We start from the raw sequence: 57,671 nt of genomic DNA, 5'->3' as shown, positions 1-57,671 counted from the left end.
CCCTCTGCCGTTGCGGATCAGAAGCCGCTCCTTCAACTCCACTTCGAGGTTGTGGATCTGCCTGCTGAGAGCGGGCTGAGCCACGTGAAGGAAGGTGGATGCACGACTGAAACTGCCAAGTTCGGCAACGCGGACGAAATAACTCAGCTGGCGTATGTCCATCGCCGTTCCTCACCCTGAGACCGATATGCCGGTTTGCTATGTCTGATAGTCATGCAGAACATCTGGCGATAACAGAGCATACGCCATAGCCTCAATTCAACTAAATTCATCCCGGGAGGTGCAGGTGATTGACGCGTCGGAGGACGTTGCGCGCAAAGGCGGCTTACGGATCTGGGAATGCGTTCTGTGCGGCTTTCGATATGACGAGTCGCTGGGCGATCCCGATGGTGGCGTGGCGCCGGGAACCCGTTGGGAAGATGTGCCGGATGACTGGATGTGCCCGGAATGCGGTGCTCGCAAGAGTGAGTTCGACATGATTGTCGTAGGTTAACTGTCGGCATCGAGTTGGTGATTGCAATGTCAGGCGTGTTGATCCTTGGTGCATCCCATTCCGGCATCGCCGCAGCGGCTGCCTTGCGCGGGTTCGGCTATGAGGGCGTGGTCACGGTCGTGAGCAATGAGGAGACTATGCCCTACCATCGCCCGCCGCTGTCCAAAGAGGCGCTGTCCGTTGCAGAATATTCGCCGGCACTCCTGCGCCCGGAGAACTTCTATAAAACGAACCGGATCGATCTCGATCGCGGCACGACGATTGCCGACGTTGATGTCGAGAGCCGGCATGCAATTGCATCCGACGGCCGGCGATATGAGTATGACACGCTTGTATTCGCCTGTGGCGCCGAGCCGCGACGGCTGCCGCTGGAGGTCGATTCTCAAGGCGCTGCATTCTACCTAAGGACACACGACGATTTCGTCCGCCTGAGCAATCGTTTGTCGCGCGCCCGGTCGCTGGCTGTCATCGGCGGCGGGCTGATCGGCCTTGAGGTCGCGGCCTTGGCCGTTGCCAAGGGGATACGCACCACTCTCGTGGAGGCCGGCGAGCGACTGATGGAGCGGACGGTAAGCCGCTCGATGGCTGGCTATCTCCTCGATCGCCATCAGGCTAGAGGCCTGGAGGTGAAGTTGGATTCGCCTGTCGCGTCCATTCGGCGCGACAACGACCGGAACATCGATATGGTTATCCTTGGCAACGGCGAATTGATCGAGGCAGATCTCGTCGTCGCGGCGATCGGCGTTGTCCCGAACGATCATCTTGCGCGTCGCGCAGGATTATCGGTGAAGAACGGAATTCTGGCCTCTGACCAAGGACGGACCGACAATCACGCGGTCTACGCGATTGGTGACTGCGCGGCATGGTTCAATGCAGATCTCGGCCGTCATATTCGTTATGAAGCCGTCAACCCCGGTCAGGACCAGGCCAAAATCGCCGCAGCCGCGGTCGCATGCGCTCCCGTGCCGCCGCAGCGCATCCCGCGATACTGGTCTCATCAGGCCGAGATTCAGATCCAGATGGCGGGCGATATCCACAAATCCGAGACTGAGGCAGTCCTGAAAGGCCCCGTGAGCGGCGCCTTCTCGGTTCTCGGCTTGAAAGATGGCCGGCTCGTATCCGTGCAATCCGTCAATGCGGCACGACAGTTCATAAGGCTGCAGGATTTGATTGGAACGGATCGCGACACGCTTGCAACGGCGTTGGATGTGGAATTCCCTCCGCCTCGCCATTGATCCGAGGCGGCAAACGGCACAACAGGAGGAAGAGCATGAAGGCAAGCTCATATGCCGAGAACGAGCCAAAACGCTTTCGCCGGGGACAATCCTGGAAAATCAACCTCTTCGGCAAGAATTCGGATATCGCGACGCCCGATCCGCAGGCATTTCGCCTGGACTTGAATGCGCACCAGAAGCTGGATTCGCATTTTCACATCGTCGACCAGTTCCAGGTCTTCATCGCAGGCAGCGGCACCATCGGGCGCGATCAGGTGCATCTTGTCACCGTCCACTACGCCGATCACCACACCGGCTACGGCCCTTTGATCGCCGGAGCGCAAGGGCTGTCCTATCTGACCCTGCGCAGCAGGACGGATGCGGGCCTGGTGTACCTCACGACTCCGAACGTCCGCGAAAAGCTGAAGCCGACCAAGCGGCGGCACCGTGTCTCGCTTCCCGTCGCGCTTTCCATTGAACCAGTCCTTCGTGATCGCACGACGGTTTCCATCGATACCGTTGTTGAGGAACAACCTGGCGACGATGGAATGAACGTCAAGGTCATACGTCTCGGCCCTTCCATGACGGCTCAGGCTCCCGACCCAAGCGAATCTGGCGGACAATATCTGATCGTCCTCAACGGATCGCTTCTTCTCGACGGGGAAACTTACACGCCGTACTCGTTGGTCTTCGTGCACGCGAAGGATGAGGCTCCCATACTGATGGCGGGGGAAAGCGGCGTCGAGGTCATGGTCACGCAGTTTCCACGTGAAGACGATTGGATGCAATCCATCTAATCATATACATAAGGTGTCCGAAGGAAGACGGAATGGCACAGCCCGATTATGATCTCGATCTTCTGCGGCAGGAGTTCGCACCATCGGGAACCCTGCGATGCGCATTAAACCACGGCAACGTGGTTCTCGTACGCCGAGGTCCTTCGGACGACACTCCGAGCGGCGTGTCGGTGGACTTGGCACGGGAACTCGCCCAGCGGCTCGATCTCCCTATCCGATTTCGGCACTACGATAAGGCGGAAGCGGTGTCCGACGGTGCTGGATCTGATGAATGGGACGTCTGCTTTCTGGCCGTTGATCCCAAACGGGCCGAGCAAATTGCGTATAGCGATCCATACGTATTGATCGAAGGGGCTTATCTCCTCCGCCGAGGCTCGGCGGCTCTGACGCCCGGCGATGTCGACAGGCAGCAATTAAAGATCGGGGTCGTGAAAGGAAGCGCATACGAGCTGCATCTCACACGTACTGGTCAGGGAGGCAATCTCATCCGCTTCTCCAGCTTTGGAGATGCGGTTTCGTCTCTCGATGCAGGTGAACTCGACGGCCTTGGCGGGGTACGTCAAGCTATGCAGAAAGTGGCGGCGGAGCATCCGGCGTTCGAGGTGATGGTGGAACCCTTCATGACGATCCCGCAGGCGATGGGCGTCAGTGTGTTGAAACCTACTGCTGCTCGGTTCGTAAGGTCTTTCGTCAAAGACATGACGATGTCGGGGATGGTCAGCAGATCGCTTGCAGCAAGCGGACAAACCGGTGTGATCGTGCCTGCGGCATAGGACGTGCAGGAAACCGGCGATATCTTTTGGATCGACACCTCTCCGCATGGAAAGTTTCCGGTGGGCGCAGGAGGGCTCTTATCGGCAACCGCGAGTGTGATGCAGTGCCTTGAAAGATCGCGACCCTGGGGATGCGGCTGCTTGAGGTGCTGTACGTCTCCAGTATTGAAATTGTCGGGCCTCTGCCTTCGGAAATCCAGGCTTTGACCGTGTTCACGGTCGATCTTTCCGATACGCTCGGGAGACTTCAACCATCGTGATCTCCTCCAAGGTCCGAGTTTAACACAGAACGAGATGCTCACGTGGTTGGGATGTCACGTGAGTTGGGAGAGGTTACACCAATACCCGCTTCGCCGATTTCAGGTGCCCTGCTACTAGACGGCTGGGCAGGTAGCGGTACTGGTCACCGCCAGGTTCTGCGAAGATCAGTATCGAGGCACTGTAGCCGGTGCCGACCTACAGCATTCAATAATGGATATGCATGCGCTGGCCATGCCCCGTGGTCGGAAAGAATGAGCTGCGACAGATCCCACGACACTTCGTGGTTGGCTCCTAGGGATCATCACTCCCTTTCTTGGCCAGCACCATTCTGCCGCGGGCTCTGCTTGACTTGTTGGCGGCCAGATCCCTGATAAATGCCGCCGCCCACCGTGAGACATCGGAATTCCAAAGAATCTTCAGCATCGCCTGCCAGCGAGCAACCCGCTCCTCCCGGCTCATGTGCAGCGCGTGCTGAATCGCCTCCGCCACTTCGACCTTGTCGTTCGGGTTGACGATGAGTGCATCGGTGAGCTCCTCAGCAGCCCCGGCAAATTTCGACAGAATGAGAACACCGGGATCCTGCGGGTCCTGAGCCGCCACGTATTCTTTGGCCACGAGATTCATCCCATCGCGCATGGGGGTCACGAGCCCGACCCGGGCCAGCCGATAAAGGCGAGCAAGGACCGCGCGAGAATAGGTGCTCGTCACATAGTGGATCGGCACCCAGCCAGGCTCACCCAAGGAGCCGTTGATCCGCCCCAGCGTCTCATTCACGTCTCGGCTGAGGGTTGCGTACTCGGGCACTTCGCTGCGGCTTGTTGGGGCAATCTGCAGATAGGTCACCCGTCCCCGCTGATCCGGATGGCTGACCAGAAAACGCTCGAAAGCCTCCATGCGCTCAGGAATGCCTTTTGAGTAATCCAGCCGGTCAACCCCGATGATCAGCTTGCGGGACCCCAGACCCGCAATCGTCTGCTTCAGAAGCCGGGTCGAGCCGGAGCGTTGGGCTGCTTGCTGGAACCCATTGACGTCAATGCCGATTGGAGCGCTTTTGATGCGGACTCGTCGGCTTCCGACGTCGAGGAGATCTGCCCTGCGGTGGATTGCGCCAAGTTCCTGGACGAGGCTGCGTCTGAGGTTGTCGGCATCCCGCTCTGTCTGCACGCCCACAAGATCATAGTCCGGGATGACGCGCAGGAGCTCTGTACTGCCTGGAAGAGCTCCAAAAACCTCAGGAGCAGGCCAGGGAATGTGATGAAAGTACCCGATCGGGTTTGTGATGCCGACAGCCCGCAACTCGCTCGCGAGGGGGATAAGGTGATAGTCGTGAACCCAGACAAGATCGTGAGGCTGGATCAGATGGGCCAGTGCACTGGCGAAGCTCCGATTGACCCGCAAGTATCCTGCGTAGTCAGCCCGCGAGAACTCGGACAGGCCAATCCGATAATGCATGATGGGCCAGAGCGCCCGGTTGGCGAAGCCGTTATAGTACTCCTGTCGATCGAGCGATGTCAGGTCCATGACAGCATACTGCACCTGTCCCTTATCGATGATCTTGGGATGGACCGCCGGATGGGCTGCAACCTTGCCGCTCCAGCCGAACCACAGCCCCTGGTAGGCTTGAAAGGCCTCGTGCAGGGCCACGGCTAAGCCTCCTGCAGCAGCTTTTCCGGTGGCGTCCGGGATAGCTACGCGATTGGAGATGACAACGAGCCGTCGCAAATGCACCGTTCCTCCTGTAGCAGGATAGAGGGTAGCCAAGGATGAACATCGTGGCAAATCAAGCCAACCCAGTAGCGCCCTGACGATTTCTTGGGGGCTGCGATAAGCAAGACGCATCATCGTTGTCGGGCGGGCCGTTGACCGCACGGCAGTCATAGTTTGCGTTCAGCCCGACGCCACCTCCCATGAAGGCGGGGACGAGCAGGCCAGAAGGTTGGAAATCAGCGGGTCGAGGGAGGTAGGGCAGCTGGTCCTCGAGCACATCCCGTACCCTGCGGGGCGAGGACCTCGGCAATGGCGACAGCCGGAAGGGTGGCAGGCCGACCTCCTTGCGGAAGAAATCAATGTCCGGTCGCAAATCTGGTGCAGGGACGAGAAAGTAGCAGATATGTCGTGCCGCGCTCATGCGGCGAGCAGGCGAAACTTCTCGGCGAGCGATGGCTGTTGGTTGCAGGAATACTTCGCCTGCTGTTTGCGCATCATCTCGATACCGTCCAGGATAACGCGTGTACTGGCGACGGCCCTGAACTTCGTTTGTGGCGGATCCCATCCGGTTAGTTTGAAGCACTTCAGGATAGGCTCCCGTCGTCAGGCGGTTTCCTGCACGATGGTCGCCCCGTTGAGGAAGTCGGGCGCAGCATCATGCCTCGATACGCCACCTTCAGCGCCTGGATCATCAGGAGACGCTTAGACCTAAACAACATCAGGACGGCAGAATTAATCGCGTAAGTGACGATGAGAACTCCGCCCAGCTCGATGGGCGAAGAGACATGGAGGGATACCTTGATCAGAGCCAACACAGATGCACTCACCAGGAGACCACAGGCATGGGGGATTACGATTCTGGAGATGTCACCAACCCCGACGTAGCCCGCCCGTCCCGTCATGTACCAGGTGAAGGGAAGTCGCAGCGCATAATCGCTGACGACATAAGAGACGGCGACGCCAAGAGGCCCCCAGGGCAGACCGACGGCAAACGAGGCTATCGTCGACGTTGAACTCACAAGGCCGACGATACCGAGTTCCCGCATCCTTCCTTGGCTTATGAACAGCCAGCCCGTCGTCGACGTGAATGTCTGGTGCAGACCTGCGAACCCCAGCCAGGCGAATATGGGCGCTGCTTCCGCCCACTTGCTTCCGAGCAGCAGAGCGACGGTTGCATCGGAATACATCACCGCACACAACAAACCTGGTTGTACCGCAAGCATCAGGAGACTCACGCTACTGATATAGGTGAGGCGATACTCCTCCGGCTCGTCCTGCAGCCTCGAAAGAATTGGTGTCATGATGCGGCTCAACGGCCAGGTCGCCTGCGTGAGCGGCAGCAGCATGAGCTTGTAGGCCCGATCGTAGAAGCCGAGCGCGACGGCGCCATGGGCCTTGGCAATCATCAGATTGTCTGCGCTGCGTGCGAGGAAATTCAAGATATTGAACGTTGACAAGCCAGCGCCGAAACCAATCATCTGCCGCGCAGCCTCGTCCCAAACGGGTCTCCCCGGGAGCCACCGGACCGCGAGGGCGGAAACAATCAAGCTCAGGGATCGCGCGCACGCCAGCGGCACCAACAAAGCCCAGTAGCTGCGTGTGTACCAAGCGATCGCAACCCCAAGCGCAGCCCCGATGACGATGCCTAGAATGTCAAGGACGGCCAGAAGCCTGAAACGAAGGCTTCGGGTCAGGAGGGCCATAGGCTGCTCGCCGATGACGGAAACGACAGTGAGTGCCGCCCCGACCCAGATAACAGCCGTTAAACGCGGTTCCTGAAAATAGCGCGCCAGCAAGGGCGCCAGAAGGAGCAAACCGGCAGCGAACGTGAGACTGAGAAGCAGGGACAGCCAGAACAGCGTGTTGATTTGTCCTTTCGTGATCGTCTGGCGTTGAATGATCGCCTGGGTTAGGCCGAGATTCTGAATCATTGTGACGAAGCCGATGATCGGCGCCGAGGTCGCGATCAGGCCGAAGTCAGCCGGGTGCAGCAACCTGCCGAGGATCGGGGCGGTTATGAATGTAACCATCAATCTGCAGGCCTGAGCCGCCCCCATGAAGACTACGGCTCTCGCTGCTGAAACTCTTTTGGTCATCCGGCTACCTGAGGCGAGATGCACGCGATAAGAAGCGCGGGAAACGATAGTTTGATGGCTTCAGAAGCTCTGGCACTTGATCGGATCCAAAGCGACGGCTCGATCGACAAATCGCGACGCATCTGAAGTCTGTCCCAAGTTTATGAAAACGTTAAATCGTCTCAGCCGGCTGTCTGCCGGGCGTGAGAGCTGAAAAGGCTTGTATCAATCACTGCTCGATACTCCGTTAAGCTGCGGTCAAGGGAGAAGTCGTGCGCGCGCTTCCGGGCCAAGGCGGCGAAGTGCCCGTGATTGCGCGGCTCGCTCATTGTCTGAAGCGCGGCACTCATCGCGCGCTCGTTGTCAGGCGGAACCAGAATGCCGAATCTGGCCTTCGTCAACTCTGTGACTTTCGGCGCTCCCGCACCTCCCTGCAGGATCTCAGATGGGCCGGACTCGCAATCCGTCGACACGACGGGCAGTCCGAGGCTCATGGCCTCGATCATCGCATTCGGAAAGCCTTCTGCGTTGGACGGCGACACGTAGAATTGGGCCCGCGCGAGGATCGCATGGGGGTTCGCCGCGAAACCCGGTAAGTGGACCTTGTCGGAAACTCCAAGCTCGGAGGCGAGGGCTTCAAGCCTGGACCGTTCGGCTCCCTCTCCGAGGATCACGAGCGCGCTGCCGACATTCGCAGCCGCATACGCACGCAGGAGCATCGAAAAGTTCTTGTTCGGCACGAGGCGCCCTACCGCCACAATGAAATCATGAGGAAGATCGACCGAAGGAGCGATCAGAGCGGCGCGCCTGATCCTCTCCGCGTCGACAGGGTTGTGGATCGTCACCACCCGTGTGGCGGCCACGCCATAGTGTGCGACGAGATCGTCCCTGATGCCTTCCGAGACGGCGATGACCCGATCCGCATAGGGGTAGAGGCACCTGATCAGAGCTTTCTTCAGTCGACGGACCCGGTGCGACGAGAGATGGCTTGTGGTATGGACACGTTCGCTGACGACGCATGGAATTCCCACCAGCCGCGAGCAAGCAATTGCGGCGCAGTTCGATCGCGTCAGAAAACTAACCATGATGTCGGGACGCTCCAGACGAAGCAGCCTACGAAGGGCGATCATGCTCCACAGGAGGCTTCCTCCCGCATTCAGTTGAATACGGGTCACGCGCTCTGAAAGCGCGTAGTTGTCGCGTGCCTGATCGAGGGTGACGAGGGCGACCCTCCAATGCTTCTCTGCTTCCGCTATCGCGGCCGCTACAAGACACATCACCCGCTCTGCCCCGCCGCCCTCGAGGGAGTTGATGATGAAGAGAATCCTGCGGGCTCGTGCTTCTTCGACCATGAGCGAGGCATCTCCGCCTGTCGGATAGGGCTAAGCTTGATCCAAGAGGAATGATAGCACAGGCTTATGAGATCGGCCGGTCGATCGGACCAACAGCTTCGAATTGACGGGCGCTAATTTAGCAGTCCCGTGCGATCCTTGTCGGACAAATGCATTTCCGAGGCATCCTTGAAAGTCGATTCTGCTGCATTGACGCGGCGGCGCTCCATCGGAGTGACGACTTGCGAACACTTCAGATCGTGCTCCATAAAGGCAGTTACGTGCAATTCTCGGGCTAGAGCATCGGATGTGAATGTGGATGAACTTTTGGATCTATCCGATGCTCAATCCTTAACTTGTGCGGTGCGGAAAAACCGGTCCACTTTTCCGTATGATGCGCTAGGTGCATCCTCATCGGATCAGCGAACCTCGAAGGAGGGCGCCATGAAGGTGATCAAGAAGACCATCCGCGCACCACTTCGCCTTCTTGGGTTCAAAATCGTCAGGTTAACCCCGTCTGCGCGAACGCATGAACTTCCTACACGGGCGCCAGAACTTTCGGCTAGGCAGGTTTCCGAGTGCCGAGTGTTCCCCAGCCGTGAAGCTTGGCTGACAACAATTCCCAAAGGCAGCACCATCGCCGAGATCGGTGTCGCGAATGGCGACTTTTCGGAGGCTATCCTGCGCTTGTCAAATCCAGATCGAGAGAAGCGGCAGGAACTGCTCCTAGGGGCGATAAACTCATAGGTGCTCGAATGTTTCGTGGGCTAGCGAAGGTCCCGTATGGGGTACGGAAGCACTTAAAGGCTGTTCTGTTAAGCCCTTATGAACAGACTCTTCTGTCTCGAATGGAGGGGGTATTTCCTCGTGAATGCTGTCTCTGCGGCTTCAAGGGGACTTTCCGAGGCTTTTGCCATCCACCTCGGTATGATGCGCGTTGCCCGCAATGTAATAGCCTCGAACGGCATCGCCTTCTGGCGCTTTGGCTCAATAACAATCCCAGCATTTTAGAGAGCAACACGTCCGTCCTGCATTTCGCGCCAGAGGAGGTCATCAAGCAATTCGTCCAAAGAAGGACCCACTACTACAAGTCCGCTGATCTCGAGCCAGGGCGGGCTGATCTAGTACTCAACATTGAACGTATCGACCTACCTGATGCATCGTTCGACGTGATTATCTGCTTTGATGTGCTTGAACACGTTGATGATCGCAAAGCACTCGGGGAATTGCTGCGGGTGCTACGCCCTGGCGGACTTGCACTTCTCAGGACGCCCTTCGTGGAGGCCTGGTCCAAAACCTACGAGAACCCCGCGATCCAAACGCCTGCCGATCGTTTCCTGCATTTCGGCCAAGAAGACCATGTGCGGTATTTTGGGGCCGATGTTCGAGATCGCATTAGATCTGCTGGCTTCCAATTGGAAGAGTTCGTGGCGACAGAGCCGAACGTTTCCAGTTATGGGTTGCTGCGTGGTGAAACCATTTTCATTGCACGCAGGCCAGCGTGATCAGCTAGGCCGTGTGGGCGGATTGGTCGTGTATTGAGTGAGTGGCTTCCCAAATCAGTCTCGCGATGATTCTAGGCGGGTCGGCTTCAGGAGATGCGACCATGCTGACGGGAATGACCGAGGTGAACTGGACAAGGGTGCTACAGGTGTTCGCGGCTTGGTGCTCCCGGTGAGGCGCCAAGGGCCGCAATGGCCGCCGCTTCCTTGAGGCACTTCACTCCTTCACGGTCCACAACATCACATGGCGGGCTCTGCCCGCGTGCTTCGGCAACTGGAACTTGGTGTGGAAGCGGTTCTGGCGCTTGAGCCGGGCCGGCGGCGAGGTTAGCGACAGCCCTCACGTCGAAACCCTGCTTGACCTTGGGCCGGGCAGCACGCCTCGGGCGGCTGTGGAAGACAAGGGCTATGACGCGAAGGCCAACCCGCAGGCCACTCGCTCCCGTGGCATCTGCCCAGCCATTCCATAACGGATGACGACCAAAGGGAAGCCGAAGTTATTCTCAAACATACTCCACCACAGACGGGCTCGCATCGAGCAACCCATGAGACAGTTCAAGCGGTTCAAGCGGGTTGCTTCACGCTGTGAGAAGGCGGACGAGAACTACGGCTCTTTCGTTGCCCTTGCTCTCAGCTTCATCCTCATTAATCTGTCCACACGGCCCAGACATAGCCTACATTGATACAACTCATGCCTACGCGCTCATTGTGGAGGAGCTTGCCCTGTACGAGCCACTCATCAAGGCGCATGGTAGAATTGCCGGTCACGATTACTGTGAGGGTAATGCCGTGACGGGAACTCCTTATGGCGTCATTCAAGCCGTCCACGAGTTCTGCCTTGCACGGAACTGGGTTTTTGAGGCCCTCTCTCTTGCCTCTGATGGCCACATGAGTTTCAGCCTGCGCCGTGGCTAAGTAGGCCGCCATAAGTCTTGCAACGCGAGAGCTGCGGGTGTTTTCTGGGGAGCATGCAACGACATGATCACTCTCCCGAGACGTGGCTCGACGAGGCGGATCGCAAGCGGCTGGCCGCCGCGCTTGCTGGCGCCCGTGAGGCCCGTGTGTATCGCCGCCTCGAAGCGCTGCTGCTGGTGGCCGAGGGGCATTCTATGGCGGAGGCGGCCCGCCGCTGCCGCGTCAACCGCTCCAGCGTGCACCGCTGGCTGGCCCAGTACAGGGCCGAGCATGAGGCCACGGCACTGATCGACCGGCCGCGCAGCGGGCGTCCGCGCCTTCACCACACCCTCACGCCGCGGCGGCTGGCGGCGGCCCTGGCGCGCGACCCGCGCCGCTGCGGCTATCAGGCCACGAGCTGGACGGTGCCGCTGCTGGCGCACGACCTGGCCACGAAGGGCCTCGCGGTCAGCCCCCGGACCCTGCGGCGCCGGCTGCACGAGGCAGGCTATCGCTGGAAGCGCCCGCGCTACGTCTATGTCGAGCGCGCGCCTCATCTGGCGCAGAAAAAAGGGGCATCACCCGGCGTCTGAAGGCGGGCTGGCACAGAGGCGATCGGCTGCTGTGCCTCGACTGGACGCTGTTGCGGCTGTTTCCGCCGCTGCGGGCGACCTGGGCGCTCAAGGGCACTCAGGCCACCGTGCCGATCACCGGCCGCAACGCGAAGCGGGTGCTGTTTGGGGCGATCGACCTGCGAAGCGCGCGCCGGGTGGTGCTGATCCGTTCCCACGCCGGTCAGGCCGATGCCCAGGCGTTCCTGCGCGCATTGCGGCGCCGCTACCGCGGCGCCGGCTGGCTCTGGCTGCTGAGCGACCGGGCCAGCGCCCACACCGCCCCGCAGACCCAGGCGCTGGCAGACCGGTTGCGGATCCGCTTCGTGTGGCTGCCCCGGCAGGCACCCGAACTGAGCCCGATGGATCAGCTCTGGCGCGAACTCAAGCGGCTGATTGCGGCCAACCGGCAGGCCGCATCCATCGATGCCCTGGCCGCCGATGCCGCAGCCTGGGTTCTGGCGCTGACGCCACAACAAGCGTGTCGCAAGGCGGGCATGGCATCCAAACACTTCTGGCTCAGAAAGCTGTTGCAGAACTTTTGGCGACCTACTTAGCGCATCGTATGGAGCCAGAGGGGCCGCATTAGCGAGAAGTGGATCCGGCTTTTCTCTACGCAGCTCTTCGGGTCGCGCCCAACGATACGCGACTTGGGAGAAAGAGCATCGGATCGATCCCAAATGTGGAGTTTACCTTTCACGTCCGATGCTCGAGCGTGCAACAGCTCTATCGATTCTTGTTAGAACGCGACAATCGACTTCTCAAACGGGGCCGCGGTAGACAAACACCGGGTTGTTCGCGGATCGCCTGACGGTTACAGTGAAGGCGCACTGGGGCAGGTGAATTGACCCGGTCTGGATCACGCCGCTTACGTCTATCTCGATTGTTCTCGTCTCAACAATCAAGACCCAGCCGTAACCATGACTTGCAAGACTGGGAGACAGAGCTAGTTTCGATCCCTGGCAGGCCGTCAAGACCATTGACCTCTGAATTGCTTGTGCTTGCCAGTCAAGCGACCCGGTGCCACTAAACTAGAAGGGGCGGGCCTTGCTCGAGTGTCGAATCTCCTGCATGAGCAGAGCGCTGCCATGCATCGGATCAGCGGGCGATGGGTTTGACTGTCTCGCTCGAGAGCGATGGTCGCAATGTGGCCAATCGTTGATATCTCCATTGGGAAATTTCGGCCGAGGCTAACTTGCCGATTTTCCCCGTTCGCAACAGGATCGTGGCAGCGTGGTTACGTCCGATTCTCTTTTGGAGGACGACCCTATGACGACGCATGCGTTCAAGATCGGCCAACATGTCCAGGCAAAGGAAACGCCTCTGTGCAACATGCCTCATGGCACCTTCAGCATCGTCAACCTGCTTCCGTCTGCCGCCGACGGCGTTCCGCTCTACCACATCAGGCGCATTCCCGATGGAGATGAGCGGATTGTGCGTCAGTATGAGATAGAGGTGGCAAGAGGCGGTTCAGGCGACGAATTCGGGCGAGACGAAAGAATGCATTGAAGTCCGATCCCGGCGAAGAGGTCGAAGAATCGGACACCCAGCACTGTCGTAACCTACCGCCATCTTCCGTGGCCTTTCGGAGCGGCAATGCCGCGCCGGAGCATCTCCCTGCGCGTCCGAAGCATCGGACCCAAAGTAACATATCGTTCGGCGCGAGCCGAAGGTTCGCACGATGCGCTAGCGCTCGGGCTCGGCCCCGCAAGCGAGGCGGATCGTTTCCCGGATCTCGGCCGCCGTTATGGCAAACTGCACCTTGAGCAGTCCTGTCACAGGCTCCGTTTTGCTGGCTCTGGCCCGATGCAGATCGCGGTAGCGCGACCATCCGCGTCTGAGCACATGTCTCAGAACGCGCAGGGTTCTGAGGCGGCTCGGAGTGCGATTCCATGCACCGCCCACCGTACGGCGATGCTTTTTCAGCAGCTCCTCAAGTGTGGCTCGCGTAGGATGCCGCACAACTGCATTTGCTGCATAGATAAGGTGATGGCCGGCCGCTTTGACACGTCTCGAGAGATCGACGTCGGCGCCAGACCGCAACGACGCGTCAAAGCCACCTAGTTCGGTAAGGATCTCTCTGGAGATAAGCCAGTTGGCGGTCACAAATGAGTCACCCCTGCTGTTGACCAGGCCGAGATAGCTAAAACGCATCTCGTAAAGAGAGATTGGGTGCTGGTCGGCCGGATAGAGAGCCACTGGACCCGAGACCACGCCGGGATGAGTGTGCGTGTCCCAGGCTTCGATTGCCGCCTCAAGCCATTCCGGAAGCGGCAGACAATCGGCGTCGGTAAACGCGATCAGTTCGCTTTGCGAATGCGAGATGCCTGCATTGCGCGCATGGTAGGACCCGGCTGCGCGGCATCCGATGCCGCGCACTCGCAGGCCCGCACTCGCAAACGCGGAGATGACAGCCCCGATCCCCGCGCTGACGTCGTCGCCCGCCGCAGGCTCGTTGTCGACAACCACAACCTGGAAATCGCCATAGGTCTGCTTAGTAAGGCACTCCAGGCACCGCCGCAGCTCCACTTCCATCCGGTAGACCGGAATGATCAAGGAGACGCGCGCAGGGCGCGCGTCATCCGCCACGCTCGTCAGAGTGCGCCCACTGGCCGGCGTCACCGGTTCTCCCGTCGCCTCCATCTATCGCGCGTCCTGGATAATGGAGCCATTGTCCGGAGGCTTCGTGGGGATCAGCTCCTGCTGAACGAGAAGAGTGTAGAGGCGATCCGCGAGCAGACGGTGCCCCTCCGCATTGCTATGGTTGTCCCACGGTGCGACCCAGAGCGATTGCCGGTCTCGGACTTTCGCAAAGGATCCCTGAAGATCGAGAACGGGAAGCCCAGCCGTCCGCCCGATGCTCACCAAACGGTCGAATTCCGGTTTACGGGTGCGGCCATCCTTGGGGATTTCAAGCAGAACAAGCACCGGACGGGCGCCGCGCACGAGCGTGTCCTCGCGGAAACTGCGTAGCAAAGCGGTGAGAGCATCTTCTGCAAAAGGCGCCAACTTGCGCATGAGAACGTCATCCTTGGGAAGCATCGCGGGACTGAGGCCCGCCCGTTCGATTGCGTCCCCGACATAGGGAAACTGATCGAGAAGAGCATTCCGCGCGAGCTTCGATGCCGACTTGAAGATCCACAGAAGCTCGGTCGTGTTCGCGACGTACAAGACAACGTCCGGACGATACGGGAGCATACGCTGCTCGATCACGGCGAGCTTCTGGGTCGGGCCATATCCCTTGAAGGAGAAGTTCATGATCTCGAACTTCTTTCCGGTTAACGGTCCCAACTCCCGGTTCAGCCGATCCTCGACAACATTCTCATAGGTCTCGTCATCTTTTACTCCCCAGCCCATGTCATGGGACGATCCGACGAGACCGATCCGAAAGGTCCCAGAATCGTGATCGCGAGGGTACTCACGGTCTCGCAGCCCAAAGCTGTTGATCGTACGAATCGCTCCGGTCGCGGAAGTTGCCGTCGAGGGAACGAACTGCGCCTCGATGGCGTCATTTGTCTCCAATGTCGGAACAGATCCCTTCCAGTCCGCAGGGGCCACGCCGAACATCATGCCCAATTCATTGTTGAACCGGCCGGCGTCGCCGAGATCCTCATAGTATCCGCGCACCATTTTCGTTTCGTCGGCCGCATTCAGTTGGTTTCGGTCGCGCAGCTCGGTGATCAGATTCGCGAGTGCCGGCGATACCGGCTGGAGAAGAGAAGGATGCAGTGCCACGACGATGAGGAGACCGGCTGTCAGCGTCACGGCCCCAGCCTGAATCATGAAGCTCCTGTCGTCATCGCCGCCGATTTCCGTTCCGGACGTCTCGCGCTTCCTGTTCCGGAATATGGCGCCCAGGACGCCCACGGCCGCCGGAATGCCAAGGAGAATCAGGACATCCGCCAGACCCGAGTTGAGGATGGCTTGCCAGAGAATCGTGAGCTCCGCCACATCGGGCGTGCTCCAGATGGTCCAGAGCACGCAGATCGCCGTGAACGTACCCGCCGTCTTTGCGGCAAGCATGGCATCGTACCGGAATGTCCGCGCGGGCCTGGTCAGCGTCCTCTGGCGCCCTTTTCGGGATTCCAGCAGCACGTTTACCAAGACGACCAATCCCAATCCGAACCAGAACACGATGTCGGCCCACACGATCGGAAAGTCGCCTCTGATCCAGAACCACTGGTAGGAGTGGAGAAGCCATGTCGCCGCAAAGGCAATCAGGGTCGCAGTCGCGACCGCGAACGTTTCGCCTCTCTTGCGCAACCGGAAGTACGCGGGATTGAAGACGATTTTCTGTATAAAGTCCTTCCAGTATATATTGATTCGGCGCCAGAAGTCGGTGAAGCTCGTCGAGAACAGATAGAAGTGATGTGTTTCCGCAAGGCCGTACCCATACAGATGAAGGAGGCCGACGATGATGTGAAATAGGCCGGAAATCTTCAAATACAGCAGGAACGTTGAGACCATATACCTCGCCGCATCGGTTCCAGTGACGACGCCTCCCGGCTCGACCACGGCCAGAAAGTAGACGGCCTTATACAGGATCAGGTGGATCAATCCGCGAAGAATCCACTTCACACCCGTTTGGTAGAGGCGCAAGGGGTCTGCATTATAGAAGCTGCGCTGGAAGGTCTTGTAATCGACAACTGGGAAGAGCGGCATGCAGACGCTCGGCAGCATGAAGAAGTAAGCCACAGCGCGGCTTGCGCTGAAAGGCGCGGCTTCGTGCTTGAGGTCATAGAGGTAGACGATCAATCGAAACATGAACATCGATCCCAGGATCGGCCAGATCGTCGGTGGGATCGCGGCGAATGCGGGAAGCATCTGCTTGCGTGCGACAGCCAGAGCAAGCGCCAGGGCCACGATCAGCGCAACACGGACATGAAATGCGACCGGTATGTGGCAGAGCGCGATCAGTAGCCCCCCGAAGGCGAGCAGCCACGTGCCGGCCTGCCACCCAAAGACGAGCGGCACAGCGGCCACCGACAGCGCTGCGAAGAATGAAATTCGCCACGGTACGGGCAGAAAGTGATGGATGAGAAAGCCGCCGAGAGCCAGCGTGAGCACGGATTCGAAAGCGGGACTCTCAACATTGAGGAGTCTGACCGCGACCGCAACGAGCGTGAGTTCGATGACGATGGTCCCGAGCCTCAGAAGGCGACCGAATGTCAAATCGTGGCGCACCTGCGCCCAGTAGGCCTCAACGGCGCCATGCTCCTTGGAAGGCGGGCTCCCGGCAAGGACGTTATCGGCTTCGGCTGACTGCGCCGAGCGCACTGATGTGACAGGAGCCTCCACCGCCTTGGCCTCCGTTATAAGTCGTTCCCGGTTGTCCGGTTCTCATGGATGGCAGTTAGAGCGTCGATCCCAAAAGTGGACCCCAGTTTGGGATCGACCCGATGCTCGATCCCTTCAACGGCGCAACGCCCGGCACCCGGAAGGACCGCACGATGCTCCTTCTCTTGGCCGGAGCATCGTCCAGCAGGGAAGACGGGCCCGCTTTTCGCTGACACGGACCTTCGGATTCGCACGATGCGCTAGCCATGACGATCTTTGGCCGTGCCGCGGTGGGAGGTCCAGTCCATGCCGGCTGCTAAACTAGTTATTGGGCGGCGGTATCTGGCCGATCGACCGCCCGGCGCGCTTAAGGAATCGATCCGACGCTCTATGTCGCGGTAAGTATATCGTCCCGTATCAACTGTCTTGACGCATTTTGGTAAAAAGCAAGTCAGCCACCTGGATGATCTTGGCCGTTCCTTAATTCAGGAGGCCACTAGTTTTTTAGAAGAGAGCTATCTAGAATCGGGAATAGTGCAGATCATTCGACGCTGCGAGCCAGATGGAGCAGCTTTCATGACAGATCAGGGCGCCACGATGTCCATCATCAAGGACTACCTCCTTGAGGAATTCCTTCCGGGAGAAGACCCAGGGCAGCTCACGCCCAGCACGCCACTGGTATCGACAGGCATCCTTGATTCCTTGGCGATGTTGAAGCTGGTTGCATTTCTCGAGCGCGAATTCGACATCCCGATCAAAGCCCATGAGGCCGACGAGGAGCATCTGAATACGTTGCAGACCATTTGTGAGCTCGTCGACTCGAAGCGTTCGCTCGTGCGCTAGAGCGTCAATCCCTTAAGCAGCGCACCGTTCTATGCGGGAAACCCGGTCCACTTTTGGGTACGATGCTCGAGGCCGTGCGGCGGAGGATCTCTTAGATGAAACTCCATCAATATCTTCTCGATGCCGCGCATCACTGGCCTGACAAGGTCGCGATCCAGGAGCTCGACGGCAGCTCTATGACATATGAGGCTCTCGATACTCAGTCCAATCGGCTGTGTGACCGATTGATCAGCCTCGGCGTTCAGCCTGGCGATCGTGTCGGCTTCTGGCTTCACAAGTCGATTGACGCCGTCGTGACACTATTCGCAATCCTGAAAGCTGGTGCGGCGTATGTTCCGATCGATCCAACCGGACCGGCTGCGCGCAACAATTATATCCTTGCCGATTGCCGGGTGGCCGCCATCGTGATTGAGAAGCGCTTCGAGCCGATGCTCGAAGCGCATGACGAGGAGTGGCGTCCCGCTATTCTCGTCATCGATAGGGTGGAAGGCAGCACTCAAGCGCGAGCTAAGCTCGCCTGCAATATCGGAACAGGGTCGTCTTTCGCCGTATCTCAAGCTGAGACTGACGATCTGGCTTTCATCCTTTACACTTCCGGCTCCACGGGCAAACCAAAAGGCGTCCAGCTCACGCATGGCAACGCGGCAAGTTTCGTCGTGTGGTGCGCGAGAACCTTTGCTCTAACGTCATCGGACCGGTTTTCGTCTCACGCCCCGTTCCATTTTGACCTGTCAGTCTTCGATATCTTCAGTTCCGTGAAGCACGGTGGAACCTTGCTCATCATCGGTGAGGAAGTTGGAAAGCAGCCTTACGAGCTCGCTCAGCTGATTGCAGATCACAGAATCACGGTCTGGTACTCGGCTCCTTCGATCCTGAGCCTTGTGGCCCAGTTTGGGCAGCTCGACACGCGTGATTACTCGGCGCTGAGGCTCGTTCTGTTCGCTGGCGAGGTGTTTCCTATCAATCACTTGAAACTACTGACAGCATATTGGCCGCATTCACAGTACTTCAATTTGTACGGCCCGACCGAAACGAATGTCTGTACATATTACCGAGTCCAAATGCCCATTCCGGCCGAACAGATGGAGCCGGTGCCAATCGGAAAGGTCTGCTCGCATCTTGAAGGTATCGTTCTTCAGGCTGATGGAACCGAGGCGAGCGACGGGGCCGAGGGCGAGCTGTGCATATGCGGGCCTGCGGTCACGAGGGGCTACTGGAATTTGCCAGAGCAGTCGCAGCGGTGCTTCGTCGAGGTGCGGGGCAAGAAGTATTACCGGACTGGCGACATCGTTCGCGAGGAGGCGGGCGGTAATCTTCGTTACCTCGGTCGAAAGGACAGAATGATCAAGAAGCGCGGGTTTCGTGTCGAACTGGGGGAAATCGAGGTATGCCTCTACCGCCATCCGGGCATTCGGGAAGCTGCCGTTGTTGCGTTGGCGGACGACAGCGTCGGAATGAGGGTCCATGCCCACATCGTGTCCAAGGAAGGGAAGCCCTTATCGTTGATTGACATGAAGACATTCTGCTCCGAGCACATCCCGATCTACATGATTCCGGACCGGTTCAGCTTTCATTCCTCGCTTCCCAAGACCTCAACCGACAAGATCGACTATCAAACCCTGAAAAGCTGGAGCGGGAGCTGATCCGTGGACTTCTCCTGGTCCGATGAACAGATGCAGCTACGGGAAGCCGTCAAAAGCTTTGCCCGTGACGAGTTGAATGAAGGTCTGCGCGAGCGGGACAAGCGGGGCGAGTTCAACCGCGAAGGCTGGCACAAATGTGCCAAGTTCGGGATTCATGGACTTCCCATCCCGGCGGAATACGGTGGGATGGGGGCCGATCCGCTGACGACGGTCGGGGTGCTCGAGAACCTTGGCTATGCGTGCAGAGACAACGGATTGCTGTTCTCGATCAACGCCCACATGTGGACGGTCGAGATCCCGATTCTCGATTTCGGGTTGGAGCCGCAAAAGCGTAAATACCTGCCCGACCTCAGCAACGGCACTCTGATCGGTGGAAACGCGATGACGGAGCCCGACTCGGGATCGGACGCGTATAGCCTCCGGACGACGGCGGAGCGGCGCGGCGACCGGTATGTGCTGAATGGCAGCAAAACCTTCGTCTCCAACGGCAATGTCGCGGACCTTATCGTCGTGTACGCCACCCTCGATCGGTCTGCCGGGCCAAGTGGCATCTGCGGCTTTCTCGTCGAGAAAGAGTATCCTGGCTTTCAAGTCGGGCGTCCTCTCGAGAAAATGGGTCTCCGCACATCGCCGATGGCTGAACTGTTCTTCGACGACTGCGAGGTCCCGGCGGAAAATCGCCTTGGACGGGAGGGAAGCGGCCAGAGTCTTTTCACGCATTCCATGAGCTGGGAACGAGCCTGCATCCTTTCCAATGCCGTCGGAGCGATGCAGCGACTGCTCGACATATCGATCCGCTATGCGAGAGACCGGAAACAGTTCGGCCAATCCATCGGTAAATTCCAATTGGTGAGCAGCAAGATCGTCGATATGAAGATGCGGGTCGATCAAGCGCAAGCAGCGCTGTATCGAACGGCTTGGCTCCAAACCAAAGGGCGAAACGTCTATCTCGAAGCATCTCTGGCGAAGCTCACAATCAGCGAGAACTGGGTACGATGCGCGGAGGATGCCATCCAGATCCACGGCGGCTACGGTTACATGGTGGAATCGGAAGTCGAGCGCGAGTTGCGCGATGCACTGGGCAGTCGGCTATACTCGGGAACGTCGGAAATTCAGCGAGTGCTCGTCGCCTCCCTCCTGGGTCTATAGAGCCATCTTTCACGAGGCGGCCCATGAGAGCCGTTGCCCTGATGGGGCCACAGAAGCATCGGGGCGTGCAAGATGGGTGGCCCTTGCCCTCCGGTTGACTCCTCGACGGTCCTTCCCACATGAGCATGAGCTAGCTCGAAACGGCTGAACACCTCACCGGCGCCTCAGCCAGCCTTCGGTAATCTACTGCCCTGCGGCGGACGTGACACGGAGGGGCCATCATTGGAAGCGTTACCGGATCGCGCTCAAGGCCAGGAGCATCGGACCCAGAAGCGGTCTCCCCTTTTGGAAGCGATGCAATGCTCAATCCCTCAAGGAGCGCATCGTTCGACGCAACCCGAAAGTTCGCACGATGCGCTAGCCTCGCGCCTCTTCAAGAGGGCGCAATGGCGTCTGGATCGCCTGGCGTTGAACATCCGGTCTACTGCCGCACGCGCCACTATGGTATGGCGTATCAGGACCGGTGGCCGACAGCACCCTCTGCCAGGAAAGCTTGTCGTATCCCTAACCTCCTATCCTCCCCGGTTCGCTACTCTTCCTCTGACACTGAGGTCCCTGCTATGCCAGACCGTCAAGCCGGACCGCATCGTTCTTTGGGTGTCCCATGACGACGAACCAATAATCCCCGAGGCCGTGCGCCGGCTCACTTCATACGGCGTGGAGATTCGCACCACCGACGACATCAAGTCGTTCAAGAAAATCATCCCGGCTGTCAGGGCATTTCCCGACGCCTTCATCGTGACGGCGGACGACGATGTCTATTACGGGCCACACTGGCTGGAAGACTTGACCTTGGCTTCTTCCGGCCGAATGGGCTTGATCGTCTGTTACCAAGCACGCGAAATTCAGCGGGATGACCAGGGGAAATTGCAGCCTTATGAACAATGGCCCTATCTGAGCGAACCCAGAGATTCGGCGACGGCATTTCCGGTAGGACGCGGAGGCATTCTTTACCCGCCCGGAGCGTTGTCCTCCGAAATTGCTGACGAAGCGGCGTTTCTTGAGCTCTGCCCGCAAGCCGACGATGTCTGGCTGTACTGGATGGGGAGGCGCGCAGGTAGCACCTATAGGAAGATCCAGCAATCCGAAGGCCTATGGGACTGGCCAGGTTCGCAGAAGACCGCCCTTTTTCGCGAAAATCTCTTGGCAAGCATGAACGACCGGCAGATCGATGCGGTCGCGCAGCGCTACGGATACCCCGATTTTTAGCGTATCGTTGTGTGCGAACCGTTTGACGGAGAGCGCCCTGAAACGCCCCGGGGCATAGGTCGACCTGGAGCATAATCAACGCACGGATCCTGTGAGGGCCAATGACTTCCAAGACCAGCGCAACCTTCGGGCCGATCTTGTTTCCATTCACGGGATCGACCGTGGGCGGAAGTCACATATCGACCTTTCACCTTGCGCGATCTCTGGCGACGGACTATGGCATCAAGTGTGTCGTTCTTGCAGCGTCGGCTTCGAACGTCGCGCGTCAGGCCGCCGAGATGGACCTTGAAGTGCGCTCCATCGAAGACGGCCCGGCGAAGGCCCGCGATCCGGTCGCGGATATCACGAAACTGCCTCGTCGCGTCCGGACGCTGAAGTCCTACGGCCCTAGCGCCATCGTTCATTGCAACGATATCTGGAGTCTTCAATCATGGGGCATCGCGGGGCGGATGCTCGGTTTGCCGCTTGTCTATCACCATCGAGCGCTCTTGAGGATGCCTTGGTTCGATCGGGCGCTCGTGCGGCAATCGCACGGCATCATCACGATATCGGATCCTTGCAGGCGCGATCTTCGATTTCTGCCTGGGGACCGCGTCACGTGCGTTCTCAATCCTTTCCCAGATCCGATGCTCGAGCCTCCCACGGGTTGGCGGACGGAATTCCGCGCTCACGCGCCGGAAGACGCAGAGCCGGTTCTCATCGGGTTCATCGGCAACTTTCAGTTTCGGAAGCGACCGGACTTCTTCCTCGATGTCTGTGCGGCCATCGCCGCGCGAGAGCCCCGCGCTCGGTTCGTCATCTTTGGCCGCGAACGCGATTTTCGGAGTCGCGATTTGGAGAGCCGCGCCGCGGACCTTGGGATCGCCGACAGGCTCATCCTGGCAGGCTTCCGGTCGCCGCCCGAGATGAACATCGCGACCCTGGACATCTTGCTCGCACCGGCCTTCGGGGAGCCCTTCGGAAGGACTCTCGTCGAAGCCCTGCTCCTCGGCGTTCCCTTCGTTGCAACGGACGATGCCGGTCATTCCGAGATCGTGGCTCGCTGGTCCGGCGGGATCCTGGTCAAGCCTCACGCCACGGTTGACGAATTCGCGGATGCGGCCATGCGCGTTCTCGCTGCGCCGAAGGACGTCGTTCTGTCCCTGGATGACCGCCGCAAGGTGGCCGAGGAACTCTCACCACAAACGCATGCCGCCAGAATCATGGCTGTGTATCGCCATATCAGTGAAGCCAGGGGATGAGCCTGTTCAATGCGCTCTCCGCCAATCTCCGATGCAATTCTTTATACACTGCGCTTGTCTCATCGCTGATCTTGTCCCAGTCGTAGTTGCGTAGAAAGCTTGTCGACGGGACGACATACGCCTGATGCGGCGTGTATAACTTTCCTCGAAGGTCGTCCTCGTCGCCAGCCTTGAAGTAGTTCGTCGTCGGCAGACCAAGATCGAGATTGGCCTGAATGTCGCTTAAGAGGACCGGGCACCCCGATGCTGCGGCTTCCAAAGCGGCAATTGCCAGACCCTCGTGCCGGGACGCAAGGACGAACAACGCGGCGTTCGCCAAAAGCACGTGAACGTCGGCCGGATCGAGAGCGCCGGTGAATATTACTCGACCATCGGACTCTCGGTGCAGGTATTCGGCATATCGATTTTCCGACGAAGCGCCCCCAACGACAACGAGGTTCGCTGGGCGAGGGACGCCGCGATATGCGTGAATGAGAGTCTCGATCCCCTTTTCCGGCACGAGACGTCCGACGGTGATGATATAGTCACGGCGATTCAGCCCATACCGCGACAGGATCGATTGGTTCGCGCCGTCAACGGCATCGGCCCCCGTCATGTGAGTTGAGCCGTTGGGGATGAACGAGATGCGCGACGAACACGACCGATAGCGTCGCCTTAAGTGGTCCGCACCGGATGGTGACACGGAAATGACATGATCGGCGAAATAGACGGCGCAGAACTCGCCCGCGCGCAGAACCGCCTTGGCGAACGCATTCCAGCGCGCTCGATTGTAATCGGCGCCGTGGTGGGTCACAAGCACCGTCATGCCCAGCACCTTCGCCAACGGAGCGACCAAAGCCGGACCGATCGCATGGATGTGGACGATCTCGGCATGAAGCCGGAATCTGGCGTACAAGAGCCCGATCAGGGCGTTCGAGATCGCTTCGAGGTGCTTTCCCCTCGCGTGAGCCAGCGCCACGATCCGTACGCCATCGAACTCCGAGACGTCCTTAGGGCAATAGGACCTGCGCCCGATGACGGTAAACTGATCCTCGGGTCGGCGCTTCTTCAGCCGTGGGATGAGTTGCTCGCAGTGCATCTCGACGCCCCCGCTGACATGGGGGATGCCTCTGAGACCAAGAACACAGATCTTCACGACGGACCTCGATCTGGCTGCTACTGACCTGATGTGATCTGGAGATGGCCGCCCTCGCGGACCAACGACAGCCTCCCAGTGGGATTCGTCTTGATCGACGAGTTTTGGACGACGAGCGATCCTCCGGGTTCGACCTCAAAGGCCGTGGTCCGCTCATCGCGATCCTCGATCTGGCATCCGGAGACATCCGCTCTCGCGCCTTTTGCAATCCAAAAGTGGTTCTGCAGACCGCTCCCACCGCGCTTGTGCGGACTGCGACTGACACATTCGACGATCTTGGTGTCGCCCCAGATGCGGTAGTTGCGCTTGTTGTCATCGGCAATGGGACGCCGCAGGGTCGTCGCGGATGACTTGAGATCATAGCCGCCATCGGTAGATCCAGACGCCACAGTGTCTTCGAAGCTGACGTTGCGGACCTTTCGTTCGGTCGTGAATCCGTCGCCGTTCCAGTACTCGTTCGTGCTGTCGTGACTGTTCATCATTGTCACGTGCCGCAGAACGACGTCATGAACCGTGTCCTCCAACGCGACGCCGATCGCGAAATTGTCACCATCCTGACGTTCGCTGTCGCCAATAACGTCTTCCATGATGACATTGCTCGAATCGCCTCTGATGCGAAACGCCCCCTTGGAATAACCCCGAACCGCCACGCGGCGGATCGTCAGATCGTCAACGCGCGCGCTTTGTCCCGCGCCGCTGGGGTTGACCTCAAAGAAGCGGCGGACATTCCGAGCAGAGACATCTTCGATACGCAGACCGCGAATGCTGCCTGCCACCCGGAAGCAGCCGTCACCGGTATTGCGAAAGGAGATATTCTTGAAGCCGAGATAGTCGGCCCCTGTTTGGAGGCGAAAGACCTCCGAGCCGGGATTTGCTCCCTGTTGCCAGGGATCCGCACGTGACCCAAGAATCTCGGCATTTGCGGGATTTCCGTTTCCATCCACGCCATGGATCGTGATCTGCGCCCCACCACTGCCGCCGTTCCGGATGGAAATCTGCCGATCGACCCTATAAGGGCCGGCATCCGCCTTCAGCAGAATCGAGCCTCCGGGCGCAAGTTTGGCGATGAATTCAGGAAGTCGATTGAGCGATCCGGCGTTCGCCCAAGCGGAGCCGTCCTCCGATCCTGCCGGTACTGGTGCAATATGCAGGGTTCGCGCCTCTCGACTCTGTGCCAGGCACTGGCCGCTACAGACCGCAAGAAGCGTCAGTCCGAAAAGCCGGTGCCACCACGTCGCGCCATGCGCCGACGTCGGTCTGAACGATGAGAGCGACATGCAGTTTTCCCATAGATGCGTCTCGACATCGAAGCGATGCAAGTGAAACTGATCTAGTATGCGTTCGTTTGACGGATCACCTCGCGCAGAGTCAGAACGAGAATCAGCATATCGAGGCGCAGATTACGCTGCGTGATGTACTCGTTGTCGAGGTCGACGCGCCGTTGGATGGCCTCGACGGTCGATATTCCACCGCGAAGGCCATGGATCTGCGCCCATCCCGTGATGCCCGGCTTCACCTGGCTTCTCAATGCGTAGCCGTCGACGACCTTGCCGAACTCGATATCGTGCTGAAGCGCGTGCGGACGAGGTCCGACGAGCGACATCTCGCCTCGAATAACATTGAGCAACTGGGGAAGTTCATCGAGGCTCGTTTGCCGGAGACGGCGTCCGACCTGCGTGATGCGTGGATCACCGCGGGTTGCCTGAATGATCGCTCCGTCATCCTCAGTGACTGTCATCGTTCGGAACTTGTACATCCGAAACGGGCGGCCATTGATCCCTCCTCGGGCCTGACGGAACAGGATGGGTCCCCGCGAGTCAATGCGTATCGCGACTGCAATGACGATGAGCAACGGCAAAGCGAGAACAAGCGCCACTACCGCAATGAGGAGGTCGAACGTGCGTCTGCGCAGTTCCTCACCTCGCGAGCGCAGTGGCCGGTTAAACTGGTATGGAACAGTCAGCCTCGATGTAAGCATGGCCATGGGCGGTCCTACTGTCACCAATGGGCGAATTCGTGGTGCGGAGAAGTAGCAAACCGACGCACAACGTAATCATCACTAACGCTGCACGTAGCGCGCCTAATGAACGCACTGTTACGGCAAATTGTTCAGCCTATCTAAGCATTGGTATGTGTTTTACTCGACAAGACCAAAGTTGTTGGCGATGTTTATAATGCTTCGCCAGCCAAGAACAACGGCTGGACCTCCGCTGACGGCAATGCGCATCATGCGCTAAATTAGCCCTCCATGACCGGATCCGGCGGGCACTGCCGGCATTGCAGGAATCCACAATCGAAGAAAGCGGAGAAACATCTTTTAGCGGCGACGCTAAATCACCGGACCCAAAAGCGAGCCCACTTTTTTGACCTATCCGATGCTGCCTTCTTTTGGCTGGCGCATCATTCCGCGCGGACGGCGGGGTCAATTTTCGTTGGTGCGCGCCTTCGGGTCCGCACGATGCGCTCACTCTATTTCGACTCCGTGGGATCATTTCTCATCTTGCGCTTGCCACATGGTTTGACAGCGAACGGCAGCTGCGTTTCCGAGAATGCTCCAGGCTATCGTGCTGCACCGAGATTTCGCGTCGGGTCATGCTTCCGTCTGGAGCGGGAGCCTGACACCCACGGCAGATTGCGCATCGGCCTGACGCGAAGTTCTCGCGCGCAAGTCAAAAGCGCCCTAGGGCCTCCAGGGTACTGGCACCTGGACAAGTACGTTCGGCACACCGGAGATGCCTTTGCGCCGATGCCGTCAAAGATCGTGGCGTGGGCCATAACGGCAGCTAAATTAGACCTATCCAAGCCAAGCTAGAGCGTCGGCTCTAAAGAGCAGCCGCACCCCGCACATCCGAAGTTCTAGAAGACAGTCGACCGAGGCACGAACAACTGGCTATGGCCGCTCACCGCTATAGATTGGCATGAGGGCATCTTGAAAACCGCCTATCGGCAGTGGCATTGGAAAGCATACAGGGCGTCAATCACTAGATAAGCCCTGTACCGTGGCTGGGAGGGAGCCAGGGCCTCTTGAATCCCGCGTTGAGCGGGAGCAACCGGAGGAGCTGTCATGCATCATCGCCGGAATGAGGTGCGAGGAACCGCATGCTGCAGAAATTTGTGCGAAATACGCTTGAGGAGCCGAACTTCGCCCCTTCTCACGGGAGGGACCAGGGCGATTACTTCGACGTGAGGTTCATCCTTGCGGCGGTCAGACGACAGTTGAAAATAATCCTTCTATTCGCATTGTTTGGCGCGCTGACCGGGATATTGTTCGTAACCACATCAGTGCCCCTGTTCACGGCGACCACTAGCATCATGATCGACCGCCGGCAGGTCCGCGCCGTTCAGGACGTCTCGGCGGTTACGGAAATCGGCTCGATGGATTCTTCGACCGCCGTCGATAGCCAAGTCGAAATCCTGAAATCGGAGAAAATTGCGCTCGCGGTGGTCAATGAACTAGATCTCACTCACGATCGGGAGTTTTGGACGGATGAAGGCTGGATTCTTACCTGGGTAAGCCGGTCGGTCGACCGGACCGTTCGTTCCCTGATCAGCACGATGCAGGACAAACCTGTGACCGCTCCCGATGAAGCGCGGGCCCGGGAAGCCGCACGATGGACCGCGGCCTACCGCCTCCTGCGCCGAACGACAATCACCCGGGTCGGCAAGACCTACCTCATCTCGATCAGCTACACGGGGGCGAATGCGGATCAATCGGCTCGCATCGTCAACACCTATGTCGAGGCATACCTTGCCGACCAGCTTGAAGGGAAATACGACGCCACGCGGCGAGCTAACGCTTGGCTTCTCGTGCGGCTTGACGAGCTACGGCAACAGGCTGTCGATTCGGATCTCGCTGTCCAGCAGTTCCGAGCCGCCAACAATCTGATCGCGGTCGGGGGGCAACTCGTTACGGACTTGCAGCTGTCGGAACTCAGTACCCAATTCGCCGCCGCCCGTGGGGAGGTGGCGCGCACGGGCGCCCGGTTGGAGAGAATTCGCCATGTCTTGAGAACGAACCAAGTCGAGACATTGGTAGGCGAGGGCCTCAAGGACAATGTCATCAATGATCTGCAGTCACGGTATATCGAGGCCGGTAGGCGCGAGGCTGAGATCAGTGAGCGCTTTGGGTCGGATCATGAGCGGGCGATTCAGTATCGGTCCGAGAAGGCGGATATTCAGCATCAGATACTCGCCGCGTTGGACTCTGTCGCGCAAAGCTACGAGAGCGATTTCGAGATTGCGAAAGCTCGGTTGGAGGAGCTTGACCGCAATGTGAACAACTTGATTTCTGTTGCAGTCAATGCAAACGCCAAGCTTGTCCAGTTGCGTGAGCTCGAGCGTACGGCCGACACCTATAAAGGCCTCTACGACACTTTCTCACAGCGCTATCAGCAAACGATCCAGCAGCAATCTTTCCCGTTAAGCGACGCCCGGGTTGTGACTCCAGCAGCCCCTCCACTGCAGCCGAGCCAACCGAAGCCCATCATCACTATCGTTCTTTCGGCACTTATGGGTGCGATCGTCGGCGGAGCGTGGGGGACCGTGCGCGAGTATCGCGACGGATCGGTCAGAACCGGCAAGGACGTTCGTGACGAACTCGGATTGCGGTGCCTCGGGATGCTACCGGTCATTTCAATCCCTCATCTAGGACGGTTGCACAAGTTCGGCTCTCCAATCGGAGAGTCTAAGGAACCAAGAGAGGTGTCATATGCCCATGCCAGGTTCGTCGATCTCTTCCCTGAGTCGAGCTTTGCGGAGACCCTAAGATCGGTGTCTGTATCAGTTGCGGGGAGGGGGCCGGAGAATTCGAAAGTCATCGGCGTCTTGTCTGTCGCCCCGCAAGAAGGCAGGTCGCTGGTTGCAGCCAACCTCGCGACGCTTCTCGGACAGGGGGAAGGGCCAACCTTGCTGATCGATGGAGATACCAGAAACCCTCACCTCAGCAGGATTTTTGCTCCAGATGCCAAGGTCGGTCTTCTGGACGTCCTCGCGGGTACATGTTCGTGGACCGACGCTCTGCGTTGTGGCCCTATCCGTGGAGTCGCACTGCTTCCGATGCTAAGACGTCCCGAGTTGCCGCACCCAAGTCACCTTCTGGCCCATGGGCAACTCGACGAGTTCCTCCGGGATGCGGCAACTCACTTCAAGCACATCGTTGTCGATCTGCCGCCACTGAGTGCTGCGAGCGAGGCGAGGATTCTCGCAAAAAAGGTCGATTGCGTACTCCTCATAGTGAAATGGGGGGAAACCTCGAAGGAACTCATACGCGAGATCCTGGCGGCCGACGAAGATGTAAGGCTTCAATGTGTTGGCGCGATCCTAAACGGCGTAGATATGGGACGGATCCGACAATACCAGGAAAGCAGTCAGACAGGTGATCGAAATCTGCCTGGGTGAATCGATCACAACGACGCGTGAGGCATTCGCATGAGAACGGCGATCATGACGCTGCAGGAGAGACGGAACAGCCGCAAAGGTAAAAGCCCGTTCTGATGGACCATAAAGCCATTCGACACTCGCCGGGACGCTTCGATGCCAGTAGCCTGGCACGTCCGGGACGGGTGCTTGTCAAGGATCATCCGTGCTGACGTCGATCACTCAATCGAGGCAACGAAGTGTGAGGGCAGTGGTGTTCCCATTCGTAGGAAGCGATATGGGAGGTAGCCATGTTTCCACCTTTACTCTTGCGCGAGCGCTGCAGGAAGAGCATGGCGTTCGATGCCTTGTCCTCTGCCCTGCGGAAACTCTGATCGCTCGGCACGCGATCGAGAGTGGGCTTCACGTCATCTCGACGGGCGAAGCTCCGACATCCCGTCATCATCTAATATACGACGCGTCTCGGCTGTTCGCTCGCTTGCAGATTGCAAAAGCGTTTCCTGCGGACAGCGTAGTCCATTTCAACGATCTGCGGACGATGCAGTCCTGGGGACCGATTGCCCGGCTAGCCGGGAAGCCCGTCGTGTATCATCACCGGTCGCTCAATAGAATGACCCCTCCAAAACGCTTTCTTATCGGCCTCGCAGATGAAGTCATCTGTATCTCGGCGTCATGTCGGGACAACGTCTCATTTGTCAGGCCGACCAAAAGTGCAGTTGTCCTCAATCCAGTCCATATAGATCCTGCGAGCGCGCAGCGGGTTGATGCGCGCCGGTTTGCTGCGGAACAAGGCTGTCCGACGGACAGGTTGCTGGTAGGCTTTGTTGGTAACTTCTGGTTCTGGAAGCGTCCGGATCTATTCCTGCAAATCTGCTCGAGATTGCTGCAAGCCCGAACCGACTGCCACTTCGTGGTCTTCGGACGTAGCGGCGATTGGACTGAACACGATCTTGTTCACATAGCGCAGGACCTTGGAATAGCTGATCGGATAACATTTGCCGGATTTCATCTGCCGGGAGAACGGAATATTGCCGCTCTTGACCTTCTTATCGCGACATCCGTTCGTGAGCCATTCGGTCGTACACTCGTTGAGGCCGCAATTGTCGGAACACCATATGTAGCCACGGACGACGCGGGCTACCGGGAGATATGGAACACTTGGCGCGGAGGTCGTCTCGTCCCAGTTACAGCCACTGCGGATGAATTCGCTCAGGTCGCACTCGACATTTTGAGCGTGCCCGAAAATGTCGTTCTCGGAAGCAAAGAGCGCAACCGGGTCGCCAAGGACACCTCGGCAAGTACACACGCGATCCAGATCATGGAAATCTACGATCGCCTTCGGCCTTCTCTCCGTGAGACCGTGGGAGATCCTTGAGAGGCGAGGATCTAGCGCATCCTGCGGAACCGGAGGTCCGGGCTCGGCGATGCGCCAGCCAAGAGAAGGAACATCGGATGGGTCCCAAAAGCGGGTCCACTTTTGGGTCCGATGCTCTAAGAGCCGTCTTTATTGCCCCTGACGTTAAGGCAATCGATCGCATATCGCGCTTTATTCCGTATGGCGAATGACCATATCCGAGCGCTTAACCAGGACCCGGACGCGCCGGGGCATCTGATTGTGCAACGTATAGGCCAGTGTCAGCGCGAGCAGGATATTCCCTTCGATCAGCCAGAGCGGCATTGTTGCCATGTTGAGAATAAGAAATCCGAGATGTGCGCTGACAATGGGAAGACGATGCTCGGGTACGCTGCCAAAGGCAAATGTGAAGTTTGATACGAACAGGACGATTACACTGGCTAGGCCGACGGCTCCGATCTCATAGAGCGATGATACGAACGTGTTATGAGCGTACCGTGTAAAGACGTTTTCCCAGGAATCGGGACCGAATCCGAAAGCAAGATTGAGGATTGAGCCCTGTATATATGCGCTGATATACCGGCTCCAGATAACGGCACGGGCCGATAGCAGCTCTTCATCAGAGGCGGTGTAATACTCCGGCGTTTTCGCAAGATCAGAGATGTTGGACAGAGTAACGAACAAGTCGTTGAAGCGCTCTTGCAGGGCAATGGTCGCGGCGTAAAAGAGCATGGCCCCTACGAGACCGAAGACGACGAGGATGTATGGGCGGTCGGAAGGGGTAACGCGCCGAATTGCGCCGATGAGCGGAGCCGCAACGAGGATCGGGACCGCTGCGAGAAGGGACGTTCGATAATTGGCTAAAAGAAGTCCCACGAGGGCAAGAGGGATACACATCGCCGTGAGGACTGGCCGGTCGGGCTCAAGGAAGCATGAGCAATAGAGGAACGTAAGTACAATGATCGAGAATGCCGCCTCGTGGTTGTATCCGCCAATATAGCATATCGAGTTGTCCGACGTGCTGAATTTCCCTAGGCCCACGACCACGGACAGGGCCTGGAGGGCGAGCGGAGGCAGGAAGGCAACGATCAAGGTGCGCAACACGGCGCCGGACCCATGGCGGCTGAGAGCCTCGAAGGCAGCCGCTGTGAGGACAATGAAGTATCCCCATTTCGTCAGGCTGCCGACGACTTCGGCGGGGTTGTTGATGATCGCGCTGACCACCGTGGCGACGATCACCAGATAGACGCCGCCGAAGGCTTTCAACAACAATAGGCGTCGCTCGATGACCAGAAAGCCGATTGCCGTGAGCGTGATTGAGGCCATTGCATTGAGCGACAATCCACCGGCTATAGGCGGATATGTGTATTGATGGAACGCGGACAGAAGGTACCGCAGCCATAGAGCGAGAACCAGAAAACGTGTCGGGGCATCCTTGTAGCGAAGCAGAGCGGCCAGGGTCAGTGGGAGCAAAGCCAGATAGACGCCTCCGACAACATAGGGAGAGAATGTCGGGACACTCAGTTCCATTCTCATCGACCTCCGGCAAGCTGCACACCCGACAAAATCCCTGGTGGAGGGGCACCGGGACGAAAGCGCGTCCACTTCCCGCCTGTGCGGACCTCCAGTTCCGCACGATGCATTGGCAATTGCCTTCGTTCCAGCGTTCAGCGGCGTCTTCAGTGTCTTTCGGACAGCGCGTTCATCTCTCGGGCACTCCTGGACAGCGAATGCGTAGAAATCTCCACCTCTGGCGTGGGGAGCAGTTGGTTGAGTTCCGCGCGAATCTGGTCCCTGATGCTCTCGACTTGGCTGATACGCATCGTTCCGGCATACATGGCCGCCTTTGTTTGGATCGCAGCAAGTTCAATCGTGTCGAATGCCTCCAACAGGGCAAGCCCGCTATCTCTCCAATGGTCATTACTGTGGAGAACCTCGCACAAGGCGCGGATCATACGGGACGTAAGGGCGCCCGGCTTGTTGTTCGCCGTCTGAGTGACGCACTGAAGAGCCGTAATCAACGTGTCCGTACCGAAACGCTTCAAGCATTGCGTAATCGCACCAACAGCCATCGTCTGCCCGGGGCGCTGACGCTCGACGGGAAGCGGATATCGAAGGATTTCGACTTCGGCCCTGAGGCAGATGTCGGCGGTGTCGATGGCCCAAGTCTCGCGTGCTACGACCGCTGCCGCATGCAGGGCCATTGGCGAGATTGGCACGGTAACCCCGTTGATTGCCTTAAAGGCAGCAGCCTGCTGCTCTCGCGACGCAATGACCACCTGGCAGGGAACGCTGTCGAACCCGATGAGCGCCGCCGCTGTGGTCCGATGCTGTCCATCAATGATAACGAACTTTCCTCCCTCGATAGGCGAGACAACAACGGGGGAGAAACAGGACCAAGAGAAGGCTTTCGCAATTCTCATGACATTCCGCTGGCCCTGGCCGACAATCGGCCTTTGGTACGCTGGATCAACCAGCAGATCTTCAATACGCAGCCATTGCAACATTGGAACCGCGCCAGCGCTAACATTGACTGGCTTTTCGAGCCCTTCCGTTGAGATCGATCTCATACCGCTGTTCCTCTAGATGACGACCTTGGCGTCTGGTTCTCCTTCGAACTCCTCTATCGAACTCTCCCAAGCGTTGCATGCCTTATGGCGAAGGATCGTTCGTTGGGCTTCCTCCAATGGTTTGCCTCTCTCTTGGGCATTTATTGTTATCGTGTAATAGATTCTTCTCTGGCAGCGCTCATGCTGGATTGCCCGGATGAAGCGCTCTCTCCGATGACCTGGTCGACCTGCACGACATCCCCTGGCTCAATCATTGCAGTATCATCGACGACGGATTTGACACTGTTGCCGACAACCCGGCGGATGATCGAAAACACCGTCGTTGGCTTAGCCGGCAACTTATCGAGGAGAAGCTGCGGCGTGGCGACCGTCGCCTCATTGATAAGGCTCAGGGCGGTCGTGAGACGTGCCTTGGATTGATCGATCTGAGCTTCGGTGTCCTGCTTTTCAGCGACGATTTTGGCCTTCCGCTCGGCCTTCAAATCGTCCGCGGTGCGCTCCGCCTTGCTGATCTCCTGCCGGGCGCGGAGGACGGCGGTCGTGTAGTCGAGCAGCTTGCTCTCAAGGTCCGCCAACGTGCGTTCGAGACCAAACTCGCGGGAGGTGACTGCCAGGCCCTTGGAAACCAAGGCGCTGATGGTCTGCTGTTCACGGCGGGCAAGGGCGATTTGCCTGTTTTGGACTTCGATCTTCTGCTCGAGCGCCTCGACTTCCCTGGAGAACAGGCTTCTGATCTCGGAATAGGCTAGGAGCTGCGACTTCAACGCCTCGCTGCGGGCATTCTTGACAGCCGTTTCATCGGCGATCAGGCGCGCGACATCGGAATCGCTGCGCAGTTCCTCGGGTGTCGCGATCTGCATGGTCTCGTCGAGCTCGGCGGCGAGACGTGCACGGCGGACCAGCAGTCGACGGGCCTCGAGGCGCGCAATTTCGTGGGTTCCCTGTGCCGCAATCCGGTCCTTCTCCATGCGGCCGGATTCCATTCCCGCCTGCTGGAAAACGCCCCCCGCCAAACCAACCGCTTGGAGGACGGTCAACCCGGGTCGATATGGATATTCCCCTGAGTGCTGCACGGTCCCGACGACGTAGATGGGCCTGTACTGGACGATCTCGACACTGGCCTCCGGCCGGCGTGAAAGTCCGGCTCGTTTCTGCAAGGTCTCGGCAACGGACGCCGCGAACTCCTCCGTCGTCCTTCCTGTTGCGGGCAGACTCCCGATGAGCGGCAAGGAGACGGTCCCAGAGGCACTGATGGCATATTCGTTGGCGAAGACCGCCCAATCGAAGTACTCGGCGCTTCCGGCCCGCCATTCAACAACCTTGATGCGCAATTTGTCCTGTGGGCCGAGACGATAATCGTCAGCCGTCGCGCGGATCGGGAGGGCGGTCATCCCAAGCGCGCAGAGCAAACCGCAGAATGTTGAGATTTCGAAGCGCATGACTTCGGCCTTTGCTCGATCAAAAACGAGAGCGCATCTCCGTCCTGCTGCTTCCCGATACGATTTACGCTACGCGGGGCTATGGGTATATGCCATTCACGGGCTGCGCCCGAGATAAGTACGCTTTGGTTATCCGGATCTAGTTGTGAGTCAATGAAGTCCGGCCACTCGTGACACAACGTACTGATTTAACAATAAGCAATGTATTCGAAAGAAAATCCGGGCCGAACTGCTCGGTCAGATGACACCCTGTACCATCGATTGTCAACCCCCGGAGAACATCTTGAGACGACTGGTCTCTTAAGACGGGACAGCATGACAGATCCTGTCGCATATCAATGCTTCATTTTGAGGACGAACCCAACCCGGTTCGCCACAAAACATGCGGCAACCCTAAAGAGAGATATGGCTCCTCCAAAGTAAAGTCAGCATAACGATCCGCCGTCATGTTGTAGCGCCGGCGGATCGTTCGCATCCTCGACCTCAATGAGAGCATCGGAATGTGTCCCAAAAGTGGACCACGATTAGGAACACTCCCGAATGCCTGTGTCATGGCCGAGCATCGTGCGGCCGTTCGGTCTCACGATGCGCTACAGGATGAAATCCTGGGCGCTCAGGCGGAGGATGCCGCTCAGCTTGACGCAGATGTCGACCTGGCTGTCTCCATTCACGTCGCCGTGGACTTCCGTGATGCCGTTGACGCTGAAGGCGCGCAACTCACCGGCTGCCTTGCTGAACTTGGCGTCGCCGATGAACACGAAGGACTGATTGCCCACGCTCTTCGTATTCGCGTCGATCAACGAATAGTCAATCTTGTCTTCACCGAGCACAAAGTCCTTTATCGTGTCGACGGTCTTCGATGATCCCGACTCGCTCACCGCATTGAAGCAGAATGAGTCCCGCCCGCTGCCGCCGGAGAGCACGTCCTGACCGGCGCCGCCAGTCAGCCTGTCGCTTCCTGCCCCGCCGGACAGCGTATCGTTGCCTGCCAGGCCGTTGATCGTATCGCTGCTTGCGCCGCCGCTCAGCACGTCATGCCCCGCCGTGCCCATGATGGTCTGCAGGGCAGGGGGCGGTGCCTCCTCGGGAGCGGTGGTCGTGGTCATGAGAACCTGGGAGTTGGATCCCAGTCCGGACAACTTCCCGCTTGTGGTGATCGTCGTGCCATTGACCTCCAGGATCGCGCCGGTCTTCCACAGATCGAACACCGTTACGCTGGCATTCTGGTCCAGGATGGAGCCGCCGCTGATTCTCGCATGAGCACCTTCGGCCAGCCAGATATGATCGGTCGAGGCACTGCCGCCGAAATAGTAGGGATCCCGGCTCTGCCCGCCTTCCATGGCGATCGAGGTGCTCCAGAAGCGGTAATTGCGGTTGTTGCCCTCCGCAATTGTATTGATGAGCACCGTATCGCTGGATTTGAGATCATAGCCGGCATCCGTGTTGCCTGATGCCACCGTGTTCTCGAAACGAATATTATAATTGCCGGATTCTGTCGTGAAGCCGTCGCCGTTCCAGTACTCGGTGCTGGACCCACGTGCGTTGCTGCCCCGCATCACCACGTTTCTGAAGACGACATTGTGTGCCGTGTCATCGAGCGCGATGCCTTGCACGTACTTCTCGGGTGTGTTCGCGTCACCGTTTCCAGTGACACCCTCGATGAGAATGTTGCGGCTGTCGTACCTGAGCTTGATTGCATTCTGCGAGAACTTGTCGATGTTCACGTCTCTCACCGTGAGTCCATCGACACTGGCGCTCGCGTATCCGCTCGAGATGGTATCCTCAAGGAAACGCCTCACATTGTTCGCCTGCATGTGCTCGAGGGTGAGATCCTTGATGTCGGCGCCGATCCGGAAGGCGCCGTTGCCGATGTTCTCGAACGCCATGTTCTGGAATTTGAGGTGGTCGGCGCCGGCCAGGAGACGGAAGACTTCCGATCCTTCGGGTTTGCCCGTTGACCAGTCGGTCGCCCGCGTGCCGACGAACTGCGCATTCATGCTCTTGCCGGTCGCGTCCACCCCGCGGACGGTGACGGGGGCTCCTGCTTCGCCACCGGTCCTGATCGTTGTCTGACCGGTCACCTGATAGGCACCCTGGTCGGCGCGTAGAAGAACCTCTCCATTCGAGCCGGCCTTGGCGATAAAGCTCGATAGGCTGGAAATCGTGCCTGCGTTGGCCCAGGAGGAACCATCCTTGGTGCCGGATCCGGTTGGAGAAATATACAAAGTCGTCAAAGCAAAACCTTTCCGTGCGACCTCGGCAGGACATGCCTTAGTCGGCCAAATGCGTACGGCCTCCAAAGAAGAGCCGCATGATCGTCATGAAATTGCGCAGAACGCAGATGCCGGCGCGGAATATGTCCGACGTATGCTTATAATGTTCTGGCAACGAACAAGGTGAATCACAGGACTATTAATGCCAAGCTACTTCGGGCCGCGCCAGACGATGCGCTCTTTTGGCGCGGCATAGACGGCGCGCCCTGCAGGTTCCGCTGTCCGCGCACGCGACATCGCACGTACAAAAGAGCATGCATGATCCCTCACGATCTGCTAAATCGACCGGGGTGTCGTCCAGGACTTTCTTCCGCTGGGTCGCATGGCCGCTCTTACTCGCCATTGCGGTCTTCAGTCTTGCACCAATCTGAATTTAGGCCCGTCACCGGCGCTCTCCTCAGCGCCGCTTTCGCCCCAATTGGTTGCTCGACGCAAGCGATCTCCATAGCCAAGAGGACGGACGGCACCGAAAGCTATTTCCACATTCGCGGAAGCGGTCGCATGGTGTGGCGGTGAGCGGGGCGGAGAGAAGTCAAGATCAGGCAGGATAATTCTCCTCCACCGTCCAGTATGGCCATGAAGTCGTCCTTCCTGCGACAAAGCAAGCGCTTGCTGATCCAGGTCGGTGGCCTAACGGACGCACTGGCTAATTTAGATTGGCCGCGTGTTCGCGCCGAGCCTGACCTGGATGCGCTCCAAGCAGGGACCTTACACGGCCAGCCTCAGTCCTCGTTGCCGCCGCCGTGCCTCCCTGCAAGCCTTTGACGGGGAGGTGGTCCCGATCGTCGAGTTCCTCGACGTGAATCAAGTCAGACCCCATGCCGTGGAGTTCCGGCCTAGCACTACAGTTGCACGCTGCACAGGCGCCCTAATTACCTCCTGATCTGATACAGGAGGCTGCCATGTCAGGCGTGGCCATCGAGCAGATGCTCGAACTCTGGTGTGTGGAGTTGCGTCAGGTCAAAGCTGATCTCAAACTCCAGTTTGCTCATCCCAGTGTCGCGGCCTCTGCGGCCGCCTTCCTCGACGGTCTGCTCGGGCCGGAGCGGCGCAAGACCGGCTGGATGCGGGCGGAAGCCGCCGGTGATCCGGGACCATGGCGCCAGCAGGCGGTGCTCGGGCGCAGCCACTGGGACGCGGATGCTTTGCGGGACATGGTGCGCGACTATGCGCTCGAGACGCTCGCCTCTCCCGGAGCGGTACTGGTGATCGATGAGACCGGCTTTCTCAAGCAGGGGCAGAACTCGTGCGGGGTGGGACGCCAGTACACTGGGTCAGCCGGCAAGATTGCCAGCTGCCAGATCGGCGTGTTTGCCGCTTACGCGTCGGACAAGGGCTGCGCCTTGATCGACCGCCAGCTCTATCTGCCCAAGGACTGGACGACGAAGCCCGAGCGCCTGGCCACGGCTCACGTGCCCGATGCGATCCGCTTCGTCACCAAGCCGCAGATCGCCGCCGCGATGATCGAGCGGGCCCTGGCGGCCGGCGTACCGTTTGAGTGGGTGGCCACCGACACCATCTATGGGGCCCTGGCCATGCAGCTGCGCCGAGCTGGCAAGGGTTACGTGCTGGGCGTTCAAGCCACAGACCGCTTCAATTCCTGGGACAAGAGCCCGCCGGTGGCCGGCACGGCCGCGACGATTGCACAGGGGCTTGCTCCCAAGACCTGGCAGCGTCTGTCGGCCGGGATCGGCACCAAGGGGCCGCGCCTGTATGATTGGGCCTATGTCGCGTTGGCCGATCTCGAGGCCGAGGAATTCAACGAGGCGCTGACCGGCCTGTGGACGCGCGGCCTGCTGATCCGGCGCAGCATCAGCGATCAGGATCTGGCGTTCTTCTCAACCTGGTGCCCGGCCGGCACACCGATGGAGACCCTGGTGCGGGTGGAGGGCCAGCGCTGGGCGATTGAGGATGCGTTCGAGACCGCGAAGACGGAGTTGGGGCTGACGCACAATGAGACGCGTTCGTGGCACGGTTGGCATCGGCATGTGTCGCTGGTGATGCTGGCGTTTGCCATGATGACGGTGGTGCGTGAGCACGCCAACCGCCTTACCTCACCCCAAAAACGAAACGACGAAGCCCGACTGCAGCGCTGGTATGCTGGTCTGTCCAGGAAATCCGCCGGGTCGCCACACGTCTCCAGCAGCGCCGGATCGAGCCTGCCTTCGTGATCGCCTGGTCCGCGTGGCGACGAGCGCATCAGGCCATGGCGCAAGCCTCACATCGCAAACGAAAGGTGCAACTGTAGTGCTAGAGCCTCGGACCGGAAATGAGACTCCTGGCTTCTGTGCGAGGCCGAGCTGTGATTCACTGCCTGGACTGGGAGGTGGATTATGGGTCATTGCTATTCCCTGGATCTGCGGGTGCGCGTCGCCGACTTTGTCGATGCAGGTCATTCCTGCCGGGCGGCAGCCCAGCACTTTGACGTCAGCGAGAGTTTCGCCATCAAGCTGGTGCAGCGGAAGCGGCGGTTCGGCTCGCCGGCACCGGCCCGGCAAGGCCGTCCGCCCGGACGCGGCAAGCTGGTGCCCTATGAGAGCTTCTTGATCCAGACGGTCGAGGCCGAGCCGGCCATCACCATGCCCGAGCTGGCCGCAAGGCTGCTGACTGAGCATGGGATCGTTGCGGCTCCCGCGATGCTCTCGCGCTTCCTGTGCCGGCACGGCTTCTCATATAAAAAAATGCCTGATGGCGGCGGAGTGCGCACGCGCCGATGTGCGGGATGAGCGCCGGGTCTGGCATGCCCAGCGCCAGCCGCGCATGCGCCAGGAGACGCACCGGCTGGTGTTCCTGGACGAGACGTATGTCAACACCAAGATGACGCGCCTGCGCGGGCGGAGCCGCAGGGGCCAGCGCCTACGCATGAAAGCTCCCTTTGGACACTGGAAAACCCATACCTTTCTGGCTGGGCTACGGTGCAACGAGTTGTGCGCGCCGTGGATCATCGATGGCCCGATCACCCGGTTGGCGTTCGAGGCTTACATTGAGACGCAGCTCGCGCCGACGCTGCGCAAAGGCGATGTGGTGATTCTCGACAACCTGGCTGTCCACAAGAGCGAGAAGGCCGCTCAGTGTCTGAAGCAACGCGGAGCCTGGTTCCTGTTTTTACCTGCTTATTCGCCTGATCTTAATCCAATTGAACAGGCCTTTGCCAAGATCAAAGCGCACTTGCGCAAGGCCGAGGCCCGAACGTTCGACGCGCTCTGGCGAGCGCTCGGTGAGATCTGCAACCTGTTCGAACCACAAGAGTGCTGGAACTACCTTAAGGCTGCCGGATATGCGTCCGTTTAACCGTCCGATGCTCTAACGCGGGCATAGCCAATCATGCAACGATTTTGCACCTGACTTTTGCACCATGCAAGTCATTGAGATTGCAGGGCCGGAAAACTCGTGCATAAATCTTGATTTATGCACCCAGCCTTTATGAGCCGTAGAACGTCACGGCCCAAGGTGCTGTCTCGTGGGCGGTGAACGCAATACTGCGTGTCCTGATTGCGTGTATCGATATGGTTTCAGGTGGGAGAGGGTCCAGGATGGGATCACCCGCAATCCAAAACTACAATCGGGTATCGAGTAGAAAAAGGGAGCGTCGAACACGGAGTCGAGGTCCCTTGAGAGCTTAATCGAAACCGCAATGGTCGCGCGTTCCCTGCGGATGTGATTGAATTACACTTAGTGGGATTGCTGTAGAATTCGCGAGGACATAGTGGATCGTTCTGTTCAGACTAACCTGCCAGCAAGAAAATTCCGCCCTGAAATCCAGGGGCTTAGAGCCATTGGAGCCATTCTAGTCGCCTCTTATCACATTTGGATTGAGAAGGTGTCCGGTGGGATAGACGTATTTTTCGTGATTTCAGGTTTTCTTATCCTTGGCTCCTTGTACAATCAAGCAGACCGCACCCAGACCGTCGATCTAAGACGCTTCGCGACTGGATTGATGTCCCGGTTGTTGCCTATGGCAATGCTGGTTACAATCTCCATTATGATACTTGCATTCCTTCTTCTTCCACATACACGATGGCACGCGATTATTCTCGAAAGCGCAGCATCCACTCTCAACATAGAGAACTGGAAGCTTGCATACTCGGCAATCGACTACTTAGACCGAGAAGATGCCGCAAGTCCTTTTCAACATTTTTGGGCTCTTTCGATACAATGGCAGTTTTATCTGATATTCGGGCTGTCGTTTCTCGTACTCGCTAAAATCCAACCTCTGCGTCTCGGGCGTATAAATATATCTATTGCTGCACCTCTGGTTCTCATGCTGGCAGGGTCACTGGCATATTCTGTTTACATTACACAAAAGGATCAAGCTTTTGCTTACTTCAGCACATTCGCCCGCGTTTGGGAATTTGCCCTAGGCGGTCTTGTAGCGATCGTCCTGCCAGAGCTGCGACTCCCGCTGGCGGTTCGAATTGGCTTTGGCTGGCTGGGTTTGGCTGCTGTCCTGAGCTGCGGCGTGCTCCTGAACGTATCGACGGTGTTCCCCGGGTATGCGGCGCTCTGGCCAACGTGCGGTGCAGCGCTGATTATCATCGCAGGCCAGACCCAGTCGCGCTTTGCAGCCGATCGCATCCTGAGTTGGAGCCTCTTCGGCTACGTTGGCAAGATCTCGTACGCACTCTACCTGTGGCACTGGCCTATTCTAATCTTTTACCTGATCATTTTCGATGTGACGCACGCTGGGATCGTAGGTGGTGCGGCAGTGTTCGGGCTTTCGATCGTGTTAGCGGCTATCAGCACCTGGATCGTTGAAGACGGAGGGCAATGGAAGACAGAACGAGGTCGGAACGTCACTTGGTCGTTCCCGGCAGTTGCCACTGCGGTTGCCGTCGCCATGGTGATTAGCGTGACTTGGTACGGTGCCGAAGCTTCCTGGATTGCGAAAGAACGCGCAATGGATTTGCGCGACGGCACTCACCCAGGCGCGGAGGCTTTCGATCGTGCTAACCGCAGCGCAATTACTGCAGCCCTGGTTCCTGGACCCTTGTGGGCTCGCAAGGATCTCCTTGCGGCTCACGCGGACGGCATCTGTCATCAGACGCTGTCGGGAACTGCTCCTTTATCTTGTGTGTATGGCAACAAGGCGGCGTCCCACACGATTGCAGTGGTCGGCGGCTCACACTCCGCTCATTGGCTTCCAACTCTCATCGAGGGATTGAAGAACCGAGATTGGAAAATTGTGACTTATACGAAGAGCAGCTGTCTGTTTGTCGCCAAAGAAGCAAACGAAGATTCCAGACAGGAAGCTTCGTGCAAAAAGTGGAACGAGAACGTCATGTCTCGACTTCTCGAGACTAAGCCCGATGCGATTTTTACGACGTCGACCCGTGCGCAACACGGAATTGAAGTCATTCCGCCGGGCTGGCTTGAGCATATGCAGAAGCTTACGGCGGCAGGCATCAAGGTCATTGCGATACGAGACACACCTTGGATGGAATTTAATGTTTCTGAATGCGTGGAGCGCTACGGCACTAACACGACAAGGTGCTTCAGGCCGCGTTCAAGCCGATTAGCTACAACCGATCCGGCCGCTGCAAACGCCAGTCTCGTAAACCTCACGCTGCTCGACTTAAACGACCACTTCTGTGACGAAAAGTGGTGCTACCCTGTCACTGGGAACATCATGATGTTTTATGACAAGCACCACATAAGCGCGACGTACGCTCGAACATTGGCCCCCGGACTTATGGACGATATGAACCCGGCACTTGTCGAGATAGAGGGCCGTCGAGCAAAGTCGGTGGGCGGATAGCCTCGGGAAACGCAGGGAACGCCATACCGACCCGTCTCTACCTGAATGAATTGCTCTCGGCCCGTCGGCTTGGCGAGATCAAGCGGCTCCACGAAATAGATGACATGCCGCCGTTGGTCCCTTCCGCCATAGCGCGTGCTACCCTCTCTCGCGTCTCGCTCATCCCTTTCCCTTCGTGAAGGGCACGAGGGCGGCGCGAAGGTCGTCTAGCTGCCATGTCGCAAAAGAGGACTCCATGTTGTCCCTTTCGGCAGACCGCCATTGCAGCGCCCTTACCGCATCCACCAGCGCGTCGACCTGATCGGCGGCGATAAGGCGTAGATTCTTGCCTGTGCTTACGTCAACCATCTCTGCATCGTGCCGTAGCAATTCCTGCGGTGTCATCACTTCTTCTCCCAAAGTCGCTTACGAAGGTATAGCTCGTGACCCGCAGACGATCATCCACGCGCTTCAGATTCGCGGCCGCTTCCCTGCCCAACGTCGCTCGGAGGAAGTCCATTTTGCGGCCAGCTCGCTCGAAACCGCTGAGCTTTTTGGTATAGCTAATATCAAGGACTATTCGGCAGCATCGGCGCACCACCCATTGAGTGCTACGCAGCTCGCGAAGGCTCTCGGAGGCGACACATGGCATGTTGCAAACAGATTAATTGACGAGGTAACGCGCGTTTCTGGAATTAATATAAAATCATCGGACAATATATATCATAGGGGGAGAAAATAAATGACACTCCCTACCATAAATACTCAAATGATGCTGTTTACTTGCTTAAAAAAGTGTAGGCAGGTGAACCTTTCGAACTCGATATGAGTTGAAGGCTAGTTATCTGTCTCTGTCAAAATCTCTGTCCTTGGTCCGCGCGATCGCGGGCGTTTTCTCCTGATCGGCGGCGCGGGCCTTCGCCCGCTCGTTCCAATAATCTCTGCGTGTGAATCGGTAGCCGTATAGAATTGTAGAACTGTAGGGCTATAGCTATTTTCCTTTCTAAGCGTGTTCTCTGTTCGATGCTCGCCTGCGGCGAGCATCGAACCCGCGCGAAGCGCGGAACGATGTTCTCCGTCCCGATGCAATCCATGCACCGCCTGACGCAGCGACAGTCACCCGCAGGGCCGTAGCGAAGCGAAGGACGGCGAAGCCGTTGACAGAGCGAGCACGGCGGTATGCTGGCGGCTTCGGGAATGAAACAAAACTCATCGGCCGAAGGCCGATTCCGCCTTAATCCCTATAGAATAGAAACTTAGATTGGGATTCAGTCCGCCTGCCGGACTCACGTTCAACACCTTGACCAAGACGAGTCAGAACGGCCCGCAAGGCGGGGTCTTCGATTGTCTCAGCAACAAGCTCAACAGGGGAAAGGCTGGCGCGGTAGGCGTCATATCCGGCCGTCCGTCGCTGCTGGGTAGCGTCGAAATCATCCGGCAAGGGTGAAGGCTGGCCAAACCGTCCAAGAAGCCTTAGCGCTCTTGCAGGCAGGGAAAGCCGATAAGCGTTGCTGGTCTGCTGAACCTGCGGCCCCCTGCCCTCGTTGCCGGTCGGCACGTACCGGCGTAGCCAATCCAGAAAGCCATGGGTGCGTAAAGCTTTTAGGGCCCTGACGATGGCGTCCCTCGAGCGTCTAAGACGGCTCATCAGCGTTTCAATCGCGGGATCGAGACGGCCGGTTTTGTAGTCAACGAGGTTCGCCAGATATTCCAGCACCTCTAAAGCGACAAAACCAAGCGCTCCGCTTCGTGCGCCTGGTTGTCGCGTCACCAGCTCGTAGCGACGGGCGGCAAGCGTGATCCGGCGTACTTCTTGCCGGTCGGTTCGCCTCCAGAAAACGCCTTCGCAGCGGCCTTTCAGGCGGGATTGTCGGCGTACCGGTGTGGGGCATCGTTCGGCCGCTGCTCCATCGAGCACGGCCCCTAGAGCCTCGGACCGGAAATGAGACTCCTGGCTTCTGTGCGAGGCCGAGCTGTGATTCACTGCCTGGACTGGGAGGTGGATTATGGGTCATTGCTATTCCCTGGATCTGCGGGTGCGCGTCGCCGACTTTGTCGATGCAGGTCATTCCTGCCGGGCGGCAGCCCAGCACTTTGACGTCAGCGAGAGTTTCGCCATCAAGCTGGTGCAGCGGAAGCGGCGGTTCGGCTCGCCGGCACCGGCCCGGCAAGGCCGTCCGCCCGGACGCGGCAAGCTGGTGCCCTATGAGAGCTTCTTGATCCAGACGGTCGAGGCCGAGCCGGCCATCACCATGCCCGAGCTGGCCGCAAGGCTGCTGACTGAGCATGGGATCGTTGCGGCTCCCGCGATGCTCTCGCGCTTCCTGTGCCGGCACGGCTTCTCATATAAAAAAATGCCTGATGGCGGCGGAGTGCGCACGCGCCGATGTGCGGGATGAGCGCCGGGTCTGGCATGCCCAGCGCCAGCCGCGCATGCGCCAGGAGACGCACCGGCTGGTGTTCCTGGACGAGACGTATGTCAACACCAAGATGACGCGCCTGCGCGGGCGGAGCCGCAGGGGCCAGCGCCTACGCATGAAAGCTCCCTTTGGACACTGGAAAACCCATACCTTTCTGGCTGGGCTACGGTGCAACGAGTTGTGCGCGCCGTGGATCATCGATGGCCCGATCACCCGGTTGGCGTTCGAGGCTTACATTGAGACGCAGCTCGCGCCGACGCTGCGCAAAGGCGATGTGGTGATTCTCGACAACCTGGCTGTCCACAAGAGCGAGAAGGCCGCTCAGTGTCTGAAGCAACGCGGAGCCTGGTTCCTGTTTTTACCTGCTTATTCGCCTGATCTTAATCCAATTGAACAGGCCTTTGCCAAGATCAAAGCGCACTTGCGCAAGGCCGAGGCCCGAACGTTCGACGCGCTCTGGCGAGCGCTCGGTGAGATCTGCAACCTGTTCGAACCACAAGAGTGCTGGAACTACCTTAAGGCTGCCGGATATGCGTCCGTTTAACCGTCCGATGCTCTAGCGCATCGGACGCGCAAGTGGGTCCACTTTTGAGCCGGATGCTCTAGCTCTTGATCGGAAGCGGGCCATAATCGCTCGTGCGCGGTGCGTGCCGATACTTAAGACGCACAACGATGCCGTTTTGCCGCCCGTCTGAACGCGGGCAGAGTGCTTATCGATAGTTCAAGTCTGCATACATCTCTTTTTGAAGGATAGGCAGCGCCACTCCATGAACTATCGCTCTGAAATAGATGGGCTGCGGGCTGTGGCAGTGCTCCCGGTGCTGATGTTTCACGCCGGGGTTCCGTTCTTTGCCGGTGGATATGTCGGCGTCGACGTGTTCTTCGTCATCTCAGGATATCTGATCACCGGAATTATCGCGCCGGAGATGGCGGAGGGCCGCTTCTCGCTCATCGCGTTCTACGAGCGTCGCATTCGGCGCATCATCCCTTGTCTCATAGCGGTCATCGGCTTCAGCTTGGTGGCCGCAGCGATCCTGTTTCTGCCGGGAGACTTTATGAGTCTCTCGAAAAGCGTAATCGCCACCATCCTGTTCTCTTCAAATATCCTCTTTTGGCGACAGTCCTGGTATTTCAATGCTCAGATGGACTTGATTCCGCTGCTGCATACATGGTCATTGGCCGTCGAGGAACAGTTCTACATTCTGTTTCCTCCGGCGCTCGCTGTGCTCTATCGCCTTGGTCGTTCAAAGCTTGTCCCGATCATTGCCGCGCTGGCCATTGCGTCGTTCCTGCTCAACGTGTGGAGCGTGGAGAAGGCACCGTCATTCGCGTTCTACATGGCTCCGACCCGCGCTTGGGAGCTATTGACCGGCTCGCTGCTTGCACTCGGATTCTTCCCTCCGCTCAGGAGCAAGGCCTGGCGTGAAGGGTTGGCCTTCATTGGGATCGCGCTCATCGTATCCGCCGTCTGCCTCTTTTCCGCGCGTACGCCGTTTCCGAGCTATTATGCGCTCGTGCCGGTGCTGGGGACGGCGTTCGTCATATACGCGTCCCGCGATACGACATGCGGCCGGATCCTCAGTCTCGGGCCCGTCGTGTTCATCGGGCTCATCTCGTACTCGCTTTATCTCTGGCACTGGCCCATCATGGTTTTTGCCAGGTACTATCTGATCGATGATCTCTCGGGGTGGAATGTCATAGCGGTACTTCTTCTCTCGCTTTGCGCCGCCATTCTTTCCTGGCGTTACATCGAAATGCCGTTTCGTCGAAAGGGCATCGTCAAGCGCCGCTTTCTCTTTGCAGCAGCCCCGACTGCAATGCTCGTCCTCACAGCGGCCGGGTTGGCGGGTCTGGTTTCCAAGGGTTGGGCGTCTCGTGTTCCAGCCGATGTGGCCTATCTTGAAAGCTTCAAAAACGACTCGAGTCTACGGCGTATGGACTGTCACCGCTTCGAGAACAGCACGGTTGCATTGTCGCAATCCTGCGTGCTTGGCGCACCCGTGCCGCCGGAATTTGCAATCTGGGGCGACAGCCATGCCGTGGAGCTTGCCTTCGTGTTCGGCAAGCTTGCCGAACAGCATCAACGGTCAGTGATGCAGGTCAGTTATTCGTCCTGTCCCCCAGTGATGGGAAATGGGAGTCCCGGTTGCCGGAAGCACAACGATGCGGCACTTCGGTATCTTATCGACCATTCCACCATCAGAACCGTCTTTCTCATAGCCTTCTACGACAATGGAAAAGACAATCGGGCTTCGACTTATGCCGAAGGGCTTCGCGAGTCCGTGAGTAAGCTGGCCGATGCCGGAAAGCACGTTGTTCTCATTTATCCGGTTCCAAGAGCAACGATCGACGTGCCGAGCGCGCTCGCACGCTATGTCTGGAATGGAATGAGAACCGATGCGGTGGGTTCGAGGAAGGGTGCATTCCTCCAGCGGAATGCGGAGATCCTCCATCTCCTCGACACGTTGGCGCACCTGCGCAACGTGGCTCGCGTGATCCCGCACGATGATCTCTGTCAGGAAGAGACGTGCTCCGTGCTTCTTGAGGGGAAGCCGTTGTACTTCGATAACCACCATCTCAGTCTGTCGGGTGCTCAGCACATAGCACCGTTGTTCGAGCGCTTTTTCGCGAGTGAGCAGAGAGCCGGTTTGCGCTAGTCAAAGCCGCTGTTCTCCTCCATATCGATGGCATCTTTCTTTGGATAGGCGCTCCCCGTTAGAGCATCTGACGTGAAAAGTGTTCCTGCTTTTGGGAGCAATCCGATGCTCAATTGTCCCTGAGAAATTCGGTGTGTGAGAAAGGCGATCTGGTCATTTCAGTGACTTATAGGCTGGTGAGCAATTATCTTTCCGTGCGGGTGAGGCGACGCAGCAGGATGACCTCGCGTACAACCTCATCAATGTTTACGCGATCAAGATGGCTGGCGAGCCGCTCAAAGAACATAACGAACCCATTGGAAGGGCCTTATCAGGCGGCCAGGCCAAACAGCTGATTGACGAAGCGGGTTTCGCCTGTCGCTCCCGGCGTTCGCAGGATGCAATGGCCACGGCGGATCATGCGCATAACCTCGACGCCCTTGATCAATGGCTGTCCGCATCTCCGATGCGCCGCTGGGACGTAAGCTGAGGCGAAGATGGTTGAACGACGCGATCCGCCTCTCTTTGCGGGAGAAGGGCAGGGCGGCCCTTGGCCCCATCTCTCCGGCTTCATGCGGGACGGCGCCCATGTCCTGCCCATCCGCGTCTATTACGAGGACACGGATTTTAGCGCCCGCGTCTATCACGCCAGCTATCTCTGCTTCATGGAGCGCGGCCGCACCGAGCTGTTGCGGGCGGTCGAGGTGGCGCAGTCGGACCTTCACGCCGACATGAACGGACTCGCCTTTGTCGTCCGCAAGATGAACATCGACTTCCGCGGCGGGGCCGTCATGGACGATGTGCTCGCCATCGTCACCCGCCCGAAGGAGATGCGCGGCGCATCGATGACGCTCGCCCAGGAGGTCCGGCGCGGCGCCGAAGTGCTGGTCGCCGCCCTCAGGGGCAGGCGGGCCGTGCGGATTCCGGGCGAGCTGCGCGCGGCGCTGACGGTGGCTGCACCTTAGGACCTACGACGCCTTGTCGAGCACCGGCGTGCCCGTCTTGAACCAGGCTTTCGCGATCTTGCCGTCTGCGACCTCGTAGATCGCCATCACGTCCAACCGGCCCAAGCCTTCCGGAAAGTTGCGGGTGACGACCTCCCTGTCGATCACAAGATTGTCGACGTTCATGCGGTGGATGAGCTTGCCGAAGAGATCGGGTTCCCTGAACCGCACGACATGGCGGTCCCGGATCTGCTGCGTGCCCTCGGCCAGAAGATCCGATGGGAAGGCGAAGACTTGCGCATCCTCGGCCCAGCAGCTCATGAAGGCCTCGATATCCTTGGCGTTGTAGGCATCGAGCTGTCTCCTCACCACCTCGGTCGGGTCGGTCTGCGCCTCGGCCATCACGTTCTCTCGCTCTTTAATTACTGCTGGAGATATTGTTACGGTTGATCTGAGGCTTGGGCAAGCCGAGGTGTTGAAGCAGATGCCGTATCGGCAGGCGCAGGCAAGGCCTCCCTCACTGCATGCCACCCATAATTTCCATATTCATTTCAGGGAATTCGCCTCGATTAAGCTCAAGTTAAACCAGACCTTAACCTTACTCTGTGCTTAACAGGTAACGGTCCGGGACGATTGCGCGTCTTGTTGCCCGCCGCCCTTATTTTCGACAGATTCCGGGGCGAACGAGCAGTAATACAAGAACAGATTTTCCTAAGACCATTCTGCGGTGGGCCCTGGACCGTTCCAGGGCTGCTCGAAGAGCGAGGGCGAGTTTCATGAATCCGGCTGATGTGGCCCAGGCTGCCCCTGTGGCTCACGACCTGTCCTTCTTTGCCCTGTTCTGGCAGGCGCATTTCATCGTCAAGCTCGTGATGATCGGCCTGCTGGCGGCCTCGGTCTGGTGCTGGGCCATCATCATCGACAAGACCCTGCTCTACGCCCGCACCAAGCGCGCCATGGACCGCTTCGAGGACGTGTTCTGGTCCGGCCAGTCGCTCGAGGAGCTGTTCCGCTCCCTGCAGAGCCGCCCGGCCACGGGCCTCGCCGCCGTGTTCGTCGCCGCCATGCGCGAGTGGAAGCGCTCCTTCGAGGGCTCCGGCCGCTCGTTCCAGAGCCTGCCGCAGCGCATCGACAAGGTGCTCGACGTCACCATCCAGCGCGAGGTGGAGCGCCTCAACGGCCGCCTGACGGTGCTGGCCTCCATCGGTTCGGCCGGCCCCTATATCGGCCTCTTCGGCACGGTGGTGGGCATCATGAATTCCTTCACCTCCATCGCCGCCTCCAAGAACACCAGCCTTGCGGTCGTCGCTCCCGGCATCGCGGAAGCGCTCTTCGCCACGGCGATCGGCCTCTTTGCGGCCATTCCCGCGGTGCTCGCCTACAACAAGCTGCAATCGGAGGTCGGCAAGCTGCAGACGCGCCTCGAGGGCTTCGCCGACGAGTTCTCGGCCATCCTGTCGCGCCAGATCGACGAGCGCATCGGCCATGCGGGCCGTCCTCCGGCCAACGCGGCTTAAGGGGGAACCGGCATGGCCATGATGACAGGAGCGGCAGGAGGCGGACGCCGCCGCAGGCGCTCCCGGACTCCGGGCGCGATCAACGAGATCAACATGACGCCGTTCATCGACGTCATGCTGGTGCTGCTCATCATCTTCATGGTGGCCGCACCCATGATGACGGCCGGCGTGCCGCTCGATCTGCCGCAGACCAAGGCCGCGCCGCTGAATTCCGACGCGACGCCGGTGACGCTCTCCATCAAGGCGAACGGCCAGGTGTTCCTGGGCGAGACCGAGCTTGTGGACGAGGCCATCGTCGGCAAGCTCGCGGACGCGTCGAAATCCGGCTTCGACGAGCGTATCTTCGTGCGCGGGGACAAGAAGGTCGATTACGGGCGCGTCGCGCAGGTGATGTCGATCGTGACCACGGCCGGCTACAAGCGCGTTGCCCTCGTGACCGAGGTCGACCAGCGCTGAGCGGGATGAGGACAAGGGGCAAACACACGTGGCGTTGAAGCTGAAATTCAGCACCTCCGAGCCGGGCCTTTGGGTCTCGGGCGTCGCGCATGTGTCGCTGCTGGCCGCAGCCCTGATCGGCCTGTCGGTCGGCTCCGAGTTTCCCGAGGCGCAGGAAGGCATCCCGGTCGAGATCATCACCGACAACCAGCTTTCGCAGATCACCAGGGGCGAGACGAACGCCAAGGCCCCGCAGCCAAAGCCGCGCGCCGAGCGCGTCGCCGACAAGACCGAGCTGAAGGATCCCGGCGAGGACAAGCGCGATGCGCCGGCACCGCCCAAGCGCCCGGCCGAGATGAAGGTCGCCGACAAGGAAGAGCCGGTCGCCGCCCAGCCTCCGCCGCCCGCGCCGCCGACCCGCTCGCAGGAAGAAAAGGCCGCCGAGGCCAAGGCCGCGGAAGAGAAGAAGCTGCAGGAAAAGGCTGAGGCCGAGGCCATCGAGAAGGCGAAGGCCGCCGAGCAGGCCAAGATCGAGGCCGAAGCGAAGGCGAAGGTCGAGGCGGAGGCGAAAGCCAAGGCCGGAGCGGAAGCCAAAAAGGTCGCGGAGGCCAAGGCGAAGGCGGAAGCGGAAGCCAAGGCGAAAGCCGAGGCGGAAGCGAAGAAGCTTGCGGAAGCCAAGGCCAAGGAAGAGGCCGAGGCCAAGGCGCGCAAGGAAGCCCAGCTCGCCAAGAAGCTCGACATGGGCGACCTGAAGCAGTTCCTCGACAGCAAGGAAAAGCACCAATCCACCGGCGCGACCGGAGCGGAGGTCCAGAAGACCGCGTCCCTCGGCACTGCGACGGGATCGGCGGCGAAGCTCTCGCCGAGCCTGCGCGATGCGCTCATCGGCCTGCTGGTCTCGCAGATCGAGCGCTGCTACAGCGCGCCTATCGCGGCTTCAGGAGGACAGGTCACTGCGCCGATCCTCGATATCCGCCTGAACCAGGATGGCTCTCTCAGCACCGAGCCGCGGGTTCTTCAAGCGGGAAGCTCTTCGACCGACCGTGCGGTCGCGGATGCCGCCGTCAGGGCCATCCGCAAATGCCGCCAGTTCGAGATCCCGGCGCGGTTCGCGCCCTATTACTCGGATTGGAAGGTTCTGAACGTCCAGTTCGATCCTCCTCTCTCTTAAAGCCATCAAGCTTGAGACATCATCCCATGATTACCCGCTTCGTTTCCGGTCTTCTCGTCGCATTGGCTGTTGTCGTGCCGATAATGGCGCTCATGCCCGCAGCGCAGGCGCAGCTCTCGTTCCGCGTCGGGCCGGGCGGACAGTTCCAGCCGATGCCCATCGCCGTTGCCGACTTCTCCGGCGAGGGCGATCTCGGGCAGCGTGTGTCCGGCATCATCACCAGCAATCTGCAGCGCTCGGGCTATTTCGCGCCGCTCGACAAGTCGCGCTTTCCCGAGCGTCCGTCCTTCGACGCGGCGCCGCGCTTCGATGCCTGGAAGATGGCCGGCGCACAGGCGCTCGTGACGGGCCGCGTCTCGCGCGATCCGTCGGGCCGGCTTCGCGCCGAGTTCCGCCTGTGGGACATCGAGTCGGGCCAGCAACTCGCCGGTCAGCAATACGTGACGGATGCCAATTTCTGGCGCCGCGTCGGCCACATCATTTCCGATGCGGTCTATACCAAGGTGACGGGCTTCGGCGGCTTCTTCGACACGCGCATGGTGTTCGTCGATGAATCGGGACCGAAGGAGAACCGCCGCAAGCGGCTCGCGATCATGGATCAGGACGGCGCCAATGTGCGCTACCTGACTCAAGGCGATACCTCCGTCGTGGCGCCGCGCTATTCCCCGGCGACGCAGGACATCACCTACATGTCGCAGACTGAGGGGCAGCAGCCGCGCGTTCAGGTGATCAACCTGGAGACCGGTTCGCGCCAGGTGCTGGGCAACTTCCCCGACATGGCGTCCTCGCCGCGCTTCGGACCCGAGGGCCAGCGCATCGTCATGAGCCTGCAGCAGGGCGGCAACGCCAACATCTTCATGATGAATCTCGGCTCGCAGGCGACCACGCGCCTGACCTCGACGGGTGCCATCGACACCTCGCCGTCCTTCTCTCCGGACGGAAAGCAGATCGTGTTCGAGAGCGACCGCGGCGGCAAGCAGCAGATCTACGTGATGAACGTGGACGGTTCCGACCAGCGCCGCATCTCGTTCGGCGACGGCTCCTATTCGCAGCCGGCCTGGTCGCCGCGCGGCGACTACATCGCCTTCACCAAGCAGCGCGCGGGCGGCTTCGCCATCGGCATCATGAAGCCGGACGGCTCGGGCGAGCGCATTCTCACGGAGGGCTTCCACAACGAGAGCCCGACCTGGGCGCCCAACGGCCAGTACATCCTGTTCTTCCGCGATCCTGGCGGACAGGCCGGCGGCAAGCTCTACATGGTCGACATCACCGGCCGCGTCGAGCAGCCGGTCCCGACCCCGTCCTTCGCCTCCGACCCGACCTGGTCGCCGCTTCTGACCGAGGCGCGGTGACAAGCAGCGTATCCGCCTGCCATGGCCGGGCTCGTCCCGGCCATTTGCATTTTGATTTATCTCTCACCTCATCCCGAGGAGGTCGCGGAGCGACCGTCTCGAAGGAGGATCCGGCGTTCTCTGGAACCTCCTTCGAGACGCAGACTGCGTCTGCCCCTCAGGGCAGAACAAACCGGGATCACCGGCACGAGGCCGGTGATGGCATGGCAGGAGCAGTGGAGTGACAAAGGGCGCCGGCAGCGCCCTTTTCTTCGTTCAAGCCCTCAGCGGAGCCGCGCCGCCCATCTCGTCCTTGCGGCCCTTGAGCTTGAAGGCGAGGACGAGGAGGGAGATGCCGAAGACGAGGGCATAGGCGCCCAGCCACCAGGTCAGCACCACGGCGCCGATGAGCGGGGCGCCCAGGAGCGCGATGCCGAACAGCACCGAGATGACGCCGCTGAAGATCAGCCAGCCGCGGCCGTAGGTCGGGTTGAGCTTGAAGGCGGCGACGATCATCAGGACGCCGCTGATCAGCGACCACACCGCCATCAGGGTCACGAAGAACAGCAACGTCAGCCCCGGCATCAGGAAGGCGATGATGCCGACCAGGATGTTCAGGATGCCGCCGAGGATCAGCAGGCCCCAGCGCTGGTTGTTGGAGGCGGCCCGGACCGCCCCGACGATGCCGAAGACCCCGTCGACCAGCATATAGGCCGCGAACACCCAGACCAGGGACAGGAGCGTCGCTCCGGGGGAGAAGAAGGCGATGAGCGCGAAGACGATGGCGAAAACGCCGCGAAGCGCCAGTGCCCACCAGTTCTGCGCCAGAAGCTGGCTCATGGCGTGGGTGCGATCAAAGGAGTCGGAAGAGCCGGTGGTGCCTGTAGCCATGGATGTCCTCCTCGAAAAGGGACGCAGCGACCTTGACTGAGGTCAACGCCAAGCTTGACCGTTTGTTTCCACCATTGTGCTCCCGCATTTTGTCTTCCCCATGTCGATCCCATGTCGATGCATTCGGCCGGGGCTCCAAATCGTCCGTGGCTTGGTTTCTTCCCTCATTCTAGGGAGGATTCATGCTCCTTGTTCTGGGCAAGCCTGCGCCGCAGCGCGAGCTTCCGGCGTCTCAGGCGGACCCGCCGCTTCAGCCGGAAGGCGCGGATGAGAAGCGCCAGGGCGAGCCAGACGAGTCCGATCACGATCGGGGACACAACCACCAGTGGAAAGGCGGCGATCAGGGCGGCAAGCGCCAGGAGCGCGAAAGCGATGAGTGCGACACTGCTCGCCTCCGTCGCCGTCAGCGACCGCGAGCCGACCGCCTTGCCCACCGTGCTCGAGAGCGCCAGAGCGCCGGCCGCCAGCCGGCGCACGCCGCCCTTCTTGTAGCGCTGGCCCCGTCGCGAGCGCATGTTCCTGGCCTGCCGGCGGCGGGATTGCCAGCCGGGAACGATCTCGGTCGCGTTGGCGAGATCCTCCAGGTACATCGCTTCCATGGCTTCGGCGAAGGCCGCGTCCTCGATCACCACGTCGAGCTCCCAATTGGTCGCCCAGCTCGCGATGTTGAGATTGGTGGAGCCGACGCGGGACCAGCGCCCATCCGCCACGGCGGTCTTGGCGTGGAGCATCGAGCCGTTCCACTCGTAGACGCGGATGCCGGCCTCGACCAGCGAGCGGTAGCCCGCCCGCACCACCGGCTGCAGGGCGGGCACGTCGCTCGAGCCCGGCACGAGGATGCGCACGTCCACCCCGTCCCGCGCCGCCTCGCCGAGCGCCTGCACATAGGAGGTGGTGGCGACGAAATAAGCGTCGGTGAGCCAGAGATTGCGCTGCGCGGTAGCTGCAATGAACTGGTCGACCCGGTAGGTGCGGAGCATGCCGGGCTCGCCGCTGATGACCCGCGCCGCCACGGGTCCCACCTGCGCAATCGTGCCGGCATCGGGCAGCTCCGATTTCGGGATCGGCTTCATGCCGGCGAGAGCCCAGCTCTCCGCGAAGCTGGCATCGAGGTCCGCCACCAGCGGGCCTTCCACGGACAGGCCCGTGTCGCGCCAGGGCTCGGTGCCCTTCTTGCCGATCCAGCTGTCGGAGACGCACAGGCCGGAGACGAAGCCGATGCGGCCGTCGACGGTGATCAGCTTGCGGTGGTTGCGGCGGATCCAGAACGGGTCCGTCAGCCGGGGCGGATTGAAGACCTTGGCCTCGATTCCGGCCTCGCGCAGGCGCCGCCAGAAACCGGGCAGGGCGCGGAAGGACGAGCCGAGCCAGTCGTAGAGCACGCGCACGCGAACGCCGGCGCGGGCGCGCTCGATCAGGGCATCCGCGAAGGCCCGGCCGGTCACGTCGTCGGCGATGATGAAGTTCTCGAAATGGATGATTGTCTGCGCCTGGCGGATCGCCTCGAGCCAGGCGGGATAGTTTTCCCGCGAATCCCGCAAAAGCGCGATCGCGTTGCCCTCGCGCAGGTCGCTGTCGGCGATGCGTGCGAAGGCCCGCTCGAGACGCAGGTCGTCCAGCGCTTGGCGATAGGGTGGTCCGAAGCTCACAGGTTGGGTCGTCACGATATTCATGACCTCTCAACGCACCAGACCGCCAATTCGCAGCAGCGCAGCTTCATGCTTACCCAACGGCATCAAACGCAGCCTCACATGAAGTTCATTTACGGTCGATTAACCCTAACCCCAACTTCCACAACTTGGCCATAATTCACCTTAATCCCGCGTGGTCTCCTCATGGTTGACGGAACCCTCCTTTAACCATCCTCCCGATATGAAAGACACAACGTTCGGCAAACGTATGTGTAAGGAGTATTGCCAATGATGACGCTGCGCGCCGTCAAGTTCGCCGCTGCCTTGGTCCTCGCCCTCGGGGCGGCGGCCTGTTCGTCCAACAAAGATGGGGCCGATGGAGCAGGCGGCTTCGGCGCCGGCGGCGCCGCGACCCCCGGAAGTGCCCAGGACTTCGTCGTCAACGTGGGCGACCGCGTGTTCTTCGAGACCGATTCGACCGACCTGACCCCCACCGCCGCCGCGACCCTCGACAAGCAGGCGCAGTGGCTGCTGCGCTATCCGCAATACACCTTCATCCTCGAAGGCCATGCGGACGAACGCGGCACCCGCGAGTACAACTTCTCCCTCTCGGCCCGCCGCGCGCAGATCGTGCGCGACTACCTGATCTCCCGCGGCATCCAGGGCAACCGCTTCCGCACCGTGTCCTACGGCAAGGAGCGTCCGGTCGCTGTCTGCAACGACATCTCCTGCTGGTCGCAGAACCGGCGCGCGGTGACAGTGCTCGGCGGCGGCGCCGGGGCATAAAGCCTCATCGGGATCAAGCCCTCGTGAAGACGAAGAGCGCCGCCACGATCTCGCCGTGGCAGCGCTTTTGTGTTATCGGCCCTCTTCGATTGAGGACCTCACGGTAATCCCAACATGTTTCGACGCCTGTTTGTCTTTTTCGCCTTCGCCCTGGCTTTCGCCGGCCCCGCCGCGGCGCAGGACGCTGCCGACGCGATCGTGCGCCTGAACCGGCTCGAGAGCCAGTTCCGCCAGCTCTCCGGCCAGATGGAGCAGCTCCAGTACGAGAACCGGCAGCTGAAGGACCAGCTGCGCAAGTTCCAGGAGGATGTGGAGTTCCGCTTCCAGGACAGCCGTGGCGGCTCGCGGCCGTCCTCCTCGTCCCCTTCCGCGACCCCCTCACGTCCGGCCCCCGCTCAGCCGCAGCCGGCGCCCGCCCAGCCCCAGCGCCGCAGCGACGTCTTCGATCCCTCCGAAACGCCGGATGCGCCCGGCGCGCCCCGGCCGCTCGGCTCTACGCCGCCATCCGCGCCCCTGTCGGCGGATGCGGGCCGTCCCATGGCTCTGCCCGGCGGGCAGCTCGCCGGGATCGGCGACCTGATCGAGCAGGACGGCGTCGAGGGCGCGCCGATGGATGGCACCCCCCATGACCGTATGGCCGCCCTTCCGCAGGGCGCCATCGTCGAGCGCCCCGGCCCGAGCGTCGCGGCGACCAGCGTCGGCAACCCGCGTGCGGATTTCGATGCGGCCTATGCCTCGTTCTCGCAGAAGCAGTACGACCAGGCCGAGATGGGCTTCCGCCGTTTCCTCCAGTCCAATCCGCGCGACAAGCTGGTGCCCGAGGCGACCTTCTGGCTCGGCGAGACCTATCTCCAGCGCAGCCGCTACCGCGAGGCCGCGGAGCAGTTCCTGAACGTCTCGGCCGAGCATCCCGATACGCCCAAGGCCCCCGACGCCCTGTTGCGGCTCGGCATCTCGCTGAACGGGATCGGCGCCAAGGATCGCGCCTGCGCCGTCTTCGCCGAGCTC

Annotated in this window: 45 protein-coding genes and 3 pseudogenes (2 of these 48 cut by a window edge); 29 read left to right on the top strand and 19 right to left on the bottom strand. The window is 59.6% G+C overall.

What is annotated here, in order from left to right; translation table 11 throughout:
• A protein-coding gene (locus BB934_RS08765; protein ID WP_099509286.1) for a LysR family transcriptional regulator crosses the window boundary here: on the bottom strand, positions 1–162 show its beginning. The gene continues 735 nt to the left of window position 1, outside the view; 162 of the gene's 897 nt are visible here — the first part of the coding sequence; its start codon is at positions 160–162; the stop codon falls past the left edge of the window.
• A 124-nt stretch (positions 163–286) separates the two neighbouring features.
• On the opposite strand from BB934_RS08765, the gene BB934_RS08760 reads away from it, so the two are divergent.
• From BB934_RS08760 to BB934_RS08745, 4 genes are read left to right on the top strand one after another with little or no spacing between them, the layout of a single operon-like run.
• Positions 287–493 (top strand): rubredoxin, encoded by a 207-nt coding sequence (locus BB934_RS08760; RefSeq protein ID WP_472436437.1) that lies wholly within the window; start codon positions 287–289, stop codon positions 491–493.
• A 26-nt stretch (positions 494–519) separates the two neighbouring features.
• Positions 520–1,728: an NAD(P)/FAD-dependent oxidoreductase gene (locus BB934_RS08755; RefSeq protein WP_099509285.1), complete on the top strand. Its 1,209-nt coding sequence runs from the start codon at positions 520–522 to the stop codon at positions 1,726–1,728.
• Positions 1,725–2,504 (top strand): hypothetical protein, encoded by a 780-nt coding sequence (locus BB934_RS08750; RefSeq protein ID WP_237050222.1) that lies wholly within the window; start codon positions 1,725–1,727, stop codon positions 2,502–2,504. Before BB934_RS08755 ends, BB934_RS08750 begins: the two co-directional genes overlap by 4 nt.
• A 32-nt stretch (positions 2,505–2,536) precedes the next feature.
• Entirely contained in the window at positions 2,537–3,277 is a 741-nt protein-coding gene (locus BB934_RS08745; protein ID WP_099509283.1) for a transporter substrate-binding domain-containing protein, read from the top strand.
• A 552-nt stretch (positions 3,278–3,829) separates the two neighbouring features.
• On the opposite strand, the gene BB934_RS08740 is transcribed toward BB934_RS08745, so the two are convergent.
• The 3 genes from BB934_RS08740 to BB934_RS08730 all read right to left on the bottom strand — a co-directional run bounded on the left by BB934_RS08740 (position 3,830) and on the right by BB934_RS08730 (position 8,672).
• Positions 3,830–5,260, bottom strand: coding sequence for an alpha,alpha-trehalose-phosphate synthase (UDP-forming) (locus BB934_RS08740; protein WP_162299149.1), 1,431 nt, complete (start codon positions 5,258–5,260; stop codon positions 3,830–3,832).
• A 569-nt stretch (positions 5,261–5,829) separates the two neighbouring features.
• Complete coding sequence (locus BB934_RS08735; protein ID WP_099509282.1) at positions 5,830–7,341, bottom strand: lipopolysaccharide biosynthesis protein; 1,512 nt, start codon at positions 7,339–7,341, stop codon at positions 5,830–5,832.
• A 161-nt stretch (positions 7,342–7,502) separates the two neighbouring features.
• The gene (locus tag BB934_RS08730; protein ID WP_099509281.1) at positions 7,503–8,672 is read right to left on the bottom strand and encodes a glycosyltransferase; all 1,170 of its coding nucleotides are present in this window, start codon (positions 8,670–8,672) and stop codon (positions 7,503–7,505) included.
• 423 nt (positions 8,673–9,095) lie between these two features.
• Between BB934_RS08730 and BB934_RS08725 the strand changes: the two genes are divergently transcribed.
• The 6 genes from BB934_RS08725 to BB934_RS08695 all read left to right on the top strand — a co-directional run bounded on the left by BB934_RS08725 (position 9,096) and on the right by BB934_RS08695 (position 13,167).
• Entirely contained in the window at positions 9,096–9,398 is a 303-nt protein-coding gene (locus tag BB934_RS08725) for a hypothetical protein (RefSeq protein ID WP_099509280.1), read from the top strand.
• Positions 9,399–9,499: 101 nt separating this feature from the next.
• Positions 9,500–10,156, top strand: a complete 657-nt coding sequence (locus tag BB934_RS08720; RefSeq protein ID WP_157934098.1) for a class I SAM-dependent methyltransferase — start codon at positions 9,500–9,502, stop codon at positions 10,154–10,156.
• A 236-nt stretch (positions 10,157–10,392) separates the two neighbouring features.
• The gene (locus BB934_RS50880) at positions 10,393–10,623 is read left to right on the top strand and encodes a hypothetical protein (protein ID WP_418294748.1); all 231 of its coding nucleotides are present in this window, start codon (positions 10,393–10,395) and stop codon (positions 10,621–10,623) included.
• A gap of 498 nt (positions 10,624–11,121) precedes the next feature.
• Positions 11,122–11,640, top strand: coding sequence for a helix-turn-helix domain-containing protein (locus tag BB934_RS08705; RefSeq protein WP_237050067.1), 519 nt, complete (start codon positions 11,122–11,124; stop codon positions 11,638–11,640).
• A 50-nt stretch (positions 11,641–11,690) separates the two neighbouring features.
• Positions 11,691–12,215, top strand: coding sequence for a transposase (locus BB934_RS08700; protein WP_237050221.1), 525 nt, complete (start codon positions 11,691–11,693; stop codon positions 12,213–12,215).
• A 712-nt stretch (positions 12,216–12,927) separates the two neighbouring features.
• Positions 12,928–13,167 (top strand): hypothetical protein, encoded by a 240-nt coding sequence (locus BB934_RS08695; protein WP_099509275.1) that lies wholly within the window; start codon positions 12,928–12,930, stop codon positions 13,165–13,167.
• Between the two features lie 177 nt (positions 13,168–13,344).
• Here the strand turns inward: BB934_RS08695 and BB934_RS08690 are convergent, their stop codons facing one another.
• Both BB934_RS08690 and BB934_RS08685 read right to left on the bottom strand, forming a co-directional pair.
• A complete protein-coding gene (locus tag BB934_RS08690; protein ID WP_099509274.1) occupies positions 13,345–14,301 on the bottom strand; it encodes a glycosyltransferase family 2 protein in 957 nt (318 codons plus the stop codon).
• Positions 14,302–16,956, bottom strand: a complete 2,655-nt coding sequence (locus BB934_RS08685) for an SGNH/GDSL hydrolase family protein (RefSeq protein WP_157934097.1) — start codon at positions 16,954–16,956, stop codon at positions 14,302–14,304.
• Between the two features lie 405 nt (positions 16,957–17,361).
• Between BB934_RS08685 and BB934_RS48820 the strand changes: the two genes are divergently transcribed.
• The 5 genes from BB934_RS48820 to BB934_RS08660 all read left to right on the top strand — a co-directional run bounded on the left by BB934_RS48820 (position 17,362) and on the right by BB934_RS08660 (position 23,020).
• On the top strand, positions 17,362–17,778 hold the full coding sequence (locus BB934_RS48820) for an acyl carrier protein (protein ID WP_210422140.1): 417 nt from the start codon (positions 17,362–17,364) through the stop codon (positions 17,776–17,778).
• Between the two features lie 95 nt (positions 17,779–17,873).
• Positions 17,874–19,421 (top strand): amino acid adenylation domain-containing protein, encoded by a 1,548-nt coding sequence (locus tag BB934_RS08675; RefSeq protein ID WP_099509272.1) that lies wholly within the window; start codon positions 17,874–17,876, stop codon positions 19,419–19,421.
• Positions 19,422–19,424: 3 nt separating this feature from the next.
• The gene (locus BB934_RS08670; RefSeq protein WP_099509271.1) at positions 19,425–20,570 is read left to right on the top strand and encodes an acyl-CoA dehydrogenase family protein; all 1,146 of its coding nucleotides are present in this window, start codon (positions 19,425–19,427) and stop codon (positions 20,568–20,570) included.
• Between the two features lie 597 nt (positions 20,571–21,167).
• Positions 21,168–21,779, top strand: a complete 612-nt coding sequence (locus BB934_RS08665) for a glycosyltransferase family 2 protein (RefSeq protein ID WP_157934096.1) — start codon at positions 21,168–21,170, stop codon at positions 21,777–21,779.
• Between the two features lie 101 nt (positions 21,780–21,880).
• Positions 21,881–23,020, top strand: coding sequence for a glycosyltransferase family 4 protein (locus BB934_RS08660; RefSeq protein WP_099509269.1), 1,140 nt, complete (start codon positions 21,881–21,883; stop codon positions 23,018–23,020).
• Here the strand turns inward: BB934_RS08660 and BB934_RS08655 are convergent.
• Genes BB934_RS08655 through BB934_RS08645 form a run of 3 tightly spaced genes read right to left on the bottom strand, consistent with a single transcriptional unit; the run spans position 23,001 to position 26,133 of the window.
• Positions 23,001–24,155 (bottom strand): glycosyltransferase family 4 protein, encoded by a 1,155-nt coding sequence (locus BB934_RS08655; RefSeq protein ID WP_099509268.1) that lies wholly within the window; start codon positions 24,153–24,155, stop codon positions 23,001–23,003. The genes BB934_RS08660 and BB934_RS08655 overlap by 20 nt on opposite strands.
• Before the next feature lie 20 nt (positions 24,156–24,175).
• On the bottom strand, positions 24,176–25,432 hold the full coding sequence (locus tag BB934_RS08650; protein WP_099509267.1) for a hypothetical protein: 1,257 nt from the start codon (positions 25,430–25,432) through the stop codon (positions 24,176–24,178).
• 53 nt (positions 25,433–25,485) lie between these two features.
• Positions 25,486–26,133, bottom strand: a complete 648-nt coding sequence (locus BB934_RS08645; protein WP_157934095.1) for a sugar transferase — start codon at positions 26,131–26,133, stop codon at positions 25,486–25,488.
• Positions 26,134–27,254: 1,121 nt separating this feature from the next.
• On the opposite strand from BB934_RS08645, the gene BB934_RS08640 reads away from it, so the two are divergent.
• Positions 27,255–29,552, top strand: a complete 2,298-nt coding sequence (locus tag BB934_RS08640) for a Wzz/FepE/Etk N-terminal domain-containing protein (protein WP_099509265.1) — start codon at positions 27,255–27,257, stop codon at positions 29,550–29,552.
• Between the two features lie 256 nt (positions 29,553–29,808).
• A complete protein-coding gene (locus tag BB934_RS08635; RefSeq protein WP_099509264.1) occupies positions 29,809–30,906 on the top strand; it encodes a glycosyltransferase family 4 protein in 1,098 nt (365 codons plus the stop codon).
• A gap of 171 nt (positions 30,907–31,077) precedes the next feature.
• Here BB934_RS08635 and BB934_RS08630 read toward each other — a convergent pair whose 3' ends face one another.
• The 5 genes and pseudogenes from BB934_RS08630 to BB934_RS08615 form a co-directional block, all read right to left on the bottom strand.
• On the bottom strand, positions 31,078–32,415 hold the full coding sequence (locus BB934_RS08630) for an O-antigen ligase family protein (RefSeq protein WP_157934093.1): 1,338 nt from the start codon (positions 32,413–32,415) through the stop codon (positions 31,078–31,080).
• A 149-nt stretch (positions 32,416–32,564) separates the two neighbouring features.
• The gene (locus tag BB934_RS08625; RefSeq protein ID WP_099509262.1) at positions 32,565–33,455 is read right to left on the bottom strand and encodes a ParB N-terminal domain-containing protein; all 891 of its coding nucleotides are present in this window, start codon (positions 33,453–33,455) and stop codon (positions 32,565–32,567) included.
• Between the two features lie 146 nt (positions 33,456–33,601).
• Positions 33,602–34,423: a hypothetical protein gene (locus BB934_RS08620; protein WP_237050220.1), complete on the bottom strand. Its 822-nt coding sequence runs from the start codon at positions 34,421–34,423 to the stop codon at positions 33,602–33,604.
• Positions 34,424–34,621: 198 nt separating this feature from the next.
• A pseudogene (locus tag BB934_RS50875) lies at positions 34,622–34,846 on the bottom strand (polysaccharide biosynthesis/export family protein); the annotation flags it as partial.
• 638 nt (positions 34,847–35,484) lie between these two features.
• Positions 35,485–37,128: a calcium-binding protein gene (locus BB934_RS08615; protein WP_157934091.1), complete on the bottom strand. Its 1,644-nt coding sequence runs from the start codon at positions 37,126–37,128 to the stop codon at positions 35,485–35,487.
• A gap of 941 nt (positions 37,129–38,069) precedes the next feature.
• On the opposite strand from BB934_RS08615, the gene BB934_RS08610 reads away from it, so the two are divergent.
• From BB934_RS08610 to BB934_RS08600, 3 genes and pseudogenes are all read left to right on the top strand, one after another.
• Positions 38,070–39,338 (top strand): IS701 family transposase, encoded by a 1,269-nt coding sequence (locus BB934_RS08610; RefSeq protein WP_237050040.1) that lies wholly within the window; start codon positions 38,070–38,072, stop codon positions 39,336–39,338.
• A gap of 162 nt (positions 39,339–39,500) precedes the next feature.
• Positions 39,501–40,458: pseudogene (locus tag BB934_RS08605) on the top strand (IS630 family transposase).
• A gap of 415 nt (positions 40,459–40,873) precedes the next feature.
• A complete protein-coding gene (locus BB934_RS08600; protein ID WP_157934090.1) occupies positions 40,874–42,922 on the top strand; it encodes an acyltransferase family protein in 2,049 nt (682 codons plus the stop codon).
• 159 nt (positions 42,923–43,081) lie between these two features.
• Here BB934_RS08600 and BB934_RS08595 read toward each other — a convergent pair whose 3' ends face one another.
• A complete protein-coding gene (locus BB934_RS08595) occupies positions 43,082–43,306 on the bottom strand; it encodes a hypothetical protein (RefSeq protein WP_099509258.1) in 225 nt (74 codons plus the stop codon).
• A gap of 829 nt (positions 43,307–44,135) precedes the next feature.
• Complete coding sequence (locus BB934_RS08590) at positions 44,136–44,819, bottom strand: helix-turn-helix domain-containing protein (protein WP_099509257.1); 684 nt, start codon at positions 44,817–44,819, stop codon at positions 44,136–44,138.
• An 88-nt stretch (positions 44,820–44,907) separates the two neighbouring features.
• Between BB934_RS08590 and BB934_RS08585 the strand changes: the two are divergent.
• The 3 genes and pseudogenes from BB934_RS08585 (at position 44,908) to BB934_RS08575 (ending at position 48,922) form a co-directional block, all read left to right on the top strand.
• Positions 44,908–45,865, top strand: a pseudogene (locus tag BB934_RS08585) (IS630 family transposase).
• Between the two features lie 223 nt (positions 45,866–46,088).
• On the top strand, positions 46,089–47,978 hold the full coding sequence (locus BB934_RS08580) for an acyltransferase family protein (protein WP_099509256.1): 1,890 nt from the start codon (positions 46,089–46,091) through the stop codon (positions 47,976–47,978).
• A gap of 551 nt (positions 47,979–48,529) precedes the next feature.
• Positions 48,530–48,922: a YbgC/FadM family acyl-CoA thioesterase gene (locus tag BB934_RS08575; protein WP_237050302.1), complete on the top strand. Its 393-nt coding sequence runs from the start codon at positions 48,530–48,532 to the stop codon at positions 48,920–48,922.
• A gap of 3 nt (positions 48,923–48,925) precedes the next feature.
• Here BB934_RS08575 and BB934_RS08570 read toward each other — a convergent pair whose 3' ends face one another.
• The gene (locus BB934_RS08570; protein WP_099509254.1) at positions 48,926–49,303 is read right to left on the bottom strand and encodes a nuclear transport factor 2 family protein; all 378 of its coding nucleotides are present in this window, start codon (positions 49,301–49,303) and stop codon (positions 48,926–48,928) included.
• A 374-nt stretch (positions 49,304–49,677) separates the two neighbouring features.
• Between BB934_RS08570 and tolQ the strand changes: the two genes are divergently transcribed.
• From tolQ to tolB, 4 genes are read left to right on the top strand one after another with little or no spacing between them, the layout of a single operon-like run.
• Positions 49,678–50,418 carry a protein TolQ gene (gene tolQ, locus BB934_RS08565; RefSeq protein WP_099509253.1) on the top strand — a complete coding sequence of 247 codons (741 nt, stop codon included), beginning with the start codon at positions 49,678–49,680 and terminating at the stop codon, positions 50,416–50,418.
• 12 nt (positions 50,419–50,430) lie between these two features.
• Positions 50,431–50,874 (top strand): ExbD/TolR family protein, encoded by a 444-nt coding sequence (locus tag BB934_RS08560; RefSeq protein ID WP_173909433.1) that lies wholly within the window; start codon positions 50,431–50,433, stop codon positions 50,872–50,874.
• Between the two features lie 28 nt (positions 50,875–50,902).
• Positions 50,903–52,024 carry a cell envelope integrity protein TolA gene (gene tolA / locus BB934_RS08555; protein WP_418294735.1) on the top strand — a complete coding sequence of 374 codons (1,122 nt, stop codon included), beginning with the start codon at positions 50,903–50,905 and terminating at the stop codon, positions 52,022–52,024.
• 26 nt (positions 52,025–52,050) lie between these two features.
• Positions 52,051–53,376, top strand: coding sequence for a Tol-Pal system beta propeller repeat protein TolB (tolB, locus tag BB934_RS08550; RefSeq protein WP_099509251.1), 1,326 nt, complete (start codon positions 52,051–52,053; stop codon positions 53,374–53,376).
• A 255-nt stretch (positions 53,377–53,631) separates the two neighbouring features.
• On the opposite strand, the gene BB934_RS08545 is transcribed toward tolB, so the two are convergent.
• Positions 53,632–54,246 carry an HdeD family acid-resistance protein gene (locus BB934_RS08545; RefSeq protein ID WP_099509250.1) on the bottom strand — a complete coding sequence of 205 codons (615 nt, stop codon included), beginning with the start codon at positions 54,244–54,246 and terminating at the stop codon, positions 53,632–53,634.
• A 164-nt stretch (positions 54,247–54,410) separates the two neighbouring features.
• Positions 54,411–55,919 (bottom strand): phospholipase D-like domain-containing protein, encoded by a 1,509-nt coding sequence (locus BB934_RS08540; RefSeq protein WP_099509249.1) that lies wholly within the window; start codon positions 55,917–55,919, stop codon positions 54,411–54,413.
• 246 nt (positions 55,920–56,165) lie between these two features.
• Between BB934_RS08540 and pal the strand changes: the two genes are divergently transcribed.
• Both pal and ybgF read left to right on the top strand, forming a co-directional pair.
• Complete coding sequence (gene pal / locus BB934_RS08535; RefSeq protein ID WP_099509248.1) at positions 56,166–56,663, top strand: peptidoglycan-associated lipoprotein Pal; 498 nt, start codon at positions 56,166–56,168, stop codon at positions 56,661–56,663.
• A 114-nt stretch (positions 56,664–56,777) separates the two neighbouring features.
• Positions 56,778–57,671, top strand: partial view of a tol-pal system protein YbgF gene (ybgF, locus tag BB934_RS08530; RefSeq protein WP_099509247.1) — the 5' portion only. 78 nt of this gene lie beyond the right edge of the window; 894 of the gene's 972 nt are visible here — the first part of the coding sequence; its start codon is at positions 56,778–56,780; its stop codon lies beyond the right edge, outside the window.

The sequence above is a fragment of the Microvirga ossetica genome, assembly GCF_002741015.1.
In the GTDB taxonomy this organism is placed as follows: Bacteria; Pseudomonadota; Alphaproteobacteria; order Rhizobiales; family Beijerinckiaceae; genus Microvirga; species Microvirga ossetica.
The sequence above is the reverse complement of the archived record's forward strand: the minus strand, read 5'-3'. Positions and strand labels throughout refer to the sequence as shown.

Excerpts from the sequence above, each read along its gene's own strand:
- BB934_RS08755 (WP_099509285.1), top strand. The coding sequence starts at position 520 with ATGTCAGGCGTGTTGATCCTTGGTGCATCCCATTCCGGCATCGCCGCA.
- BB934_RS08745 (WP_099509283.1), top strand. The coding sequence starts at position 2,537 with ATGGCACAGCCCGATTATGATCTCGATCTTCTGCGGCAGGAGTTCGCA.
- BB934_RS08735 (WP_099509282.1), bottom strand. The coding sequence starts at position 7,341 with ATGACCAAAAGAGTTTCAGCAGCGAGAGCCGTAGTCTTCATGGGGGCG.
- BB934_RS08730 (WP_099509281.1), bottom strand. The coding sequence starts at position 8,672 with ATGGTCGAAGAAGCACGAGCCCGCAGGATTCTCTTCATCATCAACTCC.
- BB934_RS08725 (WP_099509280.1), top strand. The coding sequence starts at position 9,096 with ATGAAGGTGATCAAGAAGACCATCCGCGCACCACTTCGCCTTCTTGGG.
- BB934_RS08720 (WP_157934098.1), top strand. The coding sequence starts at position 9,500 with ATGGAGGGGGTATTTCCTCGTGAATGCTGTCTCTGCGGCTTCAAGGGG.
- BB934_RS08705 (WP_237050067.1), top strand. The coding sequence starts at position 11,122 with ATGCAACGACATGATCACTCTCCCGAGACGTGGCTCGACGAGGCGGAT.
- BB934_RS08695 (WP_099509275.1), top strand. The coding sequence starts at position 12,928 with ATGACGACGCATGCGTTCAAGATCGGCCAACATGTCCAGGCAAAGGAA.
- BB934_RS08690 (WP_099509274.1), bottom strand. The coding sequence starts at position 14,301 with ATGGAGGCGACGGGAGAACCGGTGACGCCGGCCAGTGGGCGCACTCTG.
- BB934_RS08675 (WP_099509272.1), top strand. The coding sequence starts at position 17,874 with ATGAAACTCCATCAATATCTTCTCGATGCCGCGCATCACTGGCCTGAC.
- BB934_RS08660 (WP_099509269.1), top strand. The coding sequence starts at position 21,881 with ATGACTTCCAAGACCAGCGCAACCTTCGGGCCGATCTTGTTTCCATTC.
- BB934_RS08650 (WP_099509267.1), bottom strand. The coding sequence starts at position 25,432 with ATGTCGCTCTCATCGTTCAGACCGACGTCGGCGCATGGCGCGACGTGG.
- BB934_RS08645 (WP_157934095.1), bottom strand. The coding sequence starts at position 26,133 with ATGCTTACATCGAGGCTGACTGTTCCATACCAGTTTAACCGGCCACTG.
- BB934_RS08640 (WP_099509265.1), top strand. The coding sequence starts at position 27,255 with ATGCTGCAGAAATTTGTGCGAAATACGCTTGAGGAGCCGAACTTCGCC.
- BB934_RS08635 (WP_099509264.1), top strand. The coding sequence starts at position 29,809 with ATGGGAGGTAGCCATGTTTCCACCTTTACTCTTGCGCGAGCGCTGCAG.
- BB934_RS08630 (WP_157934093.1), bottom strand. The coding sequence starts at position 32,415 with ATGGAACTGAGTGTCCCGACATTCTCTCCCTATGTTGTCGGAGGCGTC.
- BB934_RS08625 (WP_099509262.1), bottom strand. The coding sequence starts at position 33,455 with ATGAGATCGATCTCAACGGAAGGGCTCGAAAAGCCAGTCAATGTTAGC.
- BB934_RS08620 (WP_237050220.1), bottom strand. The coding sequence starts at position 34,423 with ATGGAGAAGGACCGGATTGCGGCACAGGGAACCCACGAAATTGCGCGC.
- BB934_RS08610 (WP_237050040.1), top strand. The coding sequence starts at position 38,070 with ATGTCAGGCGTGGCCATCGAGCAGATGCTCGAACTCTGGTGTGTGGAG.
- BB934_RS08595 (WP_099509258.1), bottom strand. The coding sequence starts at position 43,306 with ATGACACCGCAGGAATTGCTACGGCACGATGCAGAGATGGTTGACGTA.
- BB934_RS08580 (WP_099509256.1), top strand. The coding sequence starts at position 46,089 with ATGAACTATCGCTCTGAAATAGATGGGCTGCGGGCTGTGGCAGTGCTC.
- BB934_RS08575 (WP_237050302.1), top strand. The coding sequence starts at position 48,530 with ATGCGGGACGGCGCCCATGTCCTGCCCATCCGCGTCTATTACGAGGAC.
- BB934_RS08570 (WP_099509254.1), bottom strand. The coding sequence starts at position 49,303 with ATGGCCGAGGCGCAGACCGACCCGACCGAGGTGGTGAGGAGACAGCTC.
- tolQ (WP_099509253.1), top strand. The coding sequence starts at position 49,678 with ATGAATCCGGCTGATGTGGCCCAGGCTGCCCCTGTGGCTCACGACCTG.
- BB934_RS08560 (WP_173909433.1), top strand. The coding sequence starts at position 50,431 with ATGGCCATGATGACAGGAGCGGCAGGAGGCGGACGCCGCCGCAGGCGC.
- tolB (WP_099509251.1), top strand. The coding sequence starts at position 52,051 with ATGATTACCCGCTTCGTTTCCGGTCTTCTCGTCGCATTGGCTGTTGTC.
- BB934_RS08545 (WP_099509250.1), bottom strand. The coding sequence starts at position 54,246 with ATGGCTACAGGCACCACCGGCTCTTCCGACTCCTTTGATCGCACCCAC.
- BB934_RS08540 (WP_099509249.1), bottom strand. The coding sequence starts at position 55,919 with ATGAATATCGTGACGACCCAACCTGTGAGCTTCGGACCACCCTATCGC.
- pal (WP_099509248.1), top strand. The coding sequence starts at position 56,166 with ATGATGACGCTGCGCGCCGTCAAGTTCGCCGCTGCCTTGGTCCTCGCC.